53 protein-coding genes and 2 tRNA genes (2 of these 55 only partly in view) are annotated in these 56,665 nt (G+C 62.3%); 27 read left to right on the forward strand and 28 right to left on the reverse strand.

Going from position 1 to position 56,665, the window contains the following annotated elements:
- The 3 genes in view from glmM to thiD are tightly spaced (each overlapping or abutting the next) and all read left to right on the forward strand, a layout consistent with a single transcriptional unit that may run on beyond the window.
- Positions 1–1,175, forward strand: the 3' portion of a protein-coding gene (glmM, locus tag GRI34_RS08490) for a phosphoglucosamine mutase (protein ID WP_160595551.1). Its footprint begins 163 nt before the window's first position; 1,175 of the gene's 1,338 nt are visible here — the last part of the coding sequence; its start codon lies beyond the left edge, outside the window; the stop codon is at positions 1,173–1,175.
- Positions 1,175–1,399, forward strand: coding sequence for a DUF1272 domain-containing protein (locus GRI34_RS08495; RefSeq protein WP_160595552.1), 225 nt, complete (start codon positions 1,175–1,177; stop codon positions 1,397–1,399). Before glmM ends, GRI34_RS08495 begins: the two co-directional genes overlap by 1 nt.
- Positions 1,396–2,196, forward strand: a complete 801-nt coding sequence (thiD, locus tag GRI34_RS08500; RefSeq protein WP_160595553.1) for a bifunctional hydroxymethylpyrimidine kinase/phosphomethylpyrimidine kinase — start codon at positions 1,396–1,398, stop codon at positions 2,194–2,196. The genes GRI34_RS08495 and thiD overlap by 4 nt, the downstream gene beginning before the upstream one ends.
- 19 nt (positions 2,197–2,215) lie before the next feature.
- Here the strand turns inward: thiD and GRI34_RS08505 are convergent, their stop codons facing one another.
- Positions 2,216–3,100: an LOG family protein gene (locus tag GRI34_RS08505; protein ID WP_160595554.1), complete on the reverse strand. Its 885-nt coding sequence runs from the start codon at positions 3,098–3,100 to the stop codon at positions 2,216–2,218.
- 71 nt (positions 3,101–3,171) lie between these two features.
- Positions 3,172–3,247, reverse strand: a tRNA-Trp gene (locus tag GRI34_RS08510).
- Between the two features lie 87 nt (positions 3,248–3,334).
- On the opposite strand from GRI34_RS08510, the gene aat reads away from it, so the two are divergent.
- A complete protein-coding gene (gene aat, locus GRI34_RS08515) occupies positions 3,335–4,018 on the forward strand; it encodes a leucyl/phenylalanyl-tRNA--protein transferase (RefSeq protein ID WP_160595555.1) in 684 nt (227 codons plus the stop codon).
- On the opposite strand, the gene GRI34_RS08520 is transcribed toward aat, so the two are convergent.
- The 4 genes from GRI34_RS08520 to GRI34_RS08535 form a co-directional block, all read right to left on the reverse strand.
- Positions 3,967–4,452, reverse strand: coding sequence for a DUF2155 domain-containing protein (locus GRI34_RS08520; protein ID WP_160595556.1), 486 nt, complete (start codon positions 4,450–4,452; stop codon positions 3,967–3,969). The genes aat and GRI34_RS08520 overlap by 52 nt on opposite strands.
- A gap of 2 nt (positions 4,453–4,454) precedes the next feature.
- Positions 4,455–4,853, reverse strand: a complete 399-nt coding sequence (locus GRI34_RS08525; protein ID WP_090476298.1) for an NADH:ubiquinone oxidoreductase subunit NDUFA12 — start codon at positions 4,851–4,853, stop codon at positions 4,455–4,457.
- A 61-nt stretch (positions 4,854–4,914) separates the two neighbouring features.
- Positions 4,915–5,427 (reverse strand): DUF192 domain-containing protein, encoded by a 513-nt coding sequence (locus tag GRI34_RS08530; protein ID WP_160595557.1) that lies wholly within the window; start codon positions 5,425–5,427, stop codon positions 4,915–4,917.
- 4 nt (positions 5,428–5,431) lie between these two features.
- Entirely contained in the window at positions 5,432–6,016 is a 585-nt protein-coding gene (locus GRI34_RS08535) for a regulatory protein RecX (protein ID WP_160595558.1), read from the reverse strand.
- Positions 6,017–6,146: 130 nt separating this feature from the next.
- Between GRI34_RS08535 and GRI34_RS08540 the strand changes: the two genes are divergently transcribed.
- The 6 genes from GRI34_RS08540 to GRI34_RS08565 all read left to right on the forward strand — a co-directional run bounded on the left by GRI34_RS08540 (position 6,147) and on the right by GRI34_RS08565 (position 13,572).
- Complete coding sequence (locus GRI34_RS08540; RefSeq protein ID WP_160595559.1) at positions 6,147–7,880, forward strand: fatty acyl-AMP ligase; 1,734 nt, start codon at positions 6,147–6,149, stop codon at positions 7,878–7,880.
- 119 nt (positions 7,881–7,999) lie between these two features.
- Positions 8,000–9,250 (forward strand): toxic anion resistance protein, encoded by a 1,251-nt coding sequence (locus GRI34_RS08545; RefSeq protein ID WP_407692130.1) that lies wholly within the window; start codon positions 8,000–8,002, stop codon positions 9,248–9,250.
- A 10-nt stretch (positions 9,251–9,260) separates the two neighbouring features.
- Positions 9,261–10,019: a hypothetical protein gene (locus tag GRI34_RS08550; RefSeq protein ID WP_160595560.1), complete on the forward strand. Its 759-nt coding sequence runs from the start codon at positions 9,261–9,263 to the stop codon at positions 10,017–10,019.
- Positions 10,019–10,327: a polyhydroxyalkanoic acid system family protein gene (locus tag GRI34_RS08555; RefSeq protein ID WP_160595561.1), complete on the forward strand. Its 309-nt coding sequence runs from the start codon at positions 10,019–10,021 to the stop codon at positions 10,325–10,327. Before GRI34_RS08550 ends, GRI34_RS08555 begins: the two co-directional genes overlap by 1 nt.
- A gap of 138 nt (positions 10,328–10,465) precedes the next feature.
- Complete coding sequence (locus GRI34_RS08560; RefSeq protein ID WP_160595562.1) at positions 10,466–11,002, forward strand: biliverdin-producing heme oxygenase; 537 nt, start codon at positions 10,466–10,468, stop codon at positions 11,000–11,002.
- On the forward strand, positions 10,999–13,572 hold the full coding sequence (locus GRI34_RS08565) for an HWE histidine kinase domain-containing protein (protein ID WP_160595563.1): 2,574 nt from the start codon (positions 10,999–11,001) through the stop codon (positions 13,570–13,572). Before GRI34_RS08560 ends, GRI34_RS08565 begins: the two co-directional genes overlap by 4 nt.
- Positions 13,573–13,578: 6 nt before the next feature.
- On the opposite strand, the gene GRI34_RS08570 is transcribed toward GRI34_RS08565, so the two are convergent.
- Positions 13,579–14,304 carry an energy transducer TonB gene (locus GRI34_RS08570; protein WP_160595564.1) on the reverse strand — a complete coding sequence of 242 codons (726 nt, stop codon included), beginning with the start codon at positions 14,302–14,304 and terminating at the stop codon, positions 13,579–13,581.
- Between the two features lie 153 nt (positions 14,305–14,457).
- Between GRI34_RS08570 and GRI34_RS08575 the strand changes: the two genes are divergently transcribed.
- Positions 14,458–17,184, forward strand: a complete 2,727-nt coding sequence (locus tag GRI34_RS08575; protein WP_160595565.1) for a hybrid sensor histidine kinase/response regulator — start codon at positions 14,458–14,460, stop codon at positions 17,182–17,184.
- Positions 17,185–17,262: 78 nt separating this feature from the next.
- Here GRI34_RS08575 and GRI34_RS08580 read toward each other — a convergent pair whose 3' ends face one another.
- From GRI34_RS08580 to GRI34_RS08590, 3 genes are all read right to left on the reverse strand, one after another.
- Entirely contained in the window at positions 17,263–19,929 is a 2,667-nt protein-coding gene (locus GRI34_RS08580) for a TonB-dependent receptor (protein WP_160595566.1), read from the reverse strand.
- Positions 19,930–20,195: 266 nt separating this feature from the next.
- Positions 20,196–21,137, reverse strand: coding sequence for an isopenicillin N synthase family dioxygenase (locus tag GRI34_RS08585; protein WP_160595567.1), 942 nt, complete (start codon positions 21,135–21,137; stop codon positions 20,196–20,198).
- Between the two features lie 14 nt (positions 21,138–21,151).
- Positions 21,152–22,480, reverse strand: a complete 1,329-nt coding sequence (locus GRI34_RS08590) for a NupC/NupG family nucleoside CNT transporter (RefSeq protein WP_160595568.1) — start codon at positions 22,478–22,480, stop codon at positions 21,152–21,154.
- 137 nt (positions 22,481–22,617) lie between these two features.
- Here GRI34_RS08590 and GRI34_RS08595 point away from each other — a divergent pair, with 137 nt between their 5' ends.
- Complete coding sequence (locus GRI34_RS08595; protein ID WP_160595569.1) at positions 22,618–23,307, forward strand: queuosine precursor transporter; 690 nt, start codon at positions 22,618–22,620, stop codon at positions 23,305–23,307.
- On the opposite strand, the gene GRI34_RS08600 is transcribed toward GRI34_RS08595, so the two are convergent.
- The 3 genes from GRI34_RS08600 to GRI34_RS08610 are packed head-to-tail and all read right to left on the reverse strand — an operon-like array spanning position 23,304 to position 26,250.
- Positions 23,304–23,819, reverse strand: coding sequence for a DUF421 domain-containing protein (locus tag GRI34_RS08600; RefSeq protein ID WP_160595570.1), 516 nt, complete (start codon positions 23,817–23,819; stop codon positions 23,304–23,306). The two genes, GRI34_RS08595 and GRI34_RS08600, sit on opposite strands and share 4 nt — an antisense overlap.
- Before the next feature lie 32 nt (positions 23,820–23,851).
- Complete coding sequence (locus tag GRI34_RS08605) at positions 23,852–24,838, reverse strand: radical SAM protein (RefSeq protein WP_160595571.1); 987 nt, start codon at positions 24,836–24,838, stop codon at positions 23,852–23,854.
- Complete coding sequence (locus tag GRI34_RS08610) at positions 24,835–26,250, reverse strand: dihydrolipoyl dehydrogenase family protein (RefSeq protein ID WP_160595572.1); 1,416 nt, start codon at positions 26,248–26,250, stop codon at positions 24,835–24,837. Before GRI34_RS08610 ends, GRI34_RS08605 begins: the two co-directional genes overlap by 4 nt.
- Before the next feature lie 104 nt (positions 26,251–26,354).
- Between GRI34_RS08610 and GRI34_RS08615 the strand changes: the two genes are divergently transcribed.
- Complete coding sequence (locus GRI34_RS08615) at positions 26,355–27,368, forward strand: SDR family oxidoreductase (RefSeq protein WP_160595573.1); 1,014 nt, start codon at positions 26,355–26,357, stop codon at positions 27,366–27,368.
- Here GRI34_RS08615 and GRI34_RS08620 read toward each other — a convergent pair.
- The gene (locus GRI34_RS08620) at positions 27,365–28,087 is read right to left on the reverse strand and encodes a glycosyltransferase (RefSeq protein ID WP_160595574.1); all 723 of its coding nucleotides are present in this window, start codon (positions 28,085–28,087) and stop codon (positions 27,365–27,367) included. The genes GRI34_RS08615 and GRI34_RS08620 overlap by 4 nt on opposite strands.
- A complete protein-coding gene (locus GRI34_RS08625) occupies positions 28,084–28,665 on the reverse strand; it encodes a TIGR04282 family arsenosugar biosynthesis glycosyltransferase (protein ID WP_234028186.1) in 582 nt (193 codons plus the stop codon). Before GRI34_RS08625 ends, GRI34_RS08620 begins: the two co-directional genes overlap by 4 nt.
- 77 nt (positions 28,666–28,742) lie before the next feature.
- On the opposite strand from GRI34_RS08625, the gene GRI34_RS08630 reads away from it, so the two are divergent.
- From GRI34_RS08630 to GRI34_RS08660, 7 genes are all read left to right on the forward strand, one after another.
- On the forward strand, positions 28,743–29,771 hold the full coding sequence (locus GRI34_RS08630; protein WP_160595575.1) for a mannose-1-phosphate guanylyltransferase: 1,029 nt from the start codon (positions 28,743–28,745) through the stop codon (positions 29,769–29,771).
- On the forward strand, positions 29,768–30,568 hold the full coding sequence (locus tag GRI34_RS08635) for a class I mannose-6-phosphate isomerase (RefSeq protein ID WP_160595576.1): 801 nt from the start codon (positions 29,768–29,770) through the stop codon (positions 30,566–30,568). Before GRI34_RS08630 ends, GRI34_RS08635 begins: the two co-directional genes overlap by 4 nt.
- A gap of 118 nt (positions 30,569–30,686) precedes the next feature.
- A complete protein-coding gene (locus GRI34_RS08640; RefSeq protein ID WP_160595577.1) occupies positions 30,687–31,193 on the forward strand; it encodes a 2Fe-2S iron-sulfur cluster-binding protein in 507 nt (168 codons plus the stop codon).
- A complete protein-coding gene (locus GRI34_RS08645; protein ID WP_160595578.1) occupies positions 31,190–32,176 on the forward strand; it encodes an FAD binding domain-containing protein in 987 nt (328 codons plus the stop codon). Before GRI34_RS08640 ends, GRI34_RS08645 begins: the two co-directional genes overlap by 4 nt.
- A complete protein-coding gene (locus GRI34_RS08650; protein ID WP_160595579.1) occupies positions 32,173–34,362 on the forward strand; it encodes a xanthine dehydrogenase family protein molybdopterin-binding subunit in 2,190 nt (729 codons plus the stop codon). Before GRI34_RS08645 ends, GRI34_RS08650 begins: the two co-directional genes overlap by 4 nt.
- Positions 34,362–35,213 carry an XdhC family protein gene (locus GRI34_RS08655; protein WP_160595580.1) on the forward strand — a complete coding sequence of 284 codons (852 nt, stop codon included), beginning with the start codon at positions 34,362–34,364 and terminating at the stop codon, positions 35,211–35,213. The genes GRI34_RS08650 and GRI34_RS08655 overlap by 1 nt, the downstream gene beginning before the upstream one ends.
- Entirely contained in the window at positions 35,200–35,763 is a 564-nt protein-coding gene (locus tag GRI34_RS08660) for a nucleotidyltransferase family protein (protein ID WP_160595581.1), read from the forward strand. Before GRI34_RS08655 ends, GRI34_RS08660 begins: the two co-directional genes overlap by 14 nt.
- 6 nt (positions 35,764–35,769) lie before the next feature.
- On the opposite strand, the gene GRI34_RS08665 is transcribed toward GRI34_RS08660, so the two are convergent.
- From GRI34_RS08665 to GRI34_RS08680, 4 genes are all read right to left on the reverse strand, one after another.
- Positions 35,770–37,092 (reverse strand): spinster family MFS transporter, encoded by a 1,323-nt coding sequence (locus tag GRI34_RS08665; protein WP_160595582.1) that lies wholly within the window; start codon positions 37,090–37,092, stop codon positions 35,770–35,772.
- 63 nt (positions 37,093–37,155) lie between these two features.
- Positions 37,156–40,119 carry a TonB-dependent receptor domain-containing protein gene (locus tag GRI34_RS08670; protein WP_160595583.1) on the reverse strand — a complete coding sequence of 988 codons (2,964 nt, stop codon included), beginning with the start codon at positions 40,117–40,119 and terminating at the stop codon, positions 37,156–37,158.
- A gap of 195 nt (positions 40,120–40,314) precedes the next feature.
- Positions 40,315–41,493 carry a TetR/AcrR family transcriptional regulator gene (locus GRI34_RS08675; RefSeq protein ID WP_160595584.1) on the reverse strand — a complete coding sequence of 393 codons (1,179 nt, stop codon included), beginning with the start codon at positions 41,491–41,493 and terminating at the stop codon, positions 40,315–40,317.
- A 163-nt stretch (positions 41,494–41,656) separates the two neighbouring features.
- Positions 41,657–41,732 (reverse strand) — tRNA-Lys (locus tag GRI34_RS08680).
- Between the two features lie 114 nt (positions 41,733–41,846).
- On the opposite strand from GRI34_RS08680, the gene GRI34_RS08685 reads away from it, so the two are divergent.
- A complete protein-coding gene (locus GRI34_RS08685) occupies positions 41,847–42,428 on the forward strand; it encodes an LbetaH domain-containing protein (protein WP_160595585.1) in 582 nt (193 codons plus the stop codon).
- Here GRI34_RS08685 and folK read toward each other — a convergent pair.
- The 4 genes from folK to GRI34_RS08705 are packed head-to-tail and all read right to left on the reverse strand — an operon-like array spanning position 42,385 to position 45,016.
- Entirely contained in the window at positions 42,385–42,867 is a 483-nt protein-coding gene (folK, locus tag GRI34_RS08690) for a 2-amino-4-hydroxy-6-hydroxymethyldihydropteridine diphosphokinase (RefSeq protein ID WP_325065205.1), read from the reverse strand. The genes GRI34_RS08685 and folK overlap by 44 nt on opposite strands.
- 1 nt (position 42,868) lies before the next feature.
- Complete coding sequence (locus tag GRI34_RS08695) at positions 42,869–43,291, reverse strand: hypothetical protein (RefSeq protein WP_160595587.1); 423 nt, start codon at positions 43,289–43,291, stop codon at positions 42,869–42,871.
- A 2-nt stretch (positions 43,292–43,293) separates the two neighbouring features.
- The gene (gene aguB / locus GRI34_RS08700; RefSeq protein ID WP_160595588.1) at positions 43,294–44,169 is read right to left on the reverse strand and encodes an N-carbamoylputrescine amidase; all 876 of its coding nucleotides are present in this window, start codon (positions 44,167–44,169) and stop codon (positions 43,294–43,296) included.
- A gap of 10 nt (positions 44,170–44,179) precedes the next feature.
- A complete protein-coding gene (locus tag GRI34_RS08705; RefSeq protein WP_234028187.1) occupies positions 44,180–45,016 on the reverse strand; it encodes a class I SAM-dependent methyltransferase in 837 nt (278 codons plus the stop codon).
- Positions 45,017–45,117: 101 nt separating this feature from the next.
- Between GRI34_RS08705 and msrA the strand changes: the two genes are divergently transcribed.
- A complete protein-coding gene (gene msrA, locus GRI34_RS08710; protein WP_160595589.1) occupies positions 45,118–45,657 on the forward strand; it encodes a peptide-methionine (S)-S-oxide reductase MsrA in 540 nt (179 codons plus the stop codon).
- Between the two features lie 312 nt (positions 45,658–45,969).
- On the forward strand, positions 45,970–46,866 hold the full coding sequence (locus GRI34_RS08715) for a hypothetical protein (RefSeq protein ID WP_160595590.1): 897 nt from the start codon (positions 45,970–45,972) through the stop codon (positions 46,864–46,866).
- A 38-nt stretch (positions 46,867–46,904) separates the two neighbouring features.
- On the opposite strand, the gene GRI34_RS08720 is transcribed toward GRI34_RS08715, so the two are convergent.
- Positions 46,905–48,152 carry an RsmB/NOP family class I SAM-dependent RNA methyltransferase gene (locus tag GRI34_RS08720; RefSeq protein WP_160595591.1) on the reverse strand — a complete coding sequence of 416 codons (1,248 nt, stop codon included), beginning with the start codon at positions 48,150–48,152 and terminating at the stop codon, positions 46,905–46,907.
- Positions 48,153–48,208: 56 nt separating this feature from the next.
- Here GRI34_RS08720 and GRI34_RS08725 point away from each other — a divergent pair, with 56 nt between their 5' ends.
- Positions 48,209–48,367, forward strand: coding sequence for a DUF1674 domain-containing protein (locus GRI34_RS08725; protein WP_160595592.1), 159 nt, complete (start codon positions 48,209–48,211; stop codon positions 48,365–48,367).
- Positions 48,368–48,445: 78 nt separating this feature from the next.
- Here GRI34_RS08725 and GRI34_RS08730 read toward each other — a convergent pair whose 3' ends face one another.
- Genes GRI34_RS08730 through GRI34_RS08745 form a run of 4 tightly spaced genes read right to left on the reverse strand, consistent with a single transcriptional unit; the run spans position 48,446 to position 53,998 of the window.
- Complete coding sequence (locus GRI34_RS08730; RefSeq protein ID WP_160595593.1) at positions 48,446–49,846, reverse strand: cytochrome P450; 1,401 nt, start codon at positions 49,844–49,846, stop codon at positions 48,446–48,448.
- Positions 49,847–49,894: 48 nt separating this feature from the next.
- The gene (gene hemH / locus GRI34_RS08735) at positions 49,895–50,917 is read right to left on the reverse strand and encodes a ferrochelatase (protein ID WP_160595594.1); all 1,023 of its coding nucleotides are present in this window, start codon (positions 50,915–50,917) and stop codon (positions 49,895–49,897) included.
- A 10-nt stretch (positions 50,918–50,927) separates the two neighbouring features.
- Positions 50,928–53,252: a xanthine dehydrogenase family protein molybdopterin-binding subunit gene (locus GRI34_RS08740; RefSeq protein WP_160595595.1), complete on the reverse strand. Its 2,325-nt coding sequence runs from the start codon at positions 53,250–53,252 to the stop codon at positions 50,928–50,930.
- A complete protein-coding gene (locus tag GRI34_RS08745) occupies positions 53,231–53,998 on the reverse strand; it encodes an Mrp/NBP35 family ATP-binding protein (protein WP_234028288.1) in 768 nt (255 codons plus the stop codon). Before GRI34_RS08745 ends, GRI34_RS08740 begins: the two co-directional genes overlap by 22 nt.
- Positions 53,999–54,310: 312 nt before the next feature.
- Between GRI34_RS08745 and hflK the strand changes: the two genes are divergently transcribed.
- The 3 genes from hflK to GRI34_RS08760 form a co-directional block, all read left to right on the forward strand.
- Entirely contained in the window at positions 54,311–55,420 is a 1,110-nt protein-coding gene (gene hflK, locus GRI34_RS08750; protein ID WP_234028188.1) for a protease modulator HflK, read from the forward strand.
- A 13-nt stretch (positions 55,421–55,433) separates the two neighbouring features.
- Positions 55,434–56,267: a protease modulator HflC gene (gene hflC / locus GRI34_RS08755; RefSeq protein WP_160596462.1), complete on the forward strand. Its 834-nt coding sequence runs from the start codon at positions 55,434–55,436 to the stop codon at positions 56,265–56,267.
- Positions 56,268–56,398: 131 nt separating this feature from the next.
- Positions 56,399–56,665, forward strand: partial view of a Do family serine endopeptidase gene (locus tag GRI34_RS08760; protein WP_160596463.1) — the beginning only. 1,284 nt of this gene lie beyond the right edge of the window; 267 of the gene's 1,551 nt are visible here — the first part of the coding sequence; it begins with the start codon at positions 56,399–56,401; the stop codon falls past the right edge of the window.

A 56,665-nucleotide genomic window follows, 5' to 3' on the forward strand; every position in this document is an offset into this window, starting at 1 on the left:
GCTACATGATGGAAAGCGCGCTGGTGGCCGGTTTCACCAGCGTGGGCATGGACGTTATCATGACCGGCCCGCTGCCCACTCCGGCCATCGCCCTGCTCACCCGCGAAATGCGCGCCGACCTCGGCGTTATGATTTCGGCCAGCCACAATCCGTACGAAGACAATGGCATCAAACTGTTCGGCCCCGACGGTTTCAAGCTTTCCGACGAGGCTGAAGCATCAATCGAATTGCTGCTCGAGCAGGAGCCGCTGCTCGTCCAGGCCGACCGTATCGGCAGGGCTCGCCGGATCGACGACGCGCGCGGACGCTATATCCATGCCATCAAGCAATCGGTGGCGAGCGATATCCGTTTCGACGGCCTGAAAGTCGTGGTCGATTGCGCCAACGGGGCCGCTTACCAGGTCGCGCCATCGGCGATCTGGGAACTTGGTGCCGATGTCATCGCCATGGGCGTCGAGCCGGACGGCACCAATATCAACCGCGATGTCGGCTCCACTTCGCTCGATGCGATCAAGGCACGCGTGGTCGAGGAAGGCGCCGATATCGGGATCGCGCTCGATGGCGATGCCGACCGCCTGATCGTGATCGACGAAAAGGGACACGCTGTCGACGGGGACCAGATCATGGGTCTGATCGCATCCCGCCTTCATGCGCGCGGCGACCTGACGGGCGGGGGAGTGGTGGCGACGGTGATGAGCAATCTCGGCCTGGAGCGCTATCTGCAGGGTCAGGGCCTGACGCTTGAGCGCGCCAAGGTCGGTGACCGCTATGTCCTTGAAAAGATGAAGCAAGGCGGCTTCAATATCGGCGGCGAGCAATCTGGCCACATGATCCTTCTCGATCATGCGACCACCGGCGACGGCACGGTTGCAGCGCTGCGCGTTCTCGCCAGCCTCGTGCGATCGGGCAAGCCGGCCAGCGAGCTGCTGCACGTCTTCGACCCCGTGCCCCAGCTTCTCAAGAATGTGCGCTACTCCGGCGGCAAACCGCTTGAGGTGGACAGCGTGAAAGCAGTCATTGCGGAAGCGGAGAAGGAACTCGAAGGGACCGGACGCCTCGTCATTCGGCCTTCCGGCACCGAACCCGTAATCCGGGTCATGGCCGAGGGTGACGATGCCGCGCAGGTGGAGCGCGTCGTCGACCGGATTTGCGATGCCGTGAAGGATGCCGCCTGATGCTGGAGATGCGCCCCGATTGCGAACGCTGCGGCGCGGATACGCCTGCAGGCAAGCCAGGCAGCTTTATCTGCAGCTTCGAATGCACCTTCTGCACCAAATGCGCGGATGAACTGGACGATCTGTGCCCCAATTGCGGGGGCGAGCTGATGGACCGGCCCACACGGTCGGCAAAGCTGCTCGAGAAATTCCCCGCAAGCACCGTGCGAAAGCACAAGGGATGAGCGGCGCCCCTCCCCGCATCCTCACCATTGCCGGGTCGGACAGTTCGGGCGGTGCCGGTATCCAGGCCGATATCAAGACCATCACCATGCTCGGCGGCTATGCGATGAGCGCGATCACTGCGGTGACGGCCCAGAACACGCGCGGCGTACAGGGTGTCGAGGTGATGCACCCCGAACTGGTGATGGACCAGGTCGAAAGCTGTCTTGGCGACATCGGGGCCGATGCGATCAAGATCGGGATGCTGGGTTCACCGCAGATTGCAATGCAACTGGCGGAAAGGCTGGACACTTTTGCCGGACCGATCGTCTTCGACCCGGTCATGGTCGCCACCAGCGGCTCCGAACTGGCGAGCGAGGCCACTATCGGGGCGTTCGGCGCGCTGATGGAAATTGCCACCATCGTCACTCCCAACCTGCCCGAGCTGGCGGCGCTGACCGGACGCGAGAGCATTGCGGACGAAGACGTCTTCGATGCCGCGCGCGAACTGGCGGAAAAGCACGATACCGTGGTGCTGGCAAAAGGCGGGCATGGCGAAGGTGACGAGGTGCTCGACCGCGCGGTTTCCTCCACCGGTAAGATCGCCAGCTTCGGCCATCATCGCATCGACACACGCCATACGCACGGGACCGGCTGCACGCTGTCGGCCGCGCTGGCGACTTTCCTCGCCTATGGCCAGCCGACCACCCACGCGATCAGGCTTGCGCGCGGGTTCGTCTACGCAGCGATCGAGAATGCACCCGAATTCGGCGAAGGCTCAGGCCCGCTCGGTCACCAGGCGGTGCGCAAGCTGGGCTGAGCCTTCCGGTTTGCAGGCCCTAGAGGCCGTAGAAATTGCTGATATGCTGCCAGGCGTCCTCGGCCGTTTCGCACCAGCGGAACAGGTCGAGGTCCTTTTTCGAAATCGTGCCTTCTTCGGCAATCGCTTCGAAATTGACGACGCGCTTCCAGAAGTCCTCGCCGAACAGCAGGATCGGCATCGGTTTCATCTTGCCGGTCTGGATCAGCGTCAGCAGTTCGAAGAATTCATCGAACGTACCGAAGCCGCCCGGGAACACCGCTACCGCACGCGCGCGCAGCAGGAAGTGCATCTTGCGCAGGGCGAAATAGTGGAAGTTGAGCGAGAGGTAGGGCGTTACATAGGAGTTCGGAGCCTGCTCGTGCGGCAGGATGATGTTGAGGCCGATCGATTCGCCGCCTGCTTCGCTGGCGCCGCGGTTGGCGGCTTCCATGATCGAGGGGCCGCCGCCCGAACACACGACGAACTGGCGCTTGCCGTCTTCGATGATCGACTTTTCGGTCGCCATTTTCGCCAGCTTCATGGCTTCGGCGTAATACTTGCTCTTGGCGACGAGGCTTTCGACGACCTTGCGTTCTTCCTCAGGCAGGTCCTTGGCGCCTTTCAGCGCTTCCTCGGCCGCTTCGGGCGGGGGAATGCGTGCGCTGCCGTACATGACCAGGGTCGAGCCGACACCGGCTTCGTCGAGGATCATTTCGGGCTTCAGGAGTTCGAGCTGGAAGCGAACCGGACGCAGTTCCTCGCGCAGGAGGAAGTCCTTGTCCTGGAATGCCAGCTTGTAGGAGGGATGTTCGGTCTGCGGCGTGTGTGTTTCGAGGCCCTTCTTTTCGAACTGGGCTTCCTGCTGTGCCGGATAGAATTTGCGATCCGCGAGATCGCGCTTTTGCTTTTCTTCTTCTGTCATGACCCGCGCGATAGTGCGCGGAGCCATTATCGACAAGCCATTGAAGTCGAAATGGCCTTCCCCATAGGAAATGGCAGGGGTGACAGGATTCGAACCCGTGGCCCTCGGTTTTGGAGACCGATGCTCTACCAGCTGAGCTACACCCCTGCAGCCGAGCGGGCGCATTAGTCGCAACGCGCCCCGCTGGCAAGATGCGTATCGCATATCTGCGCAAACTGTTAGGAACCGCGCACGATGCACGCCCCCGTCCCAGAAACGATTCCCGTCGATCTGTTGCTGCATGCCTATCGCAGCGGCGTATTCCCGATGGCCGATCACCGGGACGATCGCGAAGTCTACTGGGTCGAGCCGCGCGAGCGGGCGGTAATCCCGCTGGACGGATTTCGCATGTCGTCGAGCCTGCGCAAGATCCTGCGCCAGAACCGCTTCCGCGTTACATGCGACACCGACTTTGCAGCAATCATCGCGGCTTGCGCCGAGCCGCGGGAAGAACACGCGGAAAGCTGGATCAGCCACCAGATCGAGGAAAGCTACATCGCATTGCACACGGCCGGCCAGGCCCATTCGGTGGAGGTATGGCGCGAGGGAGAGCTCGTCGGCGGGCTATACGGCGTCGCCTTCGACCGTGTGTTTTGCGGGGAAAGCATGTTCAGCCGCGCGGACAATGCCAGCAAGGTGGCGCTGGCGTGGCTGGTCGCCGCGATGCGGGAAGCCGGCTACCGCCTGCTCGACTGCCAGTTCATGACCGACCACCTCGCCTCACTGGGCGCGGTGGCCATGCCGCAATCGGATTACCTGCAATTGCTGATGGCGGCGCGCGGAGAGCCCCAGGGTTCGATCCCGCAGAGCATCGCTGCGGCGAACGCTCATTCCTCGCCCGGAAACTCCATCACGCAGTCCTTGACCCAGACGTCATAGATCGGGTGCTCGACCACGTTGAGGCTGGGCGAGTTCTTGAACAGCCAGCCGGAAAAGACGCGGTTGAATTCGTTCTGGCTGCCACGTTCGCGCACCAGGACCTGAACGAAGGCGCCCGTTTCCTGCGGCATTTCCCACGGAGCGGTCCGCTCGCAAGAAGCGAGGCTGATGATCACATCGCCCACGCGTTTTTGTTCGCCGGGACGCATTTCGAGGTCCTGCGTTTCGTTGTTGCGCTTGTTGAGCAGGCCGATGGTCGCCACGCGTTCTTCCAGCGGAGTGCCGATCCCCGCTTCGGCAGCGGCGACTTCGGGCAGCTCGACACGTTGCAATTCCTCAGGAATTTCGGTGCTGACCGCTTCCGGCTCGGGCGGGTCCTGCGAGCAGGCGCCAAGCACCAGAGCAGCGCCGAGGAGCAGGCCGGTGCGGGCCATGATCAGGCGTCCGGCGACCAGGCTTCGTAATCGCCGACTGCGCGCGCACGCTTGCCACCACGCTCCAGCGCGCCTTGCGGGCGATAGGCATTGCCGGTGCCGGTTGCGTTCGGCGTGTAGTCGGCTTCCCAGATACGCGGTGCGGGCAGGAAGCTTTCAGGCACATCGTCGCCCGATCCGTGCAGCCAGCCATGCCATTCGGCGGGCACGCGGCTGGCGTCGTTGGCGCCTTCGTAGATCACCCAGCGGCGTTCGCGCTGGCCTTCGCCCTTCTTCTTGGAGCGGTAATACTTGTTACCCTGCGCGTCGGTGCCGACGTGTTCGCCATTGCGCGAGGACCACAGCATCGTGCCGATGGTGGCACCGTTCCACCAGGTGAAGATCTTTGCGAGAGGATTCATAATTCGCGCGCCTAGCTGATTCCCGCGCGCGCGCCAAGCGCATGCGTGGTGTATTTCGCCCTCACCATTCGACCAGGTCGCCGGGCTCGATGCCAAGCTCTTCGGCAAGGCCGCCGCGAATCTCTAGCACCCCGCTGGTGACACCCACCGAATAGACCGATTCGAGAGAATAAGGCTCGGTCATGGCGGCGATATTGAGGATGCGTCCGTCGGTCCCGATAAAGATGATGTCGAGCGGGAGCGGCGTGTTCTTCATCCAGAAGCTGCGTGCGGTCTGCGGTTCGCTCGGGAAGATCATCGCCTCGTCGTCCGCCAGTTCGGTGCGGAACATCAGGCCCTGCGCCTGCGCTTCGCGGGATTGGGCGAGTTCGGTGCGGAAGGTGTGGACCGTGTCGCCGCTGCGCACGGTAACCGGGATGATCTGCAAGCCCGAGATCGGGTGCACCGCCTCTGCCTGCTGCGACGCGGCACTAGCCGGTTCTTCGGCGGTTCCGGCAGGCGCGCAGGCGGCCATGGCAAGCGCAAGGCAGATCGCGCCGCTGCACAGTACCGGAAAAGCAAATTCGAACTTCATTCCATCAATCCCACAGATCGGCTTCTTCGAGCCATTCTTCCAGCGCCGCCTCGTCGGTAGCGGAAAGGATGGCCTGAGCGTGGGCGAAGGTGTGCCCCGCCCTAACCATCGCTGCAAGCTGCTTTTCATTCCGTTTGTGACGCATTTCGCCCGTCTCATTCCCGGGCGGGTTGGAGAAGGGACCGAAGCGCCTGCGCCGCGCGAGCGCCAATGCCGCCTCTCTTGCGTCGCGCTCGCCGGGGGCAAGCTCGCTGCGCAGGCCTTCGTCGAGACCCGCCGCCCGAAGCGTCTCGTCGACGCGCCGCGCTCCATAGCCGCGCGACAGCAGGCCGCCTGCCTTCATTTTCCCGTATCCGCGATCGTCGACGTAGCCTTTGTCCACGAAATCGGCGACCATCGCATCGATGTCGGGCTCCCCTTTGTCCTCCCAGCCACGTTCGCGCAGCTTGCGCTTGAGATAGGTTTCAAGCTTGCCCGCGCTGGTCGCAAATCGCGCCACATAGGACAGTGCCAGGTCGCGCAGCCGCGTGCGGTCGAGCGGCTTGGGCTTGCGACGAGGGCGCCGCTGTGTTGCGTTACGATCAACCATCGGCCATATTCGTGCCACAGTCCTTACCGAATGGGAAAGCTCGATATAGCGTTGCGGCAGTGATCGTGGCGCATAGGGATCATGAGGGATGCCGCAAGGCTCTGTTATTTCACGGGAATCGCGAAAACCAATGACCGACGCCGCATTGACGCCGACGCCAAATGATTGCGACCTGCCACGGCGCAGGGCCGACTTCGCCACCTTCAACGAGGCAGTGGATTACGCTGCCCGTAGCGAAAAGGGGCTCAATTTTCACGATATGCGCGGCGACCTCGTGCGCTCCTATCCCTTCAGCGAAATGCGGGAAGATGCGCTCAAATTCGCGCGCCAGCTGGCCGCCTACGGCATCGGCAAGGAAGACCGCGTCGCGCTGGTTGCGGAAACCTGCCCCGAGTTTGCCGCACTGTTCTGTGCCTGCACCTATGTCGGTGCGTGGCCGGTGCCGCTGCCACTGCCGACCGGCTTCGGCGGCAAGGAAGGCTATATCGACCAGCTTTCGGTACAGCTGCAGAGTAGCGATCCCAAGATCCTGATCTATCCCGAAGAGATCGCGGAAATGGCCAAGGCTGCCGCCGACCGGCAGGGCTGCGAGGGCGAGAGCTGGCAGGAATTCGCCAAGCGTCCCGATCCCGAATGCACCTTGCCCGACGCACAACCGCAGGACATCTGCTACCTCCAGTATTCCAGCGGATCGACCCGTTTCCCGACCGGCGTTGCCGTGACGCATGAAGCGCTGCTGCACAATCTCTTCGGCCACTCGACCGGCGTGGACCTTGGCGTCAACGACCGCGTGGTCAGCTGGCTGCCGTGGTATCACGATATGGGTCTCGTCGGTTGCCTGCTCTCACCTATCGCGAACCAGGCATCGGTCGACTACCTGAAGACCGAGCATTTCGCGCGACGCCCGCTGGCATGGCTCGATCTGATCAGCCGCAACAAGGGCAATACCCTCAGCTATTCGCCAACCTTCGGCTATGACATCTGCGCGCGCCGCATCTCCAGCCAGAGCCATGTGGACGAGCGCTTCGACCTCTCGCGCTGGCGCACCGCCGGTAATGGCGCCGACATGATCCGTCCCGACGTCATGCAGAGCTTCGTCAACGCCTTTGCGCAGGCCGGCTTCAAGGCCAGCGCCTTTACGCCCAGCTACGGCCTTGCCGAAGCGACGCTGGCAGTCACCGTCATGCCCCCGGGCGAAGGTATCCGCGTCGAACTGGTCGAGGAAGAACGCCTGTCGGGTCGCCCGCGCAACCTCGATCACCCTGCCCGCTACCGGGCGATCGTCAATTGCGGCAAGGCGCTGCCCGGCATGGAAGTCGAAATCCGCGACGAGAAGGGTGCAGCCAAAAGCGATCACCAGATCGGCAAGGTCTGGTGCCGCGGCACCAGCGTCATGCACTCCTATTTCCGCAACGAGGAAGCGACCGAGGAATGCCTCGTCGACGGCTGGCTGGACACGGGCGACATGGGCTATCAGGCCGATGGTTACCTGTTCATCGTGGGCCGCGCGAAGGACATGATCATCATCAACGGCAAGAACCTATGGCCGCAGGATATCGAGTGGGCAGTCGAGCAGCTGCCCGGTTTCAACCACGGCGACATCGCCGCCTTCTCGGTCGACACCGATAATGGCGAAGAAGCACCTGCCGTGCTGGTCCATTGCCGCGTTTCGGAACCCGAAGAACGGATCAAGTTGCGCGACCAGATCGCCGACAAGGTCCGCGGCGTGACCGGCATGAGCTGCGTGGTCGAACTCGTGCCCCCACGCACGCTTCCGCGCACCAGTTCCGGCAAGCTCAGTCGCGCCAAGGCGAAAAGGCTTTACCTGTCGGGCGAAATCCAGCCACTCGAACTGGCCGCCTGAGACCTGAATACTGTCAGCGAAAAGCTTTGTAGCTGCCACCGCATGATGGCACCTTGAAACTCGTGTTATAGAGACCTAATACAGGGAAGAGTAATCTTCCGGGAGGTCTGCGTAAATTCATGAGTGACGAAAAGCCCCAGGCAGCCGCTGCCACGCCCGCTGCAAAGCCCGCCGCTACCGCCACGATGGCGCCGCCGGAATTCGACCTGACGCCGCCCGATCCGGTGCCCGCCGTTGCGCCGGAAAAGGCTGCCGGCCTCGTGCCCGTGTCGGAAGAGGTGAAGAGCAAGCTGGAAAGCAAGGTCGACGGTTTCGTCGACGACCTGATCGCGCAGGACGCGAACTCGCCGGAATTCGGCAAGAAAGTCGACCAGCTGACCAATATGGGCCGCAAGGAAATCATGGCGGCGGCAGGCATGTCGAATCGCTTCCTCGACCGCCCGGTCCGCGCAATGGACAAGGACGAAGGCGTCGGTGCGAACCTCGCCGAACTGCGCCGCGTGGTGGAAGACCTCGACCCCGGCAAGCGCGGTAAGCTTTCGGGCCCGCGCAAGATCCTCGGCATCATCCCGTTCGGCAACAAGCTGACCAATTACTTCCGCAGCTATCAGAGCGCGCAGACGCACATCCAGTCGATCCTCTCGAACCTTTCCAGCGGCAAGGACGAGCTGATCATGGACAATGCCGCGATTGATGTCGAACGCCAGAAGCTGTGGGAGGCGATGGGCAATCTGGAACAAATGATCCACATCTCCAACACGCTGGACGGCAAGCTGGAGGAAAAGGCCGCCGAGCTCGACGCGACCGATCCGGCCAAGGCCAAGGCCGTGCGCGAAACCGCGCTGTTCTATGTCCGCCAGCGCACGCAGGACCTGCTCACCCAGATGGCGGTGAGCGTGCAGGGCTATCTCGCGCTCGACCTGGTGAAGAAGAACAATGTCGAGCTGGTGAAGGGCGTCGACCGCGCCAGCACCACCACCGTCGGCGCGCTGCGCACGGCCGTGACCGTTGCCGAGGCAATGACCAACCAGCGCCTCGTGCTGGGCCAGATCACCGCGCTCAACGACACGACCGCCGGCATTATCGACAGCACCAGCACCATGCTGCGCGACCAGACGGGCAAGATCCACGAACAGGCTGCCGCCAGCACAATCCCGCTGGAAACGCTGCAGCGCGCGTTCCAGAACATCTACGACACCATGGACGAAGTCGACGAATTCAAGATTCGCGCGCTCGATTCCATGAAGCAGACGGTCACGCTGCTTGGCGAAGAAGTCGAAAAGTCGAAGGGCTATATCGCCCGCGCCGAAGGCCAGTCCCAGGCGCAGAAGCAGGTGGCGACAAGCGACCTGTTGAGCATCGAGGGATAAGGGAAAAGCCTTGAGCGACCTCAGCCGAGATTCCGACCGTATCCTTTCCGAAGGCAGGGCACTCGTGCGCGACAACCGTGAAGGTGGCCGCCATCGCCGCGCCGTGTCGATAGGCGAAGGATCGGCACGTGTCCGCCGCAAGAATTGGACGAAGCGCCTCACCTATTTCGTCGGCGCCGTCTTTACGATCCTCGTTGCGGGATCGGTCGCCGGGCTGGTGCTCGACGGGATCGGTTTCGTCGGCGTCATGGCGATCGCACTCGCTGTCGTCGTGGCTGCGGCGGTCTTTTCGAATTACCCCAAGGTGAAGGTCCCTAAGCGGTCCGACATCAACAGGGGCGACGTGAAGCAGATGGTAAGCCGCACGGAACTGTGGCTCGAAGCGCAGCGCCCCGCCCTGCCGCCGCCAGCCGTGAATCTCGTCGATCAGATCGGGGTGCAACTCGATAGCCTCGGCTACCAGCTCGAAGGTCTCGATCAGAACCACCCCAAGGCTCGGGAAATCCGCAGCCTGGTCGGTGAACAGCTGCCCGAGATGGTCGACAGCTATCGCAAGATCCCTGCCCATCTCCGCACCGAAAAGCGCGCCGGGGCCACTCCCGATGAACAGCTTACCGGCAGCCTAACCAAGATCAGCGGCGAGATCGATTCGATCACGCGCCAGCTGGCCGAAGGTTCGCTCGACGATCTGGCGATCAAGCACCGTTTCCTCGAATACAAGTTCGGCGAAGGTGCCGAGACGAGCCCTCAACTGGAGCACAAGAGCTGATGCGCGTCCCGATTTCCCACGATCTTCCCAAGGAAGAAGTGCGCCACCGCCTCTCCAGCCGTAGCCATGAAATCGCCGATGTCGTACCCGGCGGCATGGCGGAAGTCGACGTGTCATGGCCCGATGAAGACACCATGGCGGTGAATGTCGTCACCATGGGACAATCGCTGAATTCGCGGGTCCTCATCGAGGACAAGCAGGTGGTTTTCGAAGTCGACCTGCCGATGGCGCTGAGCTTCGTTAAGCCGATGATCGAAAGCGCTATCCGCTCCAAGGGCGAGAAGCTGTTGAGCGCGCCCAAATCCTGATCCGTAAAATTTTCCGCTAAGGCGGGAACACCCTTCGCTTTCAATCGCTTGGTGTTATGGACCGCCATTCTGGTGGCCTGTTCGTCTTCGTATGCCAAAACTGCCTGGCATTCGGATACAGCCGCAGGGGGAGCGGGTTTGAGACAAAGACTACGCGCGGCTACGGCCACGCTACACGACCGACTAGACGACGCGATGGGCAAGATGCCGGTCGGTAACGACACCGCGTTCGCCCGTTTCCTGACTATCCAGTACGCCAGCCGCAAATTTCTGGATGGGGCCTTAGCAGTTCAGAAGCCCGCCAAGATCGGCATACCGCCCTCCCAGATCGACCTGCTCGTTCGCGATCTCGCGACCTTGGGTTCGGAACCGCCGCAAATCGATGGATACGCCTCTCTCGTTTCACCTGCTGCAGCGCTGGGTGCGGCGTGGGTTCTATCCGGGTCATCGCTTGGCAATCGCGCTATGCTGGCACAGCGGCGCAAGGTGGGTCTCGACCATGCCGATACGTTTCTGTCCGACCCACGGATGCCCGCCTATTTCCGAACGCTTGTTCCGCTGCTAGCGGACGACTTCGACACCCATGAGCAGAACCAGATGATCGACGGCGCCGTCATGGCCTTCACCGTCTTTCTGGAGACACTCTCCGACACCGAATTGAAAGAAGCCGCATGAGCGCCCCCGACTATCAGGTCGATCTGACCAATTGCGATCGTGAACCGATCCACCAACTCGGGCGCATCCAGAGCTTCGGCGCGCTGCTCGCAGTCAATGCCGACTGGTTCATTTCCCAACGCTCGACCAATGTCGAAGAACTTCTTGGGCTTGAGTCTGAAATCGAAATCGGCACCAAGCTGAAGGACGTGTTCGCCGAGCTGGCAGTCGACCGGCTGCGCAGCGCGGTGAGCGGATTGATTGACGACGACCAGATCGAGCGCCTGTTCGGCGTCGACCTGTGCGATGACGGCAATCTGTTCGATTGCGCCCTTCATTGCTCCGGGCCCTATTCAGTCATCGAGATCGAACGACACAAGCAGGGCGATATCAGCCGCCAGCTTGGTCTGCTGCGCCCTGCCATGCAGCGCCTTGAGAAACAGGACGATCTCGACACCCTCCTCGAGGAGGCGGCACGGCAAGTGCGCACGACGCTGCACATGGATCGCGTGATGGTGTACCGCTTTCACAGCGACCTGTCCGGCGAAGTCGTGGCCGAGGCGGCGCGGGAAGATCTCGAGAAGTTTCGCGGCCTGCGCTACCCGAAGTCGGACATTCCCGCACAGGCGCGCGAGCTTTACGTGCGCAACCGCTTCCGCATCATCAGCGATGTCAACGACGAGTCGGTCGCCATTGAACCCGGAACGACGGCAGAAGGTACGCCGCTCGATCTTTCAATGAGTACCTTGCGGGCGGTGTCGCCGATCCACATCGAGTACCTGCGTAACATGGGTGTCGAGGCATCGCTCTCGATATCCATCGTGATCGGCGGAAAGCTCTGGGGCCTCTTTGCCTGCCATCACTATTCGCCCAAATTCCTGCCCTATTCGCAGCGCACCGCCGCAGAGCTCTATTCCGAGATGGTATCGCTCCTGATCGAGCGGGCGCTCAACAAGAATCATGCATTGCTCCGCGAACGCGGGCGCGAGGTGCGTGATCGCCTCATGCGCGATATCGTTGCCGGTCAGAGCCTGCTGCAAAGCCTCCCCACGCTCGACCCCGTGATCGGCCAGATTATCCCTCACGACGGCATCAGCATTTTCGTCGACGATATCTACAAGGTCAGCGGCAGGGGTCCGAATGAGGAAGAATTTCGCGCCATTGTGAAATCGCTCAACGCATCTGCGACAAGCCGGGTGCTCGCGGTCGACGAGATGGCAGAACGCTTTCCGCGCGCAGAACGTTTCGCAGACCGCGCGGTCGGAGCGCTCGTCATCCCGGTATCCCGCTCTCCACGCGACTATCTCATCCTCTGGCGTTCCAGCCTCGACCAAGTCGTCGCATGGGCCGGCAACCCCGACAAACCGGTCGAAATGGGCCCCAACGGGGCCCGCCTCACACCGCGCAAGAGCTTCGAGGCTTGGCAGGAGACGGTCGAGGGCAAAAGCAGCCCCTGGACCGGGGGCGAATTGCAGATGGCAGACCAGCTCCGCGTCAGCCTGCTGGAGATTATCCTGCGGCTGACCGACAAGGACCTGGAAGAAAGGCGCAAGGCCCAGGCCCAGCAGGAATTGCTGATCGCGGAACTGAACCACCGCGTGCGCAACATCCTCAACCTGATCCGCGGCCTTATCAACCAGTCTCGCGGCGATGCGCGCGATATCGAGACATTCACCGAGATAGTCGGTGGCCGGGTATCCGCCCTGGCCACGGCGCACGACAATATCACCAAGGGCAACTGGTCGTCCGCGCCGCTCAGCGAGCTGATCGACAGCGAAGTGCAAGCCTACCTTGCAGGCAAAACCGATCGCCTGCGCGTGACCGGTCCCGAGGCCCAGATCAATCCGGAAGCCTATACGGTGCTTGCCCTTGTCATCCACGAGATGATTACGAATTCGGCCAAGTACGGCTCGCTCAGCGACAGCGCTGGATTGCTCGAAATCACGACCAAGCGCGATTACGACGATTCCCTCGTAATCGAATGGTCGGAGAGCCAGGGTCCCCCGGTCAAGCCTCCTTCGAGGCGCGGTTTCGGCTCCACCATCATCGAACGTTCGATCCCGCACGAACTAGGCGGCGAGTCGAAGGTGGATTATCGTCTTAGCGGCGTCGAAGCGAGTTTCCGGGTTCCCGAACGCTTCGTGACCTGGGAGGAAGCTGCACACACCGGTACGACTTCCGCAGACAGCGAACCGGATGACGATACAGACTCGGAAGCAGCGAGCGACAAAAAGCCCGCACCCGGCAGCGTCCTGCTCGTCGAGGACAGCATGATCATCGCGCTCGACGCCGAAGATTGCCTGAAGGAATTGGGCGTGGAGCGGGTGCGCGTGGAAAGTTCTGTCGCCGGCGCGTTGGAGGCGCTGTCAAAGAACGAGTTCGAAGCCGCAATCCTTGATTACAATCTCGGCGGCGAGAACAGCGAAGCGATCGCTAGGGAGCTGGCAAGTCGCGGTACGCCTTTCTGGATGGCGACGGGCTATGGCGAAATGAAGGAGCGCGTTGAAGAATTGGGCGCGCGTGGCCTGCTGACCAAGCCATACGGCAAGAGCGAACTCGAAAAGCTGCTCGCCGACCTTGCCGGCGATTGACGCGCCCTAATTGAAGAAGCGCTGCTGGTAGTAAAACGGAGCCGCAACCGGCTGCCCCTCCGCGTTGCGCGCAGGCTCGAAGCGAAGCTGCTGCAAGGCCAGTTCGCAAACCTTTGCATCGGTCTGGGGAAACGGGCTGGGCCGGTAGATCGAACAGCTCGTGGCGCGTCCTTCTGCTGACACGCGCAATTTCACGATAACCGACTTGCCGATCCGCGCTTCCCGGCCGCCAGGCGGAATGGGAAAAGCACTCGCATCGGTAATCGCACGCACCAGGACTGGCTTGGTGGCCGCAACACCACCTTGGCCCCCACCACCGCGCCCGGCGCCTGTTCCGAGGCCGCTTCCCGCAGCACCTGTGCCAGTGCCGCTGTCGGTCGCGCCTGAATCGGTCGCCGTTCCGGTCGAAGAGGCCCGCGGGACCGGGCGGTCTTCGCGCACCTGCTGCCTTGGACTCGGAGCGGTAACCGGTTGGGGCACGGCCTCGCGCCCAGGATCGCCTTGCGAGCCTTCGTCCGGCTGAGGTTCCACTTCGGGCGTGTCTTCCGGCGGAGCGGTGACGGTGACGGTAAAGGCAGACACGACTTCGCGTTCCACCGTGGCGACCACGCCGGGCGCGAGACTACGTATCAGTGCGTAGAAGATTCCTATGTGAATCAGCAATATAAGCAGGATTACCCAGCCGTTGGGCCGTCTCTTGCGCGTGCTGAAGCGGGATTGTGTTTCGCTCATTGCCTCTCAACGGGAAAGCGGGCGGCCGCGTTCCACGGCCCGAAAGGTTCAATACCGAACCTACGAGGAGATGCTGCTATCGCAAGCCTTCCATCGCCAATCGCACTATACAAGGCCCGCCTACGGCAAGACGGCCTAAGCCTCATCGCCTGCGTGTTCGGTTTTCTCGCTTTTGCCATCCTCGCCTTTGTCAGCATCGAACTGACCCGTGGAGATGGCAGGATCGCAGTGGTCTGGCTGCCCAATGCGTTGGCAGTATCGATCCTGCTTCGAATGCAATTCCGGAACGAGCGTTTGCTCCTTGCCGCGTTGCTTGCCGGAAACATCACTGCGAATCTTTTCGTCGGAGACACGCTTGCGACAGCGCTCATCCTGTCGAGCGCGAACATGACGGAAATCGTCATCGCCTTGTGGCTCGTCCGCAAGTTCGCTTCCCCTCATCCGACGATGGAAGACACGCGCGACCTTGTCGTCTTCGTCCTTGGGGCCGGCCTTGTCGCTCCGCTCGTTTCAGCGACGGTCGCATCGCTGGCGCTGGCAGGTGCCGGCAATGCGTCGTTTTCCGGTGTCCTGCAGTGGGCGGCTGCCGATGCCCTTTCGATGGTCATCATCGCCCCGGCGGTTCTTGTGCTGTGGGATGCCTTGTCCAGTCCGCGCCTTCCGACGCGAAGGGAATCGCTGGAATGGGCGGCGCTCACTGTTCTTGGCACATCGGTTACGCTCATCGTGTTTCTGCAGACGTCCTATCCTCTCCTGTTCCTCGTACCGCCGATCATCATCTCCCATGCCTTCCGCCTGGGCGCGCTCGGTACGGCATTTTCCGTGTTCAAGGTGGCGACCATCGCCGTGCTCGCGACCCAGATGGGCTATGGACCGATCAACCTTTTGCCCATGCCCCTTCATTCGCAGCTCATCGTGCTCGAGGCGTTTCTGGCATCTTCTGTCCTGGTCGGATTTCCGGTGGCAGCCGTGCTGTCGACAAGGGAGCGATTGACCAAAGAGATCATCAACAGCCGCAAACATCTCGCCCTGCTTGCACAGAACATAACAGATGCGATCCTGCGGTACGATCTGCATGGCGTCTGCACATATGCCTCCCCTTCCGTCAGCCGCGTTCTCGGCGCGCCGCCGGAAGAATTCGTCGGCATGACAACGGGCGAGAGGGTTCATCCCGAAGCTCGTGAAGAGGTCGCCAGGGCCGAGGAAAGTCTGTTGTCCGGCAAGAGCCGGAGCGAACGCTTCACCTATCGCCGCTTCCTCGACAGCGAGGATGGCTCTCCGGTCTATATCGAAGCCGACTGCGCGCTCGCATTCGATCATGCGACGGGCGAGCGCGAAGGCATTGTCGTCTCAGCCCGTGACGTCACCGAAAGAGTCGAACTTGAGGGCAAGCTTAAGCGCGCCATGCGTCATGCGGAAAATGCCGCCCGCGCCAAGGCCCAATTCCTTGCCAACATGAGCCACGAAATACGCACACCCATGAACGGCGTTCTCGGCTTTGCCGACTTGCTCGCACGCATGGAGCTGAATCCCGAGGCAGAACGCTACGCCGACCTTATCGCGCGGTCGGGCCGATCCATGATGATGTTGCTCAACGACATCCTCGACATCTCCAAGATTGAATCCGGCCAGCTGGTCATCAATTACGAGACTTTCGATTTGCCCCGCCTCATCGAGGACTGCGTCAGGCTCCATATGGCAGGGGCGGAACGCAAAGGCATAGAACTTGGCGCATCGTGCCCGGAAGATATTTCGGCCCGTATCCAGAGCGACCCCCTTCGCCTGCGTCAGGTGCTGCTCAACCTGATCGGGAATGCCGTGAAATTCACCGAGACCGGTGCCGTGACGGTCAGCGTGCTGCAGGAAGGTCCTCGACTGGCAATCTCGGTCGAAGACAGTGGAATTGGCATTGACCCGAAGCGTCTCGACCGGATTTTCGATCCCTTTATCCAGGAGGAAGCAAGCACAACACGGCGCTTCGGAGGGACTGGGCTCGGCCTTTCGATCTCGCGTCAGCTGGCCGAATTGCTTGGTGGCAGCCTGATGGTAGATTCGATGCCCGGCGTGGGCTCGCGGTTTACGTTGCGTATTCCCCTGCAGGAGGTCGATCCCGAACTGGACGAGCCCGGCATCGAAGAACGGCGTGCGGGAAACCGGCTTGCCGCTCCCCCGTCAGCCAGCCTGCTTTTGGCCGAAGACCACGATGTGAACCGGATGCTGGTGACTGCCATGCTGGAACAATTGGGGCAGCGCGTGACTGTGGCCCATGACGGGTCCGAGGCAGTGAAGATGGCGCTTGATGCGGCGGAAAGCGAAGCCCCCTTCGATCTCGTTCTGATGGATATCCAGATGCCCGGTTGCGATGGCTACACGGCCACACGCACCATTCGCAGCCATGGCGTGGGCTTGAGCCAGCTGCCAATTATCGCATTGACCGCCAACGCGTTTCCCGAGGACATCGCAGCTGCACTGGAGGCGGGTATGCAGGGACACCTTGCGAAACCGCTTGTGTTCGAAGAGCTGACGGCGGTGCTGGCGAGGTGGCTACCGGTACGCATCGTGCCGGAGGAACGAGGGAGCCTGCCGCCCACGCCTTCGTCAACCCCGGCGCGCAAACCATCGGGAGAATTGCTGGAGCGATGGAATGCACGGCGGTCAGAAGCGCTTGCCGCCGTTACTGCGGCAGTCGAGCAGGATATCCTGGAAGGCGTTCATATCGAGGAGCTGGCACGAACCATCCATAAGTTGGCGGGGACTGCCGGCATGTTCGGAGAAGAGGCTTTGGGCGAGAAAGCCGCCGCACTCGAACGGGCGCTGCGTTCCGGCGTCGAACCGATCGTGCGCAAGAAGCTGGCAGAGGAACTGCTGGCTACAGCCTGAATGTCGGCTCGGGGCCAAAGAAAAGGGCGGCCCCCCGCAGTGGGGAGCCGCCCTAATCACTTTTCAGATTACTGAGGCTTAGAAGCCGATGATCAGCGAAACGCTGCCGGCGCGCGGAGCACCGATCTGCGCGAAGCCGAAGTCATCCAGCGAACCGCCGAAGTAGCCGATGTAGTACTCATCGAAGATGTTCGTCAGGTTCACCTGAAGGGCCACGTCGCCACCGGTCGGGAATTCACCCAGCAGGATACGAGCGTCGAGATCGACGATCGTGTATGCCGGAGCCTTTGCCGGATACTGGAAGTCTTCCACGACGTCGGTGGTGCCAACCGGCGAGAAGTCTTCGAGGACGCCGAGGTTGACGTCGTTCACGAAGCGCGTGCCGGTGTGCTTGACCTGTGCGCCGAGTTCGACGGCGCCGAAGGCGATCTGCCCGCGGCCACCGAAGCTGTAACGCGGTGCGCCCGATTCCTTCTTGCCGCCGGTCAGGAGGAAGCCTTCCTCACCCGAAGCCGTGCAGCTGTAGAAGGGATCGCCGACCTGGAAGGAACGGCAGGCGCCGATGGCGATGTCGTCCTTGATTTCCGAGTCGTTGTACGAACCGAAGACGTACAGCAGCGTGTTGCGGGTCGGACGCCATGCGATCGAACCGTCGATGCCGTATTTGTCGACACGGCCCAGGTTACGATAGACGCGAGCGCCTTCGCCGTCGTTGGCTTCCGGGTCGAAAGCCGTTGCAAGACGGTTGTCGTAGGCAGTGAAGTACGCGCCGATCTGTGCCTCGATATCGCCCGACTGGAAGCGAAGGCCGGCATCGAAGCTGTCGGTCGTTTCCGGCGACGGGTTCGCACCCGGATCGTTCTCGTCAAAGAAGAGCGATGCATAAAGCGGATCGGTACCGGGGACGGACAGGCCCTTCGCATAGTTTGCAAAGACCGAAACGGCGTTGCTCACGTCGTAAGTGAAGCCGATGTTCGGAAGCAGCTTGTCGTACTTGAGTGTACGCGAAGTCGGAGCAGCTGCATTCGGATTCGATGCTTCGTAGTCCGTCAGGTCAAAGCCCGGGTTCGGACAATCGACGAAGCCGTTGTCCGACGTCGTGTAGCAGTTCTGGTTCAGTTCGCGAGTGAAGAACGGAGCGCGCAGGGCGAGCTTCGCGGTCAGGTCGCCGAAGCGGCCACGGTATTCACCCGAAACCTGGTGCAGGATCGCGTAGGACAGACGGTCACGCTTGTTGACCTCGTTGCCGTTGACGTCGAGCAGCGGGTTGTCGATTGCGAAAACGTCGCTGATTTCGCCGTTCTGCAGCATATACGTGATCTGGCCGGTCTGGCGGTGACGCGCACGATCCCAGGTGTAGGTCGCACGGACACGGTGGTCCGAATTGATCTCGTAAATGAGGTTGGCGATCACGCCGAAACGATCGGTCGTGGTCTGGCTGGGGTCGTTGCCTGCGATTTCATCGTCGAGGTCACCGTCGCCATTGAGGTCACGGCCGAAGTAGTAGCCGCCGCGGAAAGCGCCGGTGTAACCAGTGTCGCCACGGGTAAAGAAGCCTTCACGCAGATCGTCGGGTCCGCCACCGTTCGCCTTGACGTACTGGTAGCTCGGATCGAAAGTGAAGGTCAGCTTGTCGCTGAGCGTGAAGCGCGAAGCACCACGGATGTTGCCGGTGTCCGACGGATTGTAGCGGCGGAAGAACGAAGAACCGCAGTCACCGCGATCGTTGTAGTCGACGCTGGCACCCGGGCTGCCGGTAGCATTGCCGGTTTCCGAAGCGAGAACGTTGCCGTTCACTGCACACGGATAGCTTTCGTTGGTTTCGTAGATGTTGAAGCGGCCTTCGCGATCATCGTAGGTGCCGATTACGTCACCACGATCGAGGGCGTTCACTTCGCCGTTCACTGCGAGCGGGAGCAGCAGTTCGAGGCTTTCCGAACCGGCAAAGTTGTTGCGGTTCTGGTTGTAGTGGCCCGAGATCGAGATGAAGTCGCCGTTCGCGCCGATATCCTGCCAGATGCGGCCGTTGAACTGCGTCTTGTCGATCTTGCCGTACGGGTTGTAGGGCACGCCGTAGGTCGTGTAGCTGACCGAACCGAAAGCCTTGGTGCCGCTGCCGGTGATGTCGCCGGTGTCGACCATCAGGAAGCCGCGCATGAACGTGCTGTCTTCGACGCCCGATGCGAGCACGTCGCCAAAGGTCATCGTTGCGGTCATGCCGAAATCGTCACCCGGCTCACGCGTACGGATGTTGATCGTACCACCGGTTGCCGAAGCGGTCGGGCTGTCGACGTCGGTCGAACCGAGGCTGACGCTGACTTCTTCGAGAACTTCAGGGTCGACCTGCTGGTTGGTGTAGAGAGCGTAGTTACCCGAATCGTTCAGTGGCAGGCCGTCGAGGGTCTGCGACACGCGGTCGGCGCTGAAGCCGCGGATGGTGAAACCACCGCCCGACGAACCCCAGGGGTCGTTGTTCTGGAAGCTGACGCCGGGAACCAGGTTCACGATGTCGTTGACCGTCTGGCCGGGACGCTGGCGACGAATGATTTCTTCGTTGAGGACCTGCTTCGCCTTCGTGGTGTCGGGAATTTCGACGCCACCGACGCCATCGTCACCGCGACCGGTAACGATGATTACATCGTCTTCTTCAAAGTCGATCGAGCCGGTCGACTGGGCTGCTGCGGGCATGGCACCTGCGGCTGCGATACCAGCCACCGAGGTGGCCAGGAGATATTTGAACTTCATCGAGAAGACCCCTTCGTCTCTTCGGGTGTGAATTTGCTTTGTTGGAAGCGCAGCCCCGCTAGGCCGTGCATGTTTCCGCAAAGCGGTGGTTTTATGACAGAGTCAAGACAGCCACCCACACCCCTGATTCACCATGGCAACACTTTGGCCGAAAAGCCCAAAAAACAGCCATTTAGCGGCGTTGCAAAATTGCATCACCGGGGAATTTTTGTGTGTGTGGGTACAAAACCACAGATTCCGGGACTGAAATTGTTGCAGCGCAGCAATCAGGCCAGATTGATCTCGCGCAGGCGCTGCATGAGGAAATCATGGCTCGAAATAGGCGCTGGGTGCGCGTCCGGATTGTCCGGATCGATGCAGCTTTCCAGCGTCTCGATCGTGTAGTCTGGACGGAAATGCAGGAAGAAAGGCATCGAATAGCGTGCCCGGTACGCCGCTTCGCCGCGCGGATTGACCACACGGTGCGTCGTCGAGCGCAGCTTGCCGTTGGTCAGCCGGTCGAGCATGTCGCCGACATTGATGACCAGCGCGCCTTCGGGCACGTCGACGGCCTTCCATTCGTCCTGCTTGGTCAGCAATTCGAGACCGGCCTCTTCTGCCCCGAGGAGGAGCGTGATGGTGTTGATGTCACCATGGGCAGCGGCGCGGATGGCGCCTTCCGCCTCTTTGCCTTCGAGCGGCGGATAGCGCAGCAGGCGCATTACCGAGTTGCCGTCTTCCACGGTCGCAGCAAAGAAATCCTGCGGCAGGCCGAGATGCAGCGCAATCGCTTCGAGGACGCGGCCGCCCGCCTCCTCGAATGCGGAGTAGAGTTCACTGAAAGTCTGGCGGAAACCGTCCACCTCACTCGGCCAGACATTGTCTGCCATGAACTGCGAAAGCGCATGCCCTTCGGGCAGTTCGCGCCCGACGTGCCAGAATTCCTTCAGGTCGTGGACATTGGCGTCCTTGGCCTTTTCCGTGCCGAACGGTGTATAGCCACGCGCACCACCGCCACCCGGGATGTGATAGGCCTTCTTTACGTCATCGGGCAGGGCAAAGAACTGCTTCGAGAGCTCTTCGGCCCGGTCGATAAGGTCCTGCGGGATGCCGTGATCGCGGACGACGGCGAAGCCGTATTCCTGGAAGCTGCGGCCGAGTTCGTCGGCAATGGATGCGAGCGGCTGTGCCAGCGACACAACCGCAATGTCGGTGTTCGAGTCGGTCATAATGAATGCGGCCCTTAATACGGCAGGAAGAGTCCCGCCAGTGCTGCGCTCATCAGATTGGCGAGGCTACCGGCGGCAAGCGCACGGATACCAAGCTTTGCGATGACCGGTCTTTGATTTGGCGCAAGGCCGCCCGTCACTGCCATCTGGATCGCGATGGAGCTGAAATTGGCGAAGCCGCACAGCGCAAAGGTCACGATGGCGCGGCTGCGGTCGGTCAGGGTTGCGGCATCCATGCTGCCCAATTCGATGAAGGCGACGAATTCGTTGAGCACGATCTTCGTACCGAACAGCCCGCCGGCAGCACCTGCCTGGTCCCACGGAATACCGATGAGGTACATGACCGGAGCGAAAACGAAGCCCAGCAATTGCTGGAAGCTGATGTCGGGATAGCCGAACCAGCCGCCGATCCCGCCGAGGATGCCATTGGCCAGCGCAACCAGCGCCACGAAGACCATGACCATCGCACCGACGGCCACCGCCAGCTTCACACCCGTCTGGGTGCCCTGCGCGGCAGCTTCGATGACGTTGGCCGGCTTGTGGCCTTCCTCGAAGGTTTCGGCCACTTCGACTTCGTGCGGGCGGCCGCTTTCGGTAAGTGCCGCCGGGCCTTCGGCACTGATGCGTGCATCGGGCAGTTTCACTTCGGCCAGTTCCGCCGCGTCTTTTGCGAGATCGCTTTCGTCGTCGGGCATGATGATCTTGGCCATCAGGATGCCGCCCGGCGCGGACATGAATGCCGCGGCAAGCAGAAACGGCACCGCGTCGGCTCCGATAAAGCTGGCATAGGCCGCCAGGATCGTGCCTGCGACGCCAGCCATGCCAACGCTCATCAGCGTGAACAGGCGGCTGGGCGTCAGCGAGGCGAGATAGGGGCGCACGACAAGCGGGCTTTCCGACTGGCCGACAAAGATATTGGCCGCGCTGCCAAGTGCTTCGACCTTGCTGATGCCGGTAATCCAGCCGATCGCGCCCCCGACCCAGCGGACCAGTCGCTGCATGATGCCCCAGTGATAGAGGATCGACACCAGCGCGGCGAAGAAGATGATGACCGGCAGAGCGGCAATCACGAAGGTATTGGTGAAGGGGTTTGCATCCATCGGGCCGAAGATCGCAGTGATACCGGCCTTCGAATAATCGAGCAGCGCGATCACGCCGTTGGACATCGCCTGAATCGCCTCGACACCCCAGGGCGTGCGCAGGACCAGAAGCGCCATCAGCGCCTGGAGCGCGAAGGCGGCCCCGACGACGCGCAGCTTGATGCGCCGCTTGCCGGTCGAAAGCAGGAAGGCGATGAAAAGTATCGCGAGGATACCGATAGCATTGATAAGGAAAGGCGGCATTGCGGACCCCTTCGCGATGCGACTAGTTGCGGATGAAATTGGCCGCTACCTTGCGCGGCGGCTCCGCTTAGTCAATTTTCGCGCGCTCCGCCAGCTTCGGCTGTCACCAGTTTGAAAAGATCGGCCCACATCCAGACATGACCGACCACCCGGCTAATGAAACCCGCCTTGTCGCAGCATCCATGCCGCTGGGCCTTTTCGTATTCCTCGTGCTGTATGGCGGCCTGACCGTTATCGCGGGCGTCCTTGCTTTCAAGCAGGTGCAGCTGTGGCCGACCGAGCTGGCTGTCGAATCGGGTATCTTCGCGTTCCTGGGGCTGGTCGTGATCTCGAGCACGATCGCCCAGCTCTACGGAGAGAAACTGGCGCGGAGGCTGGTGTGGTGGGGCTTCCTCCCGCTGGCTGTGTCGGCCGCGCTGATCTTCCTGGTCCTGTCGCTTCCGGCATCGCCTGAAATGCTCGAATATCGCAGCGCCGATCTCGACGCGTTCAACACTGTGCTGGCGCAAACGCCGCGGATCATGGCTGCGGGCCCTGCAGCCTATATCGTCTCGCTCCTCCTCAATGTGTGGATCTTCTCGCGCCTGCGCGGAAGCGGGGAAGCGAACACGCTGGGCCTGATGGCGCGCGGTGCAATCGCATCGGCGCTGAGCCAGGCCATCGATTCGGTCATCTTCGTGACCCTGGCCTTCTATGGCCAGTTCGACATCACACCGCTGCTGATCGGTCAGGTGCTGGCCAAGGTCGCGCTCAGCATTGTCCTCGTGCCGTTCCTCATTACAGGCGGCGTGGCGCTGGCGAAATACCTCGACAAGAAGACGCTTTAGGCTTCCTCTACATCCTGGGTGAGGCGTTCATCGAGCGCATCGCCATGCAGGACCGACACATCGCCGGTCGCCTCCAGCACGACTGCGCGAACCTCGTCGAAATGCATGACATTGGCCTCGCGCAGTTTCGCGATCAGGTCGCTGTGCGCCACGCGCGTCTTGGCAAGCGCCTCTTCGTCGATCACTCCATCGCGCATCAGGTAGACGGGGCAATTCTGGATGGCGGCCTCGATGCTTTCCGACTGTCGTCGCAGGAGAGCTGCTGCGATTTGCACGATAAACAGCATCGCCACCCCGACGAGGATCTGCACGTAGGCGCCCCACTCCGTGACCTGGCTCGCACTAGCTAGCAGCGAACCGAGTGCGACCGTCATCACGAAGTCGAAATTCGTCATCTTGGACAGCGACCGCAATCCGACGATGCGGATAAGAAGGACTATCCAGACCAGGGCAAGCGCAGTGAGGATGGAACCGCGCGCGGCAATGTCGAGCCATTTGTCATCGAAGAACATGGTCTCTCAACGGTCATGCGACAGATTCGCTCCTAGGCCGAACAGCTGGCGCCGCCGAGCACGCAAAAGCGCGCGCAATGGGGATGGTTGAGAGGGACCTCCTGCGTCGCCTCTTCAATGGAGGTGCCGAGCAGGAATTCAGGATCGTAAGGGATCAGGGTGCAAGCTGCGACTTCCGGGGCATCCTTGCCCTTGCGATGGACCACCATGCGGCTGCTAGCGCACATGATATCGGACGGCGACTTGCCAAGTATGTCCCAGCATGCCGTCGTGATCTCGGCGATGTCCTTGTCCTCATCCATTTCAGGAAAGAGGACGAGCCGCGCAGGGTCGAGCGCGTCGATGGCGATACCTTTGGCCTCGAACAATTGTGCATAGGCTGCTCGCGCGGCCTGTTCGCCTTCAAGGGGCAGCAGACGCCCTGCGACAGCGATCGAAAATCCTTTTGCCGATAGCCATTCCAGCCCGGCCATCGCTGGCGCCCAGCTGTTTGCACCGCGCTCGCCCTCGTGAACGGCCTCCGTATGGTGGTCGAGGCTAATCCGTAGCGTCAGCTTACCGCGATAGGTATCGAGCAGGTCAAGCAGTAGGCCTTCGTGCCGCCGCATCGGCCGCATGGCATTGGTGAGGATCAGGACCTCGAACCCCCGCGCGAGGCTGTCTTGCAGCATCGCCGGGAAGTCGGGGTTCATGAAGGGTTCGCCCCCGGTAAACCCGATCTCGCGCGTCCCCATTGCCTCCGCCTCGTCCAGAAAGCGGGAGGCGTCATTGGCGCCGAGGTATATCAGCGCGTCGTTGGTGGGGCTGCTCTCAATGTAGCAGGTCGCGCAGGCGAGATTGCACAGCGTCCCGGTATTGAGCCACAGCGTGTCCAGACGCGACAGGGGCACGCTTGCGCGTGGCTCGCCCTTGGCAGTCCGTTGCGGGTCGGAAAACTTCTCCGCAGGCAGCCGCTCACCCTCGACGGCGAACGGAGACGGCCCCAAGGGGGCATTGCGCGACTTCGCTTGCCTGCTCATCCCAATCGGCGGCGCATGCTTGCAAGGAAACCGGCCCATTTTTTCGGGATCGGGCCGAAGACCGTGGGCTCCCACGCCTGAAACGCGGTCGCCTTCGTGATCTCGCTACGGGTGGGATAGGCAATGATCGCGGAACCGAGCGCGAAGGTGCTGCTCTTGCCGGTGATCGTCTGGCTGAACGGCAGGAGCAATTCGCCCACGTTCTTGCCCACGAGGCTGGCGCCGACCACCTTCTTGCCCTTGAACATGACCTTCACCTGGCCCTTGTCATTGCCTTCTGTGAGGGCGCGCTCGTTGTCGTGAAAGCTCTCGGTCACCACACGGATGGCATCGCCATGCTTCTCGCGTGCCTCTGACTCCGTGAGACCGATCTGGGCCACTTCGGGCTCGGTATAGGTGCACCAGGGAAGCGCGGTGTAATCGACCTTGGTCGGCACGCCGAGCGTGATTTCGAGCGCCACGTTGGAGCCCTCATAGCCAGATACGTGCGTAAGCCGGGGACCGTCGCGGCAATCGCCGATCGCATAGATGCCTTTTACCGACGCGCGGCGGCGTTCGTCGGTGGCGATGCCGCCCTTGCCCATTTCGACGCCGATATCTTCAAGACCGAAGCCTTCGCAATTTGCCTTGCGACCAGTCGCAATAAGCAGGTGCGAGCCTTCGATGACCTCGCCGCCGACAGTTAGCGCGATGGAGCCGGCGGAGCCGGTAACTGCCGATGCGAGACCTTTAACGAACCTGACGCCCTCGCCTTCCATGGTCTTCCGAACCACAGCGACACTATCCCGATCATCGCGCGCCATCAGCTCACCCGGCTCGACCACGGTCACTTCGCTGCCCAGTCGCCGGAATGCCTGCGCCATCTCCATGCCGATGACCCCGCCTCCCACGATGACCAGACGGTCGGGCAGGCCCTCAATGTCGAAGATGTTCTCATTGGTAAGATAAGGAACCTCGTCCACGCCCTTGATAGGCGGGATTGCAGGCTTCGATCCGGTCGCGATGACAATCCGGGGAGCGCTGAGCGTCCGCCCGGCGACTTCGACGGTTTGCGGCCCGGTGACGCGCGCCCAATCGCGAATGACTTCGCAGCCCATTTCCTCGAACCGTTCTTCGCTGTCGTGCGGCTCGATCGCGGCGATGGCATCGCGGATATGTCGCTGGACCCCGCGCCAATCGACCTTAGGCGCGGCGAGCGTAACGCCGTAGCGTTCGCTTTCGCGAGCCTCGGCAGCACGCTTTGCGGCAGTGATCAGGGCCTTGGAGGGGACGCAGCCGTCGTTGAGGCATTCGCCGCCCATCTTACGCGCTTCGATCAGGGCCACGTCCAGACCAAAGAGCGCACACCCCCCGGCAGCGGTCAGACCGGCAGCCCCGCCGCCGATCACGATAACGTCATGCGTGAATTTCATTGCTTGTCCCGTAACCGAATTTGCTCAAGATGCGAACTTTCTCGCATTGTCCTTTCCATTCGGCGGAAAATTCCCATCGGTTACATCTTGCGAAAGCGCGGCACATGAGAGTGCTGGTCACGGGCGCGGCCGGCCTTCTGGGCGGTGAAATCTGCGCGCGATTGGCGCGTGAGGGTCACGAGGTCACAGGACTGGTACATCGCAATCGCGACATTCGCGCAAACGATGGCTCGCCGGTCGAGATTGCGACTGTTGCTGGCGACGTCTCCCAACCCCAGTTCGGTTGGGAGGAGAGCAAGTTTGCCCGGTTGGCCACCAGCCACGACCTCCTGTTGCATTGCGCGGCAACGGTGCGCTTCGACCTCGACGAGGCGGACTATGCCGCCGTCAATGTGGACGGAACGAAGCACGCGCTGGCGCTTGCCCGGCGGGGCGAGATGGACTTCCTCCACGTCTCGACCGCCTATGTTTGCGGCAGGCGCGACGGGACAATCCTGGAAGACGATCTTCTCCCCGAAACCGGTTTCGCGAACGGTTACGAAGCGAGCAAGGCCGCCGGAGAGCGGCTCGTGCGCGCTTCCGACCTGCGCTGGGCGATCGCGCGCCCGTCCATCGTGGTTGGCGCGCACGAGAGCGGCGCAATCCGCCAATTCGACACTACCTACGCCGCATTCAAGCTGATCGCGGAAGGGAGGGTGAAACACATGCCCGCGCGCGCTGGCGCAACGCTCGACTTCGTGCCGATCAATCATGTCGCTGCTGGCATAGTAGCTCTTGCGCAAGTGATGGAGCAGGCCGCAGGCAAGACCTTCCATCTCGTTTCGGCCCAGCCTCTGCCGGTCACGGATTTCACCGGCGCGATTGGCGATTTCGCGCGATTTCACGAGCCCGAACTGGTCGAGCCCAGCGCATTCGACCCGGCCACTCTGCCTGCGTTGGAGAGGCGCTTGTTTAAGCGGGTAGCCGGGCTCTATGCCAGCTACTTTCAGCGCGACCCCCATTTCGACGATGCGAATGTGCGCGAGGTCCTGGGCATGCAATGCCCGCAAACCGGCCGCGCCTATATCCGCCGCCTCATCGAACACTGCATCGAAGTGGGCTTCCTGACCGGGGACTAGCGCACGTCGGGATAGTGTTTCGCCATGCGCGAACGCAGGCCGAATGCCCACAGCATTCCGACCTTGAAGTAGATCCAGTTCGCCTTGAGCGCGCCCCACTCGGCTATGCGCCTGTCCGAGGTGTAGACCTTTCGTGGCACCATGCGCACCTTGCCGAGGCGCGCGAACTTCACGCAGAGATCGGCCTCTTCCATCACCGCATCGCCGGGCGTGCAGCCCCCGATGGTAAGAAAGTCGGCGCGCCGGAAGAACATCGCGTGATCGCCGAACAGCAGGCGTACGCCCTGGAAAAAGCGATGCGGCCGAGTAAGCAGGGGCGCGTACCAGGTCTTGGCCCAATTATGCACGGTGGTGCCCCAGCGGGTTTTTTCCGGTCCGCGAATGACCGGTGTGAAACTGGCAAGGGCGATGCGGCGATCCGACAGTGTATTCTCGATAACCTCGACCATATCGCACGGGGGCAAGGTATCGGCGTGGACGACACATAGGTTTTCGGAAGTCGCCGCTTCGACGCCTGCGTTGATCTGCTTGGCGCGACCCCGATCGGCGAAAAGGATACGCCATCCCGCGTCTTTCGCGATCTGCACTGTCTCGTCGGCGCTTCCGCCATCGACAAGCAGGATTTCGGCCGGACGCGGGTCGAGCTCGGCGAAACGGGCGACCAGTGCCGGCAGGGCCTTGGCCTCGTCGAGCACCGGTACGAGAAGCGTGGTGCTCATTCGTATTCCGGCCACGCAGCCAGGTCTTCGGCGGTATCGATATCGGCCAGTTCGGGAAGGATTGCCGGTCCGATACCGCGCGCCGCCAGCCGCACGAGCGTTTCCGGCAGGACCTTGGGGGTGGACCATTCCATATTGTCGAAGAGGAACGGCATCCGCTCGCGAAAACCGATGAGATAGTAGCCACCGTCGTTTGCCGGACCCAGGACAACGCTGCGATCTTCGAGCGCTCCGGCCGCCGCCTGCAGCAAAGGCACGCTGATGCCGGGGCAATCGCTACCGATAAGCAGCGCAGGCCCTTCGACAGCCGCCATTTTATCGCCCAGGTCGCCTTCTCCCTGGTCGACCACTGCGGTGTCGGCTCCGAAAAGATCGTGGAAGGCCGCGATCTCGCCGCCGGTGACCCGCAGTTCTAAATCCAGGCCGCTGTCCTTTGCAACCTGCACCGTGTGAGCAAGCAAACGCGCATAGATCCGCGCAGCCCCCTCAGCCCCCAATCCAGGGATGAGCCGCGTTTTCACCTCTCCCGGCACAGGAAGGCGGGCGAAAATGGAAAGCTTGGGAGAGAACATCTTCATTGCCGTAACGAATGCTTGCAATCGAAGGCAAGTAAACGATGACTTGGAGATGATGCGCTGCTAGTCGCCGCGCAATCATGTCGATGATCCATCCCATCATTCTCAGCGGCGGGAGCGGGACGCGCTTGTGGCCGCGCAGCCGCCGCAGCCACCCGAAGCCCTTCCTCCCCTTGCTCGGCGATCGCACGCTGTTCCAGCAGGCGCTGGATCGTGTCTCGGATACTGCCTCTTTCGCGCAGCCCATGATCGTTGCGGGCGAAGCGCATACGCGTTTCATTACCGAGCAGGCAGGACAGCACCGGCTTATCGTCGAACCGGCCGCGAAGAATACCGCACCGGCCATCGCGCTCGCCGCCAGCCTGCTGCCGCGCGAGGCCATCATGCTCGTGTGCCCCAGCGACCATCACATCGCCGATGACGCGGCCTTCCTTGCCGGTGCCAAGAAAGCCGCATCGCTGGCCGCTGACAGCAATCTGGTCAGCTTCGGCATCGCGCCCGATCGACCTGCAACGGGTTACGGCTACATCAAGCTCGGCGACACACTGGGCGACGGTCACCGGATCGAACGGTTCGTGGAAAAACCCGACCTCGATCGCGCACGCGAATTCCTCGCATCGGGCGACTACGTCTGGAACGGCGGCATTTTCGCGTTTCAGGCGGGCGCATTCCTGGACGAGCTGGCAAAGCACCGGCCCGAGATGGCTAGGGCGGTCGCAGCCTCTGTGGAAGGTGGCATCTGGACGGACGAGCGCTTCGAACCCGACGCAGGCCATTTCGGGACCATCGCTGGCGAAAGCGTCGACTACGCCGTGATGGAGAACACGGCACAGGCAGCAGTCGTTGCAGCCGACATGGGCTGGTCCGACATCGGCGACTGGAATGCGCTCTTCGAAGCGCGCGCAGCCCAAGGTGGCGGCGAGAATGTCCTCTCCGGTCCTGCCGAGGTCAAATCGGCGAAGTCCGTGATGATCGATACCGACGGACCGCGCGTTTCGCTGGTCGGTTTCGACAATGCCATCGTGGTCGTCGACGGTGACGAGATACTCGTCCTCAATCGCAATCACGCGCAGGAGGTCGGCAAGCTGGATGGGGCTGCGAACCAATGAGTTCGGGCCATTTGCCGATCAAGACCGTCGAGAAAGTGTGGGGCATGGACAGCCTCCCCGCGCCTTTTGCCTTGGACGACCAATCCACGCGCATCGGCGAAATCTGGTTCGAGCCCGCGACATCGATGGACGGTCTCCTCGTGAAATACCTTTTCACCAGCGAGAAGCTGTCGGTGCAGGTGCATCCGCCTGCCGAAGCCAGCCCGACCGGACGGGGCAAGGAAGAATGCTGGCTTATTCTCGATGCAGAGCCCGGAGCGAAACTGGCCATGGGCTTCGTACGCGAAGTGTCCGGAGACGAGATGCGTGCTGCGGCACTCGATGGCACGATCGAGGACCTGCTCCATTGGCGCGAGGTCAGCAGCGGCGATTTCTTCTACATCCCTGCAGGCACGGTGCACGCAATCGGTGCGGGACTGACCTTACTGGAAGTGCAGGAGAACACCGACATTACCTATCGCCTCTACGATTACGGGCGTCCGCGCGAGCTGCATCTCTCCGAGGGACTGGAAGTCGCCAAGGGCCTACCCTACTCCAACGATCTGGCTCGGACGGTCCCCGCGGATCGCGAGCTGATGCTCGTCGATGGTCCCCGCTTCACCCTCGCGCAGGTCATGGGGCAGCCTTCGCAGGATATCGCGTCCCGCTTTACCGGCACCGTTCAGGTCATGCCGCTGTCCGGGGCGGTCGCAATCGACGAAAGCCTGGTCGAACCCGGCCAAAGCGGGCTTGCCGACTCGCTCGACGATGTCACATTCGATGACGGCGCACGGGTCATTATCGCAAGCGCTGCCTGAACCGGAGCACCGCTGACCCTCGCGGAAGTGTGCTCCTTCCGGCCTCTCCTGCAAACTTTTTTCGCAGTCACCGGACACGCCCCGCTTCCCGATAGTTGGGAAGGCAAAGGAGGCGATTGTGTCCGATACTATTTCCGTCAACGGCGAACAGCATAGCCTGCCGTCAGACCCTCGAACATCGCTGCTCGATTTCCTCCGCCACGATCTCGGCCTGACGGGCACAAAGAAGGGATGCGACCACGGCCAGTGCGGCGCCTGCACGGTCATCGTCAACGGCATCCGGATCAACAGCTGCCTTACCCTGGCTGCGATGCACGATGGCGACGAGATTACGACGATCGAAGGACTGGGCACGCCCGAAAATCCATCGGCGCTCCAGAAAGCTTTCCTCGAACACGACGGGTTCCAGTGCGGCTATTGCACGCCCGGGCAGATTTGTTCGGCAACGGCCATGCTTCAGGAAATCGCTAACAACTGGCCGAGCGATGCGAGCGAAAGCCTCGAGGGTGAAATGGCAGCTACCGGCGAGGAAATCCGCGAGCGGATGAGCGGCAATCTGTGCCGCTGCGGGGCCTATGCGAACATCGTGGCGGCCATAAGCGAAGTGGCGGAGGAGAGCGCATGAGACCGTTTTCCTACACCCGGGCGAGAACGCTGGACGACGCCGCGCAGCTTACACATGACGACACCGCCCTCGCCATAGCAGGCGGGACCAACCTGCTCGACCTCATGAAATTGCAGGTCGAAACGCCAGAAACGCTCGCCGACATCAACCGCATCGGCTTTGGCGGGATCGAGGACACTGACGACGGCGGCCTGTCGATCGGCGCCCTGGCATCCAATACGGAAACCGCCGTTCACCCGCGGGTCCGCTCCGACTACCCGGTTCTGGCACGCGCGATCCTGGCTGGCGCAACCCAGCAATTGCGCAACAAGGCCACCACCGGCGGCAATTTGTGCCAGCGCACACGCTGCTTCTACTTCACGAACATCGACCAGCCCTGCAACAAGCGCGAACCGGGAAGCGGCTGCGGCGCGATCGACGGTATTGCAAAGCTGCACGCGGTGCTCGGGACGAGCGATCAATGCATCGCAACCTATCCCGGGGACATGGCGGTCGCCCTCAGCGCGCTCGATGCGCAGGTCGAGATTGCCAAGCCGGGCGGCGATACACGCACGGTGCCGGTTCGCGATTTCCATTGCCTTCCCGGCGACACGCCGTGGCGCGAAAACGTGCTGGAAGAGGGAGAGCTCATCACGGCGGTGGCTCTGCCCGCACCTGTCGGCGGCACCCAGATCTATCGCAAGGTTCGCGAACGGTCCTCCTATGCCTTTGCGCTCGTGTCGGTAGCTGCCGTAGTCGAGATCGAGCACGGCAAGTTCACCCGCGCCGATCTCGCTTTCGGCGGGTTGGCGCATAAGCCATGGCATGATCCCCGTATCGGCGAAGCCCTGATCGGCAAGGTCCCTTCCGAAGACTTGTTCGACAAGGCCGCCGATATCCTTCTCGAAGATGCGCGCGGCTTCGGCGAGAACGACTTCAAGATACCGCTGGCGCGGCGAACGCTGCACGCCGTCCTGCAGAATGCGACGGAGGCCGCGGCATGACCGTACATTTCAAGCAAGACAAGCCGGACGACAGCAACCGCCTCGACGGGATGAAGCAAGGCGTACTCGGGAAGTCGATTCCCCGCGTCGAAGGCATGGCCAAGGTGACCGGCACCGCCCCCTATTCTGCCGAATATCCGATGACCGACTGCGCCGAAGGCGTGCTCGTCACTTCGACGATCACACGGGGCAACGTCGTCTCGATCGACAAGGATTCGGTGCTTTCGATGCCGGGCGTGCTTGCCGTGATCGACGATCCCGCGATGACCACCCGCGCCGCACAGGGCACCGCCGACGAGGCGCCGCAACAGGAACCGGGCACAATCTGTTACTGGGGCCAGCCCATCGCACTGGTCGTGGCGGAGACCTTCGAACAGGCTCGCGATGCGGCGAAACATCTGCCTATCAAGTATCGCGAAGATCCCGGCGCCCCGCTCGATCCCCAAGCCGTCGAAGCGGAAGAGCAGGAGGATGAAACCGTCAGGCAGGGCGACCTCGATCACGCCATGGCGACTGCTGCCCACTCGGTGGACGTTACCTACACGACGAAGGGGCATGCCTCGGCGGCGATGGAACCGCACGCTTCCATCGCGCAATGGGACGGCGACAAGCTGACCGTCTACGCTTCGCTACAGATGCTGAATTACAATATCAGCGAGCTCGCCGATGCGCTGGGGATGGAAGAGAAGAACGTCCGTCTCGTTTCGCGCTTCGTCGGGGGCGGATTCGGGTCGAAACTTGGCGTCAGCGAAGACGTTGTCGCGGCTGCCATCGCATCCAAGGAGGTCGGACGACCGGTCCGGATCGTCATGTCCCGGCAACAGGTGTTCCAATGCGTAATGCGCAGGTCCGAGACGACACAGCGCCTGCGGCTGGCGGCCGATCAGAGCGGCAAGCTGATCGGCTTCGGCCATCACGCACTCGTCTCCAACTTGCCCGGAGAAACTTTTGCAGAGCCGGTCCTGCAATCCTCGCACTTCCTTTATGGCGGCGAGAACCGTGACCTGATGCTCGAAGTCGCGCGGATTCACCGCATGACCGCGGGATCGGTCAGGGCGCCGGGCGAGGCGGTCGGCATGCCCGCGCTCGAAGGGGCCATGGATGTGCTGGCCGAGAAAGCGGGTATCGACCCGGTCGAACTGCGCCTGAAGAACATTCCCGAAGAAGACCCGGAAGAGGGCCTGCCCTTCTCGTCACACAAGCTGGCCGAATGCCTCAGGCTGGGGGCCGAAGCGTTCGGTTGGGACAGCGGACCCCGAAGCCCGCGCCACACTTGCGAGGGCGAATGGTGGGTCGGCACCGGCATGGCGAGCGCCGCACGCGTCCACAATATCGCCGAGGCCAAGGCACGCGTCACGCTCAAAGCCGACGGCAGTGCGCTCGTCGAGACGGACATGACCGATATCGGCACGGGGACCTACACGATCCTCGCCCAGCTTGCCGGTGAAATGCTGGGCCTCGATCCGGCCCAAGTGCTGGTCGAATTGGGCGATACGAAGCATCCGCGCGGGCCCGGATCGGGCGGCAGCTGGGGTGCGGCTTCCATCGGATCGGCGGTTTACATCGCGTGCAAGGCGATCCGCGAAGAACTCGGCCAGCGCCTCGGTGTGGGTGAAACCGAACTCGAACTGAAAGACGGGGAAGCCGCCTCAGGAGAAAGCCTGGTCTCGTTGCTCGATGGCAACGACTTGTCCCGCGAAGGGCATTACGAGCCGGGCGACATCAAAGACGATTTCACCGCCTCGGGCTTTGGCGCATTCTTTGCGCAGGTCAGGGTGAACCGTTTCACGGGCGAAACCCGCGTCGACCGGATGCTGGGTGCGTTCGGATTCGGCCGCGTGCTAAACCACAAGACCGCCCGCTCTCAGTGCCTTGGCGGAATTACCTGGAGCATCGGTGTGGCCCTGACCGAAGCGCTGGAATTCGATCCGCACGAAGGGCACCTCGTGAACTGCGACCTCGCCGAATATCACGTGCCGGTCCATCGCGACGTACCCGATCTCGAAGTCGTACTCGTGGAAGAGCGCGATCCGGCGGCCAGCCCGATCCAGGCGAAAGGCATTGGCGAACTCGGCATGTGCGGCGGGGCCGCTGCGATTGCCAATGCGATCTACAACGCTTCTGGCGCGCGCATCTTCGATTATCCGATGACACCCGACCGCATTCTCGCGGCGATGCCGGACTGATGCTCGACCAGCTGGTCGCGATTGCCCCCCGCAGCGCCGATCATGCGGCGCTGGCCGCGGCGTGCGAAGCGGGCGTAGGCCTTTGCACCATCGTCGGGATCGAGGGGAGTTTTTCCCGCAGGATAGGCGCGCAGCTGGCGGTCCTGCCCGACGGTTCGACCATCGGCAGTCTGTCCGACGGATGCCTCGAAGCGCAGCTTGCCGCAGACATCCGCGAACTCTCGAAACCTGCGCTCATCCGCTACGGAGCCGGGTCAGACACAATCGACTTCCGCCTGCCGTGCGGCGGCGGCCTCGACATCCTTCTTGAACCGGCCCCCGGGCGCTCGGCTTGCCGCGAGGCCATGACGAGGCTCGGTCGCCGTGTTCCTGCGAGCATAGCTTTGCCTGAAAACGAGCTTCTTGCCGAGCGCCGCTACCTGCCTTCGCTACGCATTGCCGCCTTCGGTGAAGGGCCCGAGCTGGAATATCTCTCTGCCTTGGCAATGGCGCTCGGGATCGACGTCACGGCGTATGACAAGTCCGTTCTCAGTCTCGGGCAAGAGACAAAGGACTTCAGGCCCGATCGCTGGACAGCCTGCCTTTTCCTGTTCCACGATCACGAATGGGAATTTCCGCTCCTCGAACAGGTGCTGTCATCAGAGGCCTTCTACATCGGCGCGCAAGGGGGCGAAAAGGCCCGCATCACGCGAACTCTCGGCTTGGCGGGAAGAGGTCTGACGGAAGAAGCGATTGCTCGCATTCGCAGCCCACTGGGGCTCATCCCGTCCTGCAAGACGCCGCGGGCTCTCGCTCTTTCCGCGCTCGCGGAAGTCGTTTCAGAGTACGAAAGACTACATGACACCGCTTGATCCCGGCACCGCGCTGATCCTTTTGGCCGCCGGGCGCAGCGAGAGGTTTGGCGGCGACAAGCTTGCGGCCGACTACAGGGGCAGACAGCTGTGGACTTGGGCTGCAAGGGCTGCCGAAAAAGCAGGCTTTCAGCATCTTTACATCGTGATGGCGCCGCATAGTTCGATCGCACCGGACGCCCGGTGGAATCGGGTGCTAAATGCCGAGGCCGAGCGAGGCATGGGCACCTCGATCGCGGCCGGGCTTGCGGCTGCACAGGCGCATGACCGCGTGGTGATTGCCCTTGCGGATATGCCCAGGGTTACAGCGTCGCACCTGCGCATGCTCGCTCAAGCGAGCGGACCGCTTTTCACCCGACAGTCCGACGGCAAGGCTGGATGCCCCGCTGCCTTCGACAGCGCCTCCTTCGCAGAACTTCGCGAACTCGACGGCGACCGCGGAGCGCGCATCCTGGCGGGGCCCGACGTCAATTTGGTGGAGCCGGCGGCCGCCGATATGCTCGTCGATATCGATCGCAGAAGCGAACTGGATGCCGAAAACGCGCGCTGACAACAATCAGGCGCTAGTGGCTCCAGCCTCCGCCGCAGGCCGATGCGGTAACTGCTTCTCCAGGCATTTGGCGGCGCGCCAGTAGCAGAAGATGGCCACGGGAGTTGCGCAAGCGATGACGAACAGCGCCTGGCGCAGCGATTCCTGACCGTATTCGGGCGCGAAATAGTCCGAGAGGACGCCCACCATGGTCGGTCCCAGGCCAAGCCCGATGAGGTTGATGACGAGAAGCGTGATTGCAGCCCAGACAGCGCGCATGCGCAGCGGTGCGAGCGTCTGGATCAGCGCGAAGGTCGGGCCGAGATAACAGGACTGGAACAGGACCGCGATGAAGTAGACGCCGACCGCAAGCGGGGCGCTGTCGGCAACGTAGAACCAGATTAGGAACGGCAGGGCGATGGTCTTGAGTGCAGCGACCATCAGCGGCTGTGCCTTCAGCCCGTATTTCTCCGACAGGCGATTGGCGAGCCAGCCGCTGCCCAGCCCGCTCGCAACCCCGGCGATCGCGAGCAAGGGCGCAACGATATTGCCGACCTGAAGGGTATTGAGACCGAATGACCGGATCAGGTAGGCCGGGGTCCAGCCGGTCAGCGCATAGCCGATCATCGAGGTTATCGTGACGCCTGCGACCAGCCAGACGGCCGCTGCATTGCCGAAGATCGACCGGAAGCCTGCTCCGATTGAGGGGGTTTGCGTCTCCTCGACAGCACCCGGCTCGGCGCGGCGCATCGGCTCGGTCGCGAACAGCTTGACGATGACGGCAAGGATAACGCCGGGCAAGCCGATAGCTATGAAGGCGACACGCCAGTCAAAGAAATACGTCAGATTGCCGCCAAAGATCTGGCCGGCAGCGGCTCCCAAGGTCACACCAAGGGAATAGATCGACAGGGCGAGTGCGCGCTTTTCCGCCGGATATAGGTCCGCGATAATCGAATGGCTGGGCGGGGAAGAGCCCGCCTCGCCGATCCCCACGCCGATGCGCGCAAGCAGCAGGTGCACGAAGTTCTGCGCCAGTCCGCAGGCGGCGGTCATGCCGCTCCACAAGGCCAGCGCGATGGAGATGATGTTGACCCGGTTCATCCGGTCCGCAAGCGCTGCGACCGGGATGCCGAGGGTGGCATAGAACAAGGCGAAAGCCAGGCCGGACAGCAGGCCCAGCTGGGTGTCGTTCAGCAGCAAATCCGCCTTGATATCCTCCAGCAGGATGGCGAGGATCTGCCGGTCCATGTAGCTGAAGAAATAGGTGACGGTCAGGAGGAATAGCGTCACCCGCCGCGCATGCGGGCTCACCGTGTCCGCGCCTTGGGCGGGAGCTTGTGCTGTAGTCATCAAATGTCCTGAAAATAATCAGGGCGGGACGGACCTTGGCCCGCCCCGCCCGTGAAGCACGGCTCAGAAGCGGGTACGGAGCCCGATCCTGTAGTTGCGACCGATCGCGTTACCGATGAACGGATTGTAGCCGAGCGGCAGCTGCGCTTCAGCAGGCTCCGCATCGGTGAAGTTCTCGATAGCACCTTGCAGTTCGACCTCGGCACCCGCCAGATCGAGCTGGAGGGTCACCGCAATATCATGCTGCGTATAAGAGCCGCTTTCGATGCCGAAATCGGTCGGCCCCTGCGAAGTCTGGAAGCAGGGATCGCGGTTGATGCAACGGTCGTCGAACACCCCGTCGATATGGGTCACGGAGTAGCGAACGTTGAGCATGTCCCAATTGAGGTTCGCATATCCGTTGGCGCGCCATTCGGGCACGGTGTTCGGGTCGCGGAAGTAATTTCCGAAGCCGACCGCGTCATAGGACTCCTGCACCACGATGCCCTGGACTTCGAAGTCGTCGAATTCGTAGCCAAGGTTGTAGACCGCGTTGCCCCCGAAGGAGAACATCGCTTCGCCGAACGGCACATCGACATTCAGGGCGAAATCGAGACCAGAGATATCGACGTCCGGACCGTTCACGAAGTCCGTCCGTACACGGCTGATGTCGAGACCGGTGGTCGTGCCCTGGATACATTCATTGTTACTGAAGGTGATCAGGCCGGCGAGCGGGCTGGAGCAGTCGACCGGATCGTTGCCGGTGGTCTGGCCATTGGCCACCAGGCTGGCGATGGCGTCACCCGGCGTGGTTGTGATGCGGTCCTTCAGGTTGATCGCCCAATAGTCGGCGCTGAAGGTCAGGCTTGCCTCACCGAGCGGTACGTTGAAAATCACGCCCGCATTGTAGGTCAGTGCCGTTTCTGGGCCCAGGTCCGTCGGATTTCCGAACACGTCAAGCGACTTGTAGTTGCCGCCCGCTGCGGTGAAGCCTTGGAGCTGGGTAACCGAGTTCGGAGCAACGTTGATCGCCAGCGGTCCACGGAATGTCGTACCGATTGAACCACGCAGGGTCAGCCAGTCGGTCGCCTCGAAACGGATCGAACCCTTGGGATTGATCGTCGAACCGATGGGGCTGCCGTAATCCTCGAAGCGGATTGCGCCTGTCAGCTCGAGGCGATCCGTGACCGGAGCGTTGACCTCCGCGAAGAGCGCGTAGACATCCTGCGAAAGCCTCGCCGGACGGAAGCCGCCGAGGAAGATGAAGGGACCAACCCCTTCGGTCGTCGTCCCCACGCAGCTCTGGTCGCCTTCGATGAAGCAGGGATTGATGTCGAGATTGGACTCGTCGTTGATCGGGTCGGTGCGGTAGTCGTTCTTGCGATATTGAGCGCCCACTGCGAAGGCCAGCGGTCCGCCGCCCAGCTCGACACCGGTTGGGCCGGAAAGGACGGCATCGAACACGACCTGCACTTCCTCTTCGACCGTGCCGTTGCGCACTTGCAACCAACGGACCAGATCTTCGGAGTTTTCAGCGCCGGGTACATAGAACGGGTTGCTGATGTCCAGCGCCGGATTGCTGGGACCGGCATTCACAAATGGATTGAAGTATTCGCAGCCATTCGAGCCTGGTGTGGTACCCGTGCAGTCCGCCCCGCCGAAGCCATTTAGGGCGGCTTGGAGGCGCGAACCGATAATTCCGGGCGCGAATGCCTCGCGTTTGGATTCCCAGAACGTCCCGTCGATCTCGAAGACCAAGTCGTTGCCGAGCTCGAAATCGAAGCCCCCGGTGATGCGCCACGCTTCGTTCTTTGCGCCGCCAGTGCCTGCGCCGCGATCGGGATCGAGCGGGTTACCCAGGTACCCGAACGGGCGGAACAGCACGTTCGTCACTCTCACGATCGGATTGGTCGGAGAGGATTGTGGGAGACCGACCTGATCGAGAAATGCCGAAACTCCGGGGTTGGACGGCGAGGTGGTGAACGCCGACTGGAACCCCGAGCCGTTCGGGCCCTGAGTAGGAGGAAAGGCTGGCGAATAATTGAGCGATTCAAGATCGCTTTTCGCCCACAGAGCATCGGTCTGGAAAGTGACCGTGTCGCTCAGCGGTGCCGTGAACTGGGCAAAGACCTGATAGCGATCTTCGTCCTCGACAAGGTTGTCATACGGGACATAGGTGAAGCGGCAGAGAGCGCCGTCCTGGAACCCGCCAAGATCGTTACATCCCCGGTCAGGCCGCACTTGCGTATCGACATCACCCGTAGCGGTGTCGAAATAGGATACCGCAACCAGGCCGGGTGTCGAAAGCGCGGAGTAAGCCGACGGGTTAGTGGCGTAGCCGACGTTGATGTAATCGCGTGCGGTGGTGGCAAGTTCCGAGCGATGCTGCCAGCCGGCGCCAACGACGAGATTGGCGTCGCCGAGCTCGAAGCCGGCGAGGGCGCTCATGCTGTAATTGCCGTCCGAGCCATCTACGAAATTGTAGTCGCCCTGTAGCTCGACGCCTGTGAACCTGCTGCGCGTGATGAAGTTGGCCACCCCGGCGATGGCGTCAGAACCATAGGTCGAACCGGCACCGTCCTTCAGGATTTCCACGCGTTCGAGCGCGAAGAGAGGAATAAGCTGCGTATCAACGAAGCCTGCACCCGGCGTCAGGATAGTACGCTTGCCATTCATGAGCACCAGCGTGCGCGTCGCACCAAGTCCGCGAAGGTTGATCGAACCGACGCCCTGGAAGCCCTGCGCATCGGTGCTGAATTGGTTGGAGTCGCCGAGAACGGCGCCTACCGACGGGAGATCCTTGATGAACTCGAGCGGGCTGTCGACGCCCTGCTTGCGGAGATCGTCGGCAGTGAAAACATCGACCGGCAGCGCTGCATCTTCGGGAGTGCCGCGGATAAGGGAGCCCGTGACGACGATCGTATTCGTTGCTGGCTCTTCAGCGCCTGCCTGCTCCGCTTCGGCCTGAGCGAAGGCGACGCCAGGACATGCAAGCAGCCCGACGCAAAGTGCGGTCCGGCCGATCGTCGCATTCAGTCGATTTCTCATATTCTCTCCCCGGGCAAAATTGACCACGCAAGGGAGAGCGAGGGATCGACAGGCGTCCTCTCGCCGATCGAACCGATTTCTGTTATTTGCCTCTCCCCGGCACCAGCATACTGCGGGTGGGAAAATCAAAAAACAAGCAGAATTTATCGCCTATAAGCTGGGTCGAAAGCAGGCGTTGCCAAACCACCACCGTACCTAAATTGCGAAACCCCTGAAGAGGTGCTCCATGACGAGGCCGATGTTTCGCTCGCTTGGCTCGCAGCGATACAAGCGCGCAAGGTCATAGGCAGCATTCGCGCTGACCGACACAAATTGGGCGGCAATGAAGGGATCTACGTCCGTCGCCTGTCCACGCCTGTGCGCCGCGACCAGCTCGGCCACGAACCACCTGTCCAACGGTGCGGCCCTGCCAATGATGGACATTCGAAGGTCGCGCGGCAGGCCCGGCAATGCCGAGGACCGGATGATCGGCATTTCCTGGCGCATCTGGATGGAAATGATCGAACCCAGGACAGTCGCAATCCGGTCGAGCGGGTCGCAAAACCGCTCACTGGCTTCGCGCTGCAGCTGACTGACCCGCTCGTAGCTTTCTTCAAAGCATTGCTGGACCAGCGCGATCTTCTCCGAATTGTGATGGTAGAAACTGCCCTTGGTCAGGCCGAGCCTTGCCGCGATCTCGTCGATCGAAGTGCCCCGATAACCCCGTTCACAGACGAGCTGGGTCGCCGTCCGCAGAAAACCATCGACCCTTCCGTTCTCCGATGCGAGGTCAGATCCCTCACCAGCCATCATATCCCATTCGAAGGTAGCGCCGTCCTGCGCGATCCCGCCACACAGCACACGCGCGAGATCGCTTGCCACCTTCGGAAATTCCCAATCGCTGAAGTGATCGATCCACGCGGGGATCCAGAACAGGTTCTCCAGCAATATCTGAGCCGGGAGAAAGCGCATCGCGTCGGGAATTTGGACATTATGCCTGGCAAACAGCTCGTTTGCCTGGACCATCACCTGCTCGAACCGCGCTCCCACACGTGAGCGCCGCTCCTTGCTGAGTGTCCGGACCTCCCCGAACTGCGGCTTCCGGCTCGAGTAGCCCTCGGTTTCCTGTGCCCTGTGGTCGATTTCTATCCGGCAAAGGGTTTCGACGGCTTCTTCGAGGGATCGGCTGTCGCGAACCCGGTCGAATCCCTCGCCGACTTCCTCCAGCCGTTCCAGGTATATCGCCTCGGCCAGTGCTTCGCGGTTCTTGAAGTAATACCTCAGGCTCGATGGCTTGAGCCCGACCGTTGCGGCAATCTGGTTGAGGTCGAGATCGGCGACCCCGCCAACAGCGAGCGCTTCTGCCCCAGCCTGCAAGATCCGCGATCGTTTCATCAGGGTCTTTTAGGTACGCGTGGCCGGAAGGCAAAGCCCATGGATACAGTCCGGCTCAAGCCCCACCTTCGAGGCGCGTGCTCGAACCCTCGCGATGACAGCATAGGCGAAAAGGAGCGCCCCATCATCGAAGCAGGCGAAAGGGTCGCGAGATTGGAGAAGGTGGTGAGCCGTGCTGGGTTCGAACCAGCGACCTACTGATTAAAAGTCAGTTGCTCTACCGACTGAGCTAACGGCCCGACCACGAGGGCCACCTAGGCATGCTATCGCGGGTGGTCAAGCATGGTTTCACCTGTCATCAACTCAAGCGTAAGATTCGCCCCTAGACGGCAAGCAAATGGAACGAAAGCAGCTTGGAACCCCTCGACGCCCGAACCGCTCGAAGCCGTGACGGAGGTCCATCCTTTCCACTCGGCTCGCGCGTCCTGCGTGCATTATGGTCGCTCTGCTGGCTGCTGCTTGCACGCTGGACACCGCCACCGCTGCATGGCTGGCGCGCATTCCTTTTGAAGTGCTTCGGGGCAAGGCTGGGTCCGAATTGCCGCGTCCATGCCAGCGCGCGAATCTGGTGGCCGGGAAATCTGCAATGCGGTTCGTCGGTCCTGATCGGTCCGGAGGCAATCATCTACAACCAGGGCAGGATCACAATCGGCGACGGCGCGATCATTTCGCAGCGGGCACACCTTTGCGCCGGGACGCACGATATTGAAGACCCGCACTTCCAGCTGGTCCTTGCCCCCATCGAAATCGGGTCATCCTGCTGGATCGCAGCCGAGGCTTTCGTAGGGCCGCGGGTGTCCATGGCCGAAGGATCGGTGCTCGCCGCCAGGGCTGTCTTGTTTACCGACGCCGAGCCGTGGACCGTCTATTCTGGAAACCCTGCCACAGCATTTAAGACCCGCGCGCCGCAAGCTGGCGCAACGTCAGGCCGGTAAGCGGATCACGCCAGCCGGGTGCGATCGCCGCTGCTGGCTGCAGCACGAAGCTGCGTTCGCGGAAAAGCGGATGCGGAATCGCGAGGTCCGGGGTGGACCACCTTCCCCCGCTCCACAGGATGATGTCGAGATCCAACTGCCTGCGACGCCACGGTGAGCCGCTGGTGCGCCGCCCGAAATTGCCCTCTATCCCCTTGAGCAAGGCAAGCATCTCCCGGGGTGCCTTGTCCGAAATGACGATGGCTGCGCCATTCGCATATTCGCGCTGTGAAGGTCCTATCGGACGGCTGCGCATGACGGGCGAGAAGCTTTCGACCACAAGGCCGGACCGTTCGAGCTCTGATGCGACCTTCGCCAGGACACGCCTTGGCCCGCCAATTCCCGGCACGCGCATGTTCGATCCGAGGGCGATGAGATAGCGCTGCTTTCGGCTCTTCACCTCAGAAGATCGCATTTGTCGCTTGTTCGGCGGTAAAGTCACCCAGCGTAACCCGCCGACGACGCCTGATCAGGCCCTCGACACCGATGCTGAACGGCACCTCTATGTCGCGGCTGTAGTTGGACGCACGCATCTGCACGCAGAAGGCCTTCTCGGAGGGGCGGTGCAACACGATGGCAACCGCGTGGATTTTCCCGCTTTCAGCGCGGGGTCGGAGCAGTTCTGCCAGTCGTTCGCGCACCCCTTCGCTTCCGTTGATGGGCGCCAAATCCAACACTGCTAGATTGTGAATAATGCCATTGGCGCGCAATTCGAAAACCAGGGGAAAGAAATGGCCGTCCTTCTCGATCCGGGCCACCGCCGCTTCGAGCGCCGAGGTGAACAAGCGGTCAAGCTGCCCCTGGTCGATGCCCCCATCGCCCAAAGTCAGATATCCTCGCAAATCCGTGAATAGAGCTGCGGCCTGCGATCGCGGAAGAAGCCCATCCCAGCCCTGTGCGTTGCCGCCCTGTCGAGATCCAGCCTGGCGACCAGGATACCATCCTCATCGCGGCCAAATTGCTCCAGCAGGTCGCCCCATTCGTCGCTGATGAAGCTGTGTCCGTAAAAGCTTTGTTGGCGGTCGTCGGGCCCTTCGTGACCGATCCGGTTCGCCGCAGCGACAGGCATGCAGTTCGACACGGCATGGCCGATCATCGCCCTTCGCCACATGCGGCTGGTGTCGAGATCGGCGTCGTAAGGTTCCGATCCGATCGCGGTTGGGTACAGGAGGACCTCGGCACCTTTGAGTGCCATGACGCGGGCGCATTCCGGGTACCACTGGTCCCAGCAAATGCCGACGCCGATCCGGGCAGAACCGCCAGTGCAGGGCACGTCCCAAACCTTGAACCCGTCGTTCCCGGGCCGGAAGTAGTACTTTTCCTCGTAGCCCGGGCCATCAGGGATATGGCTCTTGCGATAGGTCCCCATGATGGCGCCATCGGGTCCGATCATTGCCAGGGTGTTGTAGTAGTGATGCCCGTCGCGCTCGAAATAGCTGGTCGGGATCGCCACCTTCAACTTCGCCGCCAGTTCCTGCATCGCAAGGACAGAAGGATGTTCTGCAGTAGGTCGAGCGCGGGCGAACAGCGCCTCTTCCTCTTCGCGGCAGAAGTATTCGCCGGCAAACAGCTCGGGCGGCAGGATCACCTGGGCGCCCTTGCCAGCCGCCTCTTCGACCAGCGCGGCCACGGCAGCAATGTTGTCGCTCTCCTCCTTGCGGGCGAGAGCGAGTTGCAGGACTGCGACGGTCAGTTCCCTCATTCGGCGCGGCTCAGCGCTTGCGGAACAGCAGCGTCATGCGGTCGCTTTCACCGATAGCTTCGTACCTGGCACGGTCTTGGTCGCCGTAACGAAGCGTCGGGGGAAGCGTCCACACACCGCCTTCCCAGTTTGCCGGATCCTTGGGATTGGCGTTGATCTCGGATTTCGCTGCAAGCTCGAACCCGTGCAGTTCGAACAGCTTGATGACATCGGCTTCGCGCATGTAACCGCGCGCCGGGTTCACGGTCGAATAGGCCGCGTCCGCAGGCGCACGGTGCTGGACAACGCCCACCATCCCATCATCCTTGAGGATGTCGTAGACGCCCTTGAGTACGGTGTCGGCATCGTTGCCGTTCCAAAGGCCATGCAGCGATCGCACGATCATGACACGATCGGCAGTGCCTTCCATGTCCTCGGGGACCTCGTCGATCTCGAATGCCTTCACGTCGTCGGTCTCGACCTCCATCGCTTCGGCCATGCTTTCCTTGAAACGCTCCGTCCAGCCCTTGGAACGGGCTTCGGCGGCACGATTGGGATAGCTACGTTCGTCGCTGTCGCCGTTGAGCGCGACATAGGTTCCGCTGCCCATGAGATAAGGCGCAAGAACGCGGGTGTACCAGCCGCCCCCCGGCCCCCATTCCACCACGGTCATATCGGGTTCCACCTGGAAGAAGGCGAGCGTTTCGGCAGGATTGCGGTACTGGTCGCGGGCCCGGTCACCATCGCGCAGGTCGTCGGCCAGCACGGCCTCCAGCTTGGCATCTGCGGCATGGTCGTCGGCAAGGGCAGGCGCTGCGATGGCCAGAGTGGTAGCGGCGGCAGCGGCGGCAAGCAGTGTACGCATCATGTCTCTCCTTGAAACTGTCCCGCGCCTCCTGCCTGCACACGCACTGGATGACAAGCGGGGAGAGGCTTCCTATCTCGCACTCCAACAAGGAGAATGACTACATGGCGCAGCAACAGGCGATTGTCGCAGGCGGATGCTTCTGGTGCACCGAAGCGGTGATGAAGGACGTTATCGGCGTGAGCGAGGTCGAGAGCGGATACATCGGCGGCGACAAGCCGAACCCCACCTACAAGGAGGTCTGCACCGGCACGACCGGCCATGCCGAAGGCGTGCGCGTGACCTTTGACGACGAACAGCTCGCGCTCGGCGATCTCTACGACGTCTTCCTCGGCACGCACGACCCGACCCAGCTCAACCGTCAGGGCGGCGACATCGGCACCCAGTACCGCAGCGCCATCTTCCCCTTGGGCGACGACCAGCGCGCAGAGGCCGAAGCCGCCATCCAGCGCTGGAACGAGGACCACGCTGGCCAGAGCGCGGTGACCACGATCGAGACGGGCGATTGGTACCCGGCAGAAGACTACCACCAGGAGTACTGGGACGGCGAAGGCCAGCGCAATCCCTACTGTCTCGCGGTCATCCCGCCCAAGCTGATGAAGCTGAGGAAGAGCTTCCAGAAGTACCTCAAGCCCGAAGCCTGAGCACCGCATTCCCGCTGTAGGACGCAGGTAGGATTGACCCCTGCCTGCCCTACAGAGTGGAACGGGTGGAACACGGTCCTGGGGGAGGAAAAGGCGGATACGAGGATGGTGCAAGTGACCCACTGGCTATCGAATTTGATGAATTTTGATGTCGGAGCAGAATATCGCCGTTAATCTCATTAAGTTCGGTTCGTAGGAAAGCCTTGGTGCAGTGTCTTCTCCGAAATTGAGACCTGTTTCATCACCAAATCCCGCAGGGGATATCGTAAAGCGCTAAATTGACGCCTTGGCTGCACTGTGCAGCATTGCATCATGACCAAGCAAGAAAAGTCAGATGTTCCAAATCCGCCCGACCCTGAGGCAAAGTTCATCAATTTCAGCGAAGACTTTCGCCGAGCAAAACGCGCATCCCTTAGCTGGTCAGCGCTAGCATTCTTCGTAGCAGCGGCACCTAATTGGGACGAGAATGCTCGAATATTCGGCGTTGCCATCCCTTATCCCCAAGCAGGCTTTGCTTTGATGCTCATGCTTGTCGCAGCTTTCTACTTTGTGTCTTTCAGGCGATCGCTAAGCATCGTCTCGTACCAAAACAGCATCGCCGCAGAGCGAGCTAATGCCTACTGGGATAATATCACCTCTGTACTAAGCGACCTGCAGAAAAATCTCGAACCAATTGAGTCCAGCGCCGCCGAGGCCGAACTTTATGCCGAGGTCATGAAGCGTGGCGTCGAAGCCGAAGGCTCAGCGATAGATCATTGGATTTCAATGGTTTCGAGTGAGATGGGCAATTTCAATCGTGACGAGTTCGACGCCCTCAAGGAAAGTCTCTCCAGTCCCGAACCGATGCTGAAAACCGACTACCAGTTCGCTTTGCAAAAAGTAAGCGAATGGGTTCATGACGTTGAGCATCGCTGGGCAACAGCATCTGGTATGGCCCGGCAGACTTACGCGGACCAGCAACGTGAAGCTCTTCGGAAAGCTTCGGATTATTCTTCTCATCTTCCCGAAATTCAGCTTCAGATTGAGCTATTGGAGAGCAGCCTGCACACATTCAGGAACGCGATCGACAACACAGCGAAGAGATACCACCTTTGGCTCGACAAGATTCCCGCGGTTGCCCTCTTTGTTCTGGCCTGCATCGCCACGATGAATTGCATTTACTTAGCTTGGCCGGAAACAATTCGGATGACTTGCGTGTGGGTCGTTTAAGTCTCGGCACAGTATTGTTTGCGGGTACGTCCAGATAACTAGCCCGCCCGCCAGCGGGCGATGAAGAAGCCGTCGAGGCCGCCGTGGTCGGGCAGCATTCCGGGATCGGTGCGCAGCCAGCCTGCGGAAGTGGGTGACAGGCCCTCGGGCAGTTCGTCCTGCGTGATCGGGTGCGGTTGCAAAGTCACGCGTTCGGCCTGCGCTTCGCCTTCCTCTTCCTCCAGCGAGCAGACGGCGTAGACCAGCGTGCCTCCCGGCTTCAGCCAGCCTTGGGCGCGCTCCAGTAGTGCGGACTGAAGCTCGGCCATTTCCTCGATCTGGCGCTGGCCGATGCGGTGGAGCACGTCGGGGTGTCGGCGGCAGGTGCCTGTCGCGGTGCAGGGCGCATCGAGCAGGATCGCGTCGAACTGGTGCTTCGGCTCCCACGCCAGCGCGTCGGCGCGCACGGTTCCGGCCTCCAGTCCGGTGCGCTTCAGATTCTGTTTCAGCAGCTCGAGGCGGCGCTTCGAAATATCGAGCGCCGTGACCTTCCAGCCCTGCGCGGCAAGTTGCAGGGTCTTGCCGCCGGGCGCAGCGCACAGGTCGAGCACGTGGTGGCCCTCGCCCTTACCCAGCAGGCGCGCAGGCAGGGAAGCGGCAAGGTCCTGCACCCACCATGCGCCGCCGCCGTCCTTCGTGCCGAAGCCCGCCAGCTTTTCGACATTCTCGCCGCGCGGCAGGCGCAAGTGCCCCGGCATCAGGCTGTCGGAGGCAAGCTTCGCCTTGAAGATCTCGGTCTCGCCCGCATCCTTTAGCGTCAGGTCGAGCGGAGGCGGTTCGGCGAGGCCGCTGGCGATCGGCCCGGCCCGCTCTCCCCATCGATCCGCCACATCGGCCGGCAGCGTCGGGGCGTCGGGCAGCGTCAATTCCTGTTTCGTCAGCGTCGAGAATACGCCGTGCGCCAGGCGGCGCGGCCCACCGGCCAGCAGCGGCAAGCCGGTCGCCAGCACCGCATGCGGCGGCGTCTCCAGCCGGAGCCACTGGGCCAGCATCATGCGCAGCACCATGCGCGCCTTGGCATCGCCTGGCAGGTTGATCTTCGTCGCGCTGTCGATCGCGGCGTCGAGATCGACCATCCAGCGCAGAACCTCGCTCGCGATGGCGCGCGCAAGGGCCTTGTCCTCGAACTTGCGCACGTCCTTCGTGGCCGCACCGAAGGCGGTGTCGAGCGTCTCGCCGCGGCGCATGATTGCATCGAGCAGGCGAAGCGCGGCCTTGCGCGCGTGAATTCCGGGGGGCTGTGCCATGGGCGAAGCGCCTACCCGCTCTTGAAACCGTGCGCCAGCCTGCGCATTTCATATGCATGACCAAACGCGCGACCAAGCGGCCCGAGAAATTCGAGAAGCCCGAACACTGGAGCAGCGAACCGCCGCCCAAGCCCGAGAAAGGCAAGGACGACGAGGACCTCAGTCCCACGCGCTATGGCGACTGGGTCAAGGACGGCATCGCGATAGATTTCTGATTTTTGCGCGCCCGCTGCGGGCGGGCGGTTGCCCTTGCCGGGCCTCCGCCGGCCCGGTCACACTCCGCGCCTTCTTCCTCAAATTTTCTTCAGAACCACCTTCAGCCCGTCCTTGGGCTTGGGAATCGGCCAGGCCTGCCAATCGGGATCGCCGCCAGCCAGTTCGATCCGGTAGCGCGGCAGCATCTGCGCCATCAGCACCTTCACCTGCATATAGGCAAAGTGCAGGCCCAGGCACATGTGCGCACCGCCGCCGAAGGGGATCCAGGCGTATTTGTGACGCGCCTTCACCGCCTCGGGCGTGAAGTGCATCGGGTTGAATTCGTGCGGCGTTTCCCAGTGCTCTTCCTCGTGGTGGACGAAGTGGGCATTGATCCCGACATGCGCGCCCGCCGGGATTCGGTATCCGCCATATTCGAACGAGCGCAGCGCGCGCCGCGGGGTCGAGGGCACCGGCGGCACCATGCGCAGCGCTTCCTTGAACGCCATTTCGGTGAGTTCTAGCTTGCCGAGATCCTCGTAAGCAAGATCGCGCGGCTTGCCCGAGGCGTCGAGGCCGCCGGTGACGCTCGCGATCTCCTGCCGCAGCTTTTCCTGCCATTCGGGATTCTTCGCCAGCAACCACACCAGCGAGGTCGCGCTGGAGGTGATCGTGTCGTGCGCGGCCATCATCAAGAAGTTCATGTGGTCGACTACTTCGTCCACCGGCATGAGCGAGCCGTCTTCATATTCCGCCGTGGCGAACTGGCTGAACATGTCCTGCCCCCCGCCTTCCGCGCGGCGGCGGTGGGTTTCCTTGGTGAAATAATCGACCAGGAATTCGCGGCCCTTCACGCCCTTGCGCATCAGGGTGAACGGCAAGGGCTTTCGCACCGGCGCAACGCTGGCCTGCACCATGTAGACGAAGGCCTCGTTGATGCGGTCGGCTTCCGGGCCCCAAGGGATGCCGATGAAGCTGTCTGCAGCGAGGTCGAGGGTCAGTTCCTTGATCGCCGGATAGAACTGGAGATTGCCTGCGCCCCATTCATCCATGCGCTTGGCGATGCCGCGGTTGAGGCTGCCGGAATAGTGGCGCATCGGACCGGGCTTGAACGCGATGGAAAGCGCGCGGCGGTCGACGCGGTGATGGTCGAAATCCATCAGCATCAGCCCGCGCGGGAAAAGCTGGTCGAGGATCGGCCCCCAGCCCTGTTCGCTGCTGAACAGCTTCTGGCGATCGAACAGCACCAGCTCGTTCGCATCGGCCCCGATCAGCGCGATATTCCAGCCGCCGAATGCCTTGTTCTTGTAGACCCGGCCGTACTTCTCCACCGCGCGGCGCGTGAAGCCGTGCGGATCGGCCAGCATCTTGAAAGTGTTGCCGACGACCGGCCAGCCGCCCTCGCCCGGGATATGCGCCAGTTCGTCGGGCGAAGGATTGCCTTCGGTCCAGTGAGTGGGTGCGATTTCAGCCGGTTGATGCGGTGCGAGGGTGGCCATAATTAGGTTGCTCCTGACTACTTACCTCCTTGTAAGTAATCGCGCAGCCTAAATCCAGCCCGACAATTCCCTGCGCAAGATATGTTCGAGCATGTCGAGGCCGGCATCCGACGCGTTGAGGCAGGAAAGGGCGGCAAACTGCTCACCTCCCGCCCCGGTAAACTGCTCCTTGCCCTGGATCGCGAGCTCTTCCAGCGTCTCGAGGCAATCGGCCGAAAAACCGGGTGCCGCGATTGCAAGGCGCTTGGTTCCGGCCTTCGCTTCTTCTTCCAGAACCGTGTCGGTGGCGGGCTCAAGCCACTTGGCCGGACCGAATCGCGACTGGAACGTCGTGCGAAAGCGCAGTCCCGTCCCGGCGAGCTTTTCCTGCAACAGCCGCGAGGTCTTGTGGCAGTGGCAATGATAGGGATCGCCCAACTCCAGCGTGCGCTGCGGCATGCCGTGAAAGCTGAGCAACAGGACTTCGGGCTCGAAATCGAGCGCGCCCAGCTGGCGGGTCAGATCCGCCGCCAGCGCATCGATATAGGCCGGGTCGTCGTGATAGGGCGGCAGGGTCCGCAAGCTCGCCTGCCAACGCATTTCCCGCAGCTTGTCCGCAGCCTTGTCCACAACCGTCGCAGTCGTCGCGCCGCTGTATTGCGGGTAGAGCGGAGCCAGCAGGATGCGTTCGCAACCTTGGTCCATCAGCGCCTGCATCCGCTCGGGGATCGACGGCGTGCCGTAGCGCATGGCCCAGTCGACGATCACGCCATCGCCCAGCCGCGCCTGCATCGCTTCGGCCTGCTTGCGGGTAATTACCGCAAGCGGTGAGCCTTCTTCGGTCCAGACCTGCGAATAGGCATGCGCGCTCTTCTTGGGGCGCGTGTTGAGGATGATGCCGCGCAGGATCGGCTGCCAGGCAATCGCGGGGATCTCCACCACGCGGCGGTCCGACAGGAATTCGGCAAGATAGCGCTTCACCGGCCCCTTTTCCGGCGCATCTGGAGTGCCGAGATTGACCACCAGCACGCCAACCTTGCCCGATTTCACGGGTGGATGGTCACCGGGGAGTTTCTGATCCTGCCAGGTCAAATCGAACCTCTCATAAACCTTCTGACAACAACGGGAGGCGCCGCATCCTGAGACCGGTCGCCGCAAAAAGGGCGTTGGCGATGGCGGGCGCCGCCACGGCTACACCAAGTTCTCCCGGATCGAAGGGTTCCGCATCGCTCGAAATGAAATCGACCACGATGTCCGGGCAATCGGCAAGGCGCGGCAGGCCAAGCGCGCCCATATTGCGCGGCACCGGGTGTCCGTTCTCGAACCTGACCGAAGAACCGAGCGCCAGTGACAGACCGAACACCAGCCCGCCCTCGATCTGCTGGCGGGCAATGTCGAGATTGACGATCCGGCCGATGTCGACCGTGGCCGACAATCTTGTCACCCGCGCACCTCCACCACCCATACCCGCCTGCGCCACGCAGGCAATATGGCCGGCCGTTTGCGGATCGGAGCCCATGCGCACCATCGCGACACCCTGTCCGCTGCCCGAGCGCGCGCCGTCCCATTCGCCCAGCCTGGTCGCCCGGCGCAGGCATTCCGCCATGCGCGGTGCGCCGCCCAGCAGGGCCATGCGATACAGGAAGGGATCTCGCCCGGCCTCCGCCGCCAGTTCATCGATAAAGCATTCGGTGAAGAAGGCGGTCATCGCCTCCGCTCCGCCGCGCATACGAGTGACGGGCAATCGGATGCTGGCGGGAACGTGGTCGACCGCTACGTCGGAGATGCCGTAGGGCGGCATCCCTCCAGCCACTGCCAGCTCATCCGCTTCGCCCCGGCTTTCCGCACGAGCGGCTTCGGGGACGAGGTTGTCGAACAAGCGGTGTCCCATCTCGCGCATGAAGGGAGGTGTCGTGACGCGAGCGCGCCAAGCCAGCGGTTGTCCATCAGCCCCTGTCACGGCAGCCATGTCGGCCGTTGCCGGAGCACGCGGGGGCACGGCCTGCAAGTCCTGCACCCTGGACCAGGTCAGTTGGACGGGCCGCCCGATCTCCACCGCGATCTGGGCAATTTCGATGGCATGCTGTTTATCCAGCCGCGCATCGAAACTGCCCCCAGCGGCAACCGGATAGAGCACCACGTCTTCGGCAGAAATGCCGATCGCCTTTGCCGCCGCCTCGCGCGCCAGCGAAGGCATCTGCGAGGCCATCCACAATTCCAGCCGCCCGTCGACAAAGCGCGCAGTCGCGCTCGCCGTTTCGAGCGGGGCATGGACCGCAGGCGCTATTTCATAACGGCGGACAAATGCCGCGTTTTCCAGCATCGCGTCGGGATCGCCGACTTCGACGATCCGTTCTGCCAGTTCTTCGCGCTGCTCCGACGCGCGTTCGAGATCGGTGTCGAGTACTGCCTGTTCGAGTGCGCCGGGCCCGGTGAAATGGGCGCGCATCCGCGAGAGCGCCTGGTCCGCGATCCACCAGCTTTCCGCGACGGCGGCCAGCCAGCGCTTCGATTTGACGACCCCGACCAGGCCGCGCATCCCCGCAACCGCATCGGCGTCGAAACGGAAGAGTTCTGGCAGGCCGACCGGGCCGTGCCGGATGGAAGCGAAGACCATGCCGGGCAGGCGGATATCGCCTGCAAACAAGTGGCTGCCGTCGACCTTGGAAGGCAGGTCGATGCGCGGGAAGCTGGTCTGCGCATCCGCTTCGCCTAATACGGGCTGTTCGAAAGCAGCCTGCGGGCGCAGCGGCGCGGGATCGGGCGGATCGAGTTCGCGGGCCTCGTCGACCAGTTCGCCGAACCGCAGTGCGCCTCCGGTAGCGTGGCGCACGAAGCCGTCTGCAACTTCGCATTCCTCGGGCACGACGTCCCAGCGCTCGGCAGCGGCGCGCACCAGCATGTCGCGCGCGCTGGCGGCAGCGATGCGCAGGGGCATCTCGTAGGCGGCAAGGCTGGTACCAGCGGCGGTCGCATTGAAGGCCTGCGCGGAAGCGAAGCGGTCGACCAGCCAGGCATCGGGCGTATCGGCCAGCGAGGGGAAGTTCGCCCACAAGGGTGCCCAGTCCGCGGCCAGCGGCAGGTTCGGGAAGAGGCCCGAAGGCATGACCGGCTCCGCCCCGACCTGGCGCCAGTCCGCGCCCAGTTCGACTGCGGCGATCTGGGCCAGAAGGGTCGTCACGCCCTGCCCCATTTCAAGCTGGGGAATCGCAACGGTAACCACGCCATCACGGCCGATGGTCAGCCAGCCCCCGAAGTCTGCCTCGGCCTCTCCCGGTACCAGGGTGGTTGCATAGTTCCGCGGCCAGAGCGTCCAGGCGACCAGCAACCCGCCAGCCGCAGCTCCGCCGACCAGCAGCTGGCGGCGGGAGACATCGGGCAGCTTGACCCGGTCCTTGGCGGAAATCAGCTTCTCGCGGAAATCCATTCGGCCAACCTGTCGGCGATTGCGTTGAAAGGGGCTGCCAGCTCGGTGTCTCCGGCGGCCGGAGGATCGCCTGCATCGCTGCCCTGCCTGATCGCAAGGTCGAGCGGTATGCGTCCGAGAAACGGCAGTTCGAGGCGCTCTGCAGCAGCTTCCACACCGCCTGCCCCGAACGGGTCGGATACCTCGCCGCAGTGGGGGCAGGCATATCCTGCCATGTTCTCCACCAGCCCGATGACCGGAACCCCGGCCGCCTCGAACAACTGTCCTGCGCGCGCGGCGTCGATCAGGGCTAGATCCTGCGGTGTCGAGATCAACACGGCGCCGGCTGGCTTGTATTTCTGGAGCATCGTAAGCTGGACGTCGCCCGTGCCCGGCGGCAGGTCGATCAGGATAACTTCGCGGTCGCCCCAATGCGCGTCGATCAATTGCGACAGCGCATTCCCGACCATCGGCCCGCGCCATGCGATCGCGCGTCCAGGCTGCACCAGGTGCCCCATGGAAAGCATCGGAATGTCGAACCGGCTCTCCACCGGCACCAGCTTGTTGTCGCGCGCTTCGGGCTTCGCGTCGGCGGTCCCGAAAATTACCTGCTGCGACGGGCCGTATATATCGGCGTCGACGAGCCCGACCTTCGTGCCGCGACGGGCCAGCGCGATGGCGAGGTTCGCCGTCAGCGTGGATTTGCCAACGCCGCCCTTGCCGGATCCGACAGCGATCAGCAGCGGAGCGCTGCGTTCTGCCGTCATGACGACGCGCACTTCCTCTACATCGTCACGTGCAGTCAGCCGCTGGGTGATGTCGCGTTCCAGCGCGGCGCGCTGTTCCTCGCCCAGCCCTCCGGCATCCAGCACCAGTGTCGCGCGCCCTTCCTTCAATGTCGCACCGCTCACGCGGTCGGCAAATTCGGGAGGCAGGTTGTCGGTAAAATCGCTCGTCGCCATGCTGGGGGCTGCTGTAGCATCGAATTACAGGCCGCAACCCCTGTTTTTCCCGCAAAGGCTACCTATAAGACATTTATGAGAATTATGGACGGGTTTGGAAAAAGGATCGGCCTCGCGATGGCTGGTGGCAAAAATCCCTGGGGATCCAAGGGCGGATCATCCGGAGACGGTGAGGGCGATGAGCCCAAGGGCAGCAAGTCGAACGGGCCGAAGAACCCGTGGCTCCCGCCGGGAAGCGGAGGCGGGGACGGCGATCGCCGCGGTCCCAATATTGAAGACATCTTCAAGAGCCGCGGCCCAGAAGGTCCGCGCCGCACCGGTGGTCCCGGTGGCCCGAACTTCCGCATGCCCCAGCGCCCCGGCGGCAAAAGCTGGTTCCCGGTCGCCGTGGTGGCTATCATCGGCCTGGGCCTTGCGGCAACCAGTGTCCACCTGATCGGCCCGCAACAGGAAGCCGTGGTCAAGACGCTCGGCAATTACACTCGCTCGATGGAGCCGGGTCTCAATTTCTCCGCTCCCTTCCCGATCGAGACCGTCGACGTGGAAGACGTGCAGGGCGTACGCGTCGTGCGCGTTCCCGAAGGCAGCCAGCAGGTAAAGCTGATCCTTACCGGCGACCAGAACCTGGTCGACCTCAGCTTCATCGTACGTTGGAACATCAAGGACCTCGAAAATTACAAGTTCGAACTCGTCGATCCGGTCGAGACGGTGAACGAAGTCGCCGAAGCCGCCATGCGTGCTGCCGTCGCGGAAAAGGAACTGGACGAGACCTTCTCGGGCCAGGGCCGTGCCGCTATCGAGCTCGATGTGCGTGAGCGGATGCAGCGCACGCTGGACAGCTATGAAGCGGGCGTCCGCGTCCTGGGTGTCGAAATCGAAAAGGCCGACCCGCCCGCAGAGGTCGTCGACGCCTTCCGCGACGTGCAGGTCGCCGAACAGAACGCCGACGCAGCACGCAACCAGGCGCGTGGCTATGCACAGCAAGTTTTGGCACAGGCGGAAGGTGAAGCGGAGGCCTTCGACAAGGTCTACGAGCAGTACCGCCTCGCCCCCGAAGTGACGCGCCAGCGTCTTTACTACGAAACCATGGAGCGCGTGTTGTCGAAGACCGACAAGACCGTGGTCGAAACCAATGGTGTGCAGACCTACCTGCCGCTGCCCGAGCTGAGGCGCCGTGCCCAGCAGGCCAACCCGACCACAACTGTCACCGCGCAGGAGGGCCAGTAACATGGCCATGAACATGCAACGCATCTGGGAAGATCATAAGGCGACCCTCGTCGTCCTCGGCCTCGTGCTCGTCGGCCTCATGATGAGCGCCTATGTCGTGCCCGAGGAGGAACAGGTTGTCATCGTCAGGACGGGTGAGCCCGTCGGCGTGGTCAACACGCCCAATGGCAGCACCGGCGCGGGCCTTTATTTCCGCGTGCCCTTCATCGACCGTGTCGTGCGCATCGAGAAGCGCCTGCTCGACCTCGAGATGAGCGATGAGGAAGTGCTCTCGAACGACCAGCAGCGCCTGCTCGTCAATGCCTATGCGCGCTTCCGGATCACCGACCCGGTGACCATGGTCGAACGCGCCGGATCGACCGACGGTGTTCGTAACGCGCTCGAGCCGATCCTCAACTCGGTCCTGCGTCAGGAACTTGGCCGCCGGACCTTCCAGTCCATGCTGACCGCAGAGCGCGGCAGTGCGCTGGCGAATGTGACCGCCAATCTTGACCGCCAGGCGCGCCAGTACGGTGCCGAAGTAGTGGACGTGAAGATCACCCGAACCGACCTGCCGGACGCGCCGCTGCAATCGGCATTCCGGCGCATGGAATCGGATCGTGAGCGTGAAGCACGCACTATCCGTGCACAGGGTGGCCGCGATGCGCGGATCATCCGCGCTGAAGCGGACGCAGAGAGCGCTCGGATTTATGCCGAAGCCTTCGGCAAGGATGCGCAGTTCTACGACTTCTACCGCGCCATGCAGAGCTATGATGCCACCTTCGCGCCCGAGAACGGCGATGCGGAAAGTAGCATCATCCTGTCGCCGGACAATGAGTATCTGAGGCAGTTCCGCGGACGGCGTTGACCGTTCGTCGAGCCGCCCACGGGGCGTTCAAGGGGCATTCAGCGCCCCTTTGCACTCTGATCTTCCGGAACCGCAGGCGCGGGACCGCATAGAAGAGATGCGTGCCGCGCGCAGATAATATCGAAGAGGAAATGAAGGACGTGAAGCCAGTGCGATATGCCTATTCCGTAACCGCCGCCCTGCTTGCCGGAGGTGCAGCCCTTTCGCTCGCAGGCTATCCCGCAGGCGCCCAGGTCGCCCAGAACGACGACGTGCGCATGTCCAACGTCGTGCCGCGCGCAGGAGCGCCAGCAAGCTTTGCCGACCTGACCGAGCAATTGCAGCCTGCCGTGGTCAACATTTCCACCCGCCAGCGGATCGAAGTGCCGACCAACAATGGCAATCCTTTTGCCGGGACC

The sequence above is a fragment of the Qipengyuania aquimaris genome, assembly GCF_009827445.1.
GTDB classification, from domain to species: Bacteria; Pseudomonadota; Alphaproteobacteria; order Sphingomonadales; family Sphingomonadaceae; genus Qipengyuania; species Qipengyuania aquimaris.

Bases quoted from the DNA above. Each gene is read 5' to 3' on its own strand.
- GRI34_RS08665 (WP_160595582.1), bottom strand. From the start codon at position 37,092: ATGACTACAGCACAAGCTCCCGCCCAAGGCGCGGACACGGTGAGCCCG.
- msrA (WP_160595589.1), top strand. From the start codon at position 45,118: ATGGCGCAGCAACAGGCGATTGTCGCAGGCGGATGCTTCTGGTGCACC.
- thiD (WP_160595553.1), top strand. From the start codon at position 1,396: ATGAGCGGCGCCCCTCCCCGCATCCTCACCATTGCCGGGTCGGACAGT.
- GRI34_RS08625 (WP_234028186.1), bottom strand. From the start codon at position 28,665: ATGAAGATGTTCTCTCCCAAGCTTTCCATTTTCGCCCGCCTTCCTGTG.
- aguB (WP_160595588.1), bottom strand. From the start codon at position 44,169: ATGAGGGAACTGACCGTCGCAGTCCTGCAACTCGCTCTCGCCCGCAAG.
- GRI34_RS08705 (WP_234028187.1), bottom strand. From the start codon at position 45,016: ATGATGCGTACACTGCTTGCCGCCGCTGCCGCCGCTACCACTCTGGCC.
- GRI34_RS08635 (WP_160595576.1), top strand. From the start codon at position 29,768: ATGAGTTCGGGCCATTTGCCGATCAAGACCGTCGAGAAAGTGTGGGGC.
- GRI34_RS08725 (WP_160595592.1), top strand. From the start codon at position 48,209: ATGACCAAACGCGCGACCAAGCGGCCCGAGAAATTCGAGAAGCCCGAA.
- aat (WP_160595555.1), top strand. From the start codon at position 3,335: ATGCACGCCCCCGTCCCAGAAACGATTCCCGTCGATCTGTTGCTGCAT.
- GRI34_RS08590 (WP_160595568.1), bottom strand. From the start codon at position 22,480: ATGCCGCCTTTCCTTATCAATGCTATCGGTATCCTCGCGATACTTTTC.
- GRI34_RS08620 (WP_160595574.1), bottom strand. From the start codon at position 28,087: ATGAGCACCACGCTTCTCGTACCGGTGCTCGACGAGGCCAAGGCCCTG.
- GRI34_RS08605 (WP_160595571.1), bottom strand. From the start codon at position 24,838: ATGAGCAGGCAAGCGAAGTCGCGCAATGCCCCCTTGGGGCCGTCTCCG.
- GRI34_RS08545 (WP_407692130.1), top strand. From the start codon at position 8,000: ATGAGTGACGAAAAGCCCCAGGCAGCCGCTGCCACGCCCGCTGCAAAG.
- GRI34_RS08585 (WP_160595567.1), bottom strand. From the start codon at position 21,137: ATGACCGACTCGAACACCGACATTGCGGTTGTGTCGCTGGCACAGCCG.
- GRI34_RS08570 (WP_160595564.1), bottom strand. From the start codon at position 14,304: ATGAGCGAAACACAATCCCGCTTCAGCACGCGCAAGAGACGGCCCAAC.
- GRI34_RS08660 (WP_160595581.1), top strand. From the start codon at position 35,200: ATGACACCGCTTGATCCCGGCACCGCGCTGATCCTTTTGGCCGCCGGG.
- GRI34_RS08530 (WP_160595557.1), bottom strand. From the start codon at position 5,427: ATGAAGTTCGAATTTGCTTTTCCGGTACTGTGCAGCGGCGCGATCTGC.
- GRI34_RS08520 (WP_160595556.1), bottom strand. From the start codon at position 4,452: ATGGCCCGCACCGGCCTGCTCCTCGGCGCTGCTCTGGTGCTTGGCGCC.
- GRI34_RS08675 (WP_160595584.1), bottom strand. From the start codon at position 41,493: ATGAAACGATCGCGGATCTTGCAGGCTGGGGCAGAAGCGCTCGCTGTT.
- GRI34_RS08610 (WP_160595572.1), bottom strand. From the start codon at position 26,250: ATGAAATTCACGCATGACGTTATCGTGATCGGCGGCGGGGCTGCCGGT.
- GRI34_RS08630 (WP_160595575.1), top strand. From the start codon at position 28,743: ATGTCGATGATCCATCCCATCATTCTCAGCGGCGGGAGCGGGACGCGC.
- GRI34_RS08670 (WP_160595583.1), bottom strand. From the start codon at position 40,119: ATGAGAAATCGACTGAATGCGACGATCGGCCGGACCGCACTTTGCGTC.
- GRI34_RS08540 (WP_160595559.1), top strand. From the start codon at position 6,147: ATGACCGACGCCGCATTGACGCCGACGCCAAATGATTGCGACCTGCCA.
- hflK (WP_234028188.1), top strand. From the start codon at position 54,311: ATGGCTGGTGGCAAAAATCCCTGGGGATCCAAGGGCGGATCATCCGGA.
- GRI34_RS08600 (WP_160595570.1), bottom strand. From the start codon at position 23,819: ATGTTCTTCGATGACAAATGGCTCGACATTGCCGCGCGCGGTTCCATC.
- GRI34_RS08555 (WP_160595561.1), top strand. From the start codon at position 10,019: ATGCGCGTCCCGATTTCCCACGATCTTCCCAAGGAAGAAGTGCGCCAC.
- GRI34_RS08525 (WP_090476298.1), bottom strand. From the start codon at position 4,853: ATGAATCCTCTCGCAAAGATCTTCACCTGGTGGAACGGTGCCACCATC.
- GRI34_RS08565 (WP_160595563.1), top strand. From the start codon at position 10,999: ATGAGCGCCCCCGACTATCAGGTCGATCTGACCAATTGCGATCGTGAA.
- GRI34_RS08740 (WP_160595595.1), bottom strand. From the start codon at position 53,252: ATGGATTTCCGCGAGAAGCTGATTTCCGCCAAGGACCGGGTCAAGCTG.
- GRI34_RS08655 (WP_160595580.1), top strand. From the start codon at position 34,362: ATGCTCGACCAGCTGGTCGCGATTGCCCCCCGCAGCGCCGATCATGCG.
- GRI34_RS08720 (WP_160595591.1), bottom strand. From the start codon at position 48,152: ATGGCACAGCCCCCCGGAATTCACGCGCGCAAGGCCGCGCTTCGCCTG.
- GRI34_RS08745 (WP_234028288.1), bottom strand. From the start codon at position 53,998: ATGACGGCAGAACGCAGCGCTCCGCTGCTGATCGCTGTCGGATCCGGC.
- GRI34_RS08650 (WP_160595579.1), top strand. From the start codon at position 32,173: ATGACCGTACATTTCAAGCAAGACAAGCCGGACGACAGCAACCGCCTC.
- GRI34_RS08505 (WP_160595554.1), bottom strand. From the start codon at position 3,100: ATGACAGAAGAAGAAAAGCAAAAGCGCGATCTCGCGGATCGCAAATTC.
- GRI34_RS08715 (WP_160595590.1), top strand. From the start codon at position 45,970: ATGACCAAGCAAGAAAAGTCAGATGTTCCAAATCCGCCCGACCCTGAG.
- GRI34_RS08495 (WP_160595552.1), top strand. From the start codon at position 1,175: ATGCTGGAGATGCGCCCCGATTGCGAACGCTGCGGCGCGGATACGCCT.
- GRI34_RS08580 (WP_160595566.1), bottom strand. From the start codon at position 19,929: ATGAAGTTCAAATATCTCCTGGCCACCTCGGTGGCTGGTATCGCAGCC.
- GRI34_RS08645 (WP_160595578.1), top strand. From the start codon at position 31,190: ATGAGACCGTTTTCCTACACCCGGGCGAGAACGCTGGACGACGCCGCG.
- GRI34_RS08615 (WP_160595573.1), top strand. From the start codon at position 26,355: ATGAGAGTGCTGGTCACGGGCGCGGCCGGCCTTCTGGGCGGTGAAATC.
- GRI34_RS08535 (WP_160595558.1), bottom strand. From the start codon at position 6,016: ATGGTTGATCGTAACGCAACACAGCGGCGCCCTCGTCGCAAGCCCAAG.
- GRI34_RS08595 (WP_160595569.1), top strand. From the start codon at position 22,618: ATGACCGACCACCCGGCTAATGAAACCCGCCTTGTCGCAGCATCCATG.
- hflC (WP_160596462.1), top strand. From the start codon at position 55,434: ATGCAACGCATCTGGGAAGATCATAAGGCGACCCTCGTCGTCCTCGGC.
- GRI34_RS08730 (WP_160595593.1), bottom strand. From the start codon at position 49,846: ATGGCCACCCTCGCACCGCATCAACCGGCTGAAATCGCACCCACTCAC.